The organism is Curtobacterium sp. LFS084, assembly GCF_047977705.1.
Taxonomy (GTDB): domain Bacteria; phylum Actinomycetota; class Actinomycetes; order Actinomycetales; family Microbacteriaceae; genus Curtobacterium.
In genome coordinates this window covers 1-56876 of sequence record NZ_JBFPFM010000014.1, presented here as the reverse complement: position 1 = coordinate 56876, position 56876 = coordinate 1, and the positions used below count along the sequence as shown (strand labels likewise).

54 protein-coding genes, 1 tRNA gene and 1 riboswitch are annotated in these 56876 nt (G+C 71.4%); of the genes, 23 read left to right on the top strand and 32 right to left on the bottom strand.

What is annotated here, in order from left to right; all coding sequences use genetic code 11:
• The first annotated feature begins 29 nt into the window (after positions 1–29).
• The 4 genes from ACNQOV_RS09955 to pstB all read left to right on the top strand — a co-directional run bounded on the left by ACNQOV_RS09955 (position 30) and on the right by pstB (position 4141).
• Positions 30–1139 carry a phosphate ABC transporter substrate-binding protein PstS gene (locus ACNQOV_RS09955; protein WP_022906638.1) on the top strand — a complete coding sequence of 370 codons (1110 nt, stop codon included), beginning with the start codon at positions 30–32 and terminating at the stop codon, positions 1137–1139.
• A 144-nt stretch (positions 1140–1283) separates the two neighbouring features.
• Positions 1284–2231 (top strand): phosphate ABC transporter permease subunit PstC, encoded by a 948-nt coding sequence (gene pstC / locus ACNQOV_RS09950; protein ID WP_416394365.1) that lies wholly within the window; start codon positions 1284–1286, stop codon positions 2229–2231.
• A gap of 13 nt (positions 2232–2244) precedes the next feature.
• Positions 2245–3330, top strand: a complete 1086-nt coding sequence (gene pstA, locus ACNQOV_RS09945; protein WP_416394364.1) for a phosphate ABC transporter permease PstA — start codon at positions 2245–2247, stop codon at positions 3328–3330.
• Between the two features lie 31 nt (positions 3331–3361).
• Positions 3362–4141 (top strand): phosphate ABC transporter ATP-binding protein PstB, encoded by a 780-nt coding sequence (pstB, locus tag ACNQOV_RS09940; RefSeq protein ID WP_416394363.1) that lies wholly within the window; start codon positions 3362–3364, stop codon positions 4139–4141.
• A 483-nt stretch (positions 4142–4624) separates the two neighbouring features.
• Here the strand turns inward: pstB and ACNQOV_RS09935 are convergent, their stop codons facing one another.
• The 3 genes from ACNQOV_RS09935 to ACNQOV_RS09925 all read right to left on the bottom strand — a co-directional run bounded on the left by ACNQOV_RS09935 (position 4625) and on the right by ACNQOV_RS09925 (position 7346).
• Positions 4625–5506, bottom strand: a complete 882-nt coding sequence (locus ACNQOV_RS09935; protein WP_416394361.1) for an anti-sigma factor domain-containing protein — start codon at positions 5504–5506, stop codon at positions 4625–4627.
• Positions 5503–6102 (bottom strand): ECF RNA polymerase sigma factor SigK, encoded by a 600-nt coding sequence (gene sigK / locus ACNQOV_RS09930; RefSeq protein WP_022906643.1) that lies wholly within the window; start codon positions 6100–6102, stop codon positions 5503–5505. The genes ACNQOV_RS09935 and sigK overlap by 4 nt, the downstream gene beginning before the upstream one ends.
• Positions 6103–6716: 614 nt before the next feature.
• Positions 6717–7346 (bottom strand): hypothetical protein, encoded by a 630-nt coding sequence (locus ACNQOV_RS09925; RefSeq protein ID WP_022906644.1) that lies wholly within the window; start codon positions 7344–7346, stop codon positions 6717–6719.
• A 125-nt stretch (positions 7347–7471) separates the two neighbouring features.
• On the opposite strand from ACNQOV_RS09925, the gene ACNQOV_RS09920 reads away from it, so the two are divergent.
• The 5 genes from ACNQOV_RS09920 (at position 7472) to ACNQOV_RS09900 (ending at position 10468) form a co-directional block, all read left to right on the top strand.
• Positions 7472–7633, top strand: a complete 162-nt coding sequence (locus ACNQOV_RS09920; protein WP_022906645.1) for a hypothetical protein — start codon at positions 7472–7474, stop codon at positions 7631–7633.
• A gap of 52 nt (positions 7634–7685) precedes the next feature.
• Positions 7686–7758 (top strand) — tRNA-Lys (locus ACNQOV_RS09915).
• Between the two features lie 247 nt (positions 7759–8005).
• Entirely contained in the window at positions 8006–9109 is a 1104-nt protein-coding gene (locus ACNQOV_RS09910; RefSeq protein ID WP_416394360.1) for an acyltransferase family protein, read from the top strand.
• A gap of 63 nt (positions 9110–9172) precedes the next feature.
• Positions 9173–9982: an SGNH/GDSL hydrolase family protein gene (locus ACNQOV_RS09905; protein WP_402266999.1), complete on the top strand. Its 810-nt coding sequence runs from the start codon at positions 9173–9175 to the stop codon at positions 9980–9982.
• Positions 9983–10147: 165 nt separating this feature from the next.
• Positions 10148–10468 carry a hypothetical protein gene (locus ACNQOV_RS09900; RefSeq protein WP_022906652.1) on the top strand — a complete coding sequence of 107 codons (321 nt, stop codon included), beginning with the start codon at positions 10148–10150 and terminating at the stop codon, positions 10466–10468.
• 199 nt (positions 10469–10667) lie between these two features.
• Here ACNQOV_RS09900 and ACNQOV_RS09895 read toward each other — a convergent pair whose 3' ends face one another.
• Together ACNQOV_RS09895 and ACNQOV_RS09890 are read right to left on the bottom strand one after the other, a co-directional pair.
• The gene (locus ACNQOV_RS09895) at positions 10668–11600 is read right to left on the bottom strand and encodes an aldose 1-epimerase family protein (RefSeq protein ID WP_022906653.1); all 933 of its coding nucleotides are present in this window, start codon (positions 11598–11600) and stop codon (positions 10668–10670) included.
• The gene (locus ACNQOV_RS09890; protein ID WP_416394359.1) at positions 11597–12457 is read right to left on the bottom strand and encodes a DeoR/GlpR family DNA-binding transcription regulator; all 861 of its coding nucleotides are present in this window, start codon (positions 12455–12457) and stop codon (positions 11597–11599) included. The genes ACNQOV_RS09895 and ACNQOV_RS09890 overlap by 4 nt, the downstream gene beginning before the upstream one ends.
• A gap of 64 nt (positions 12458–12521) precedes the next feature.
• Between ACNQOV_RS09890 and galT the strand changes: the two genes are divergently transcribed.
• Positions 12522–13631: a galactose-1-phosphate uridylyltransferase gene (gene galT / locus ACNQOV_RS09885; protein ID WP_402266990.1), complete on the top strand. Its 1110-nt coding sequence runs from the start codon at positions 12522–12524 to the stop codon at positions 13629–13631.
• Positions 13628–14764 (top strand): galactokinase, encoded by a 1137-nt coding sequence (galK, locus tag ACNQOV_RS09880; RefSeq protein ID WP_402266987.1) that lies wholly within the window; start codon positions 13628–13630, stop codon positions 14762–14764. Before galT ends, galK begins: the two co-directional genes overlap by 4 nt.
• A 31-nt stretch (positions 14765–14795) precedes the next feature.
• On the opposite strand, the gene ACNQOV_RS09875 is transcribed toward galK, so the two are convergent.
• From ACNQOV_RS09875 to glyA, 4 genes are all read right to left on the bottom strand, one after another.
• Positions 14796–15332 (bottom strand): hypothetical protein, encoded by a 537-nt coding sequence (locus tag ACNQOV_RS09875; RefSeq protein WP_416394358.1) that lies wholly within the window; start codon positions 15330–15332, stop codon positions 14796–14798.
• Positions 15329–15781 (bottom strand): hypothetical protein, encoded by a 453-nt coding sequence (locus ACNQOV_RS09870; protein ID WP_022906657.1) that lies wholly within the window; start codon positions 15779–15781, stop codon positions 15329–15331. The genes ACNQOV_RS09875 and ACNQOV_RS09870 overlap by 4 nt, the downstream gene beginning before the upstream one ends.
• Before the next feature lie 216 nt (positions 15782–15997).
• Positions 15998–16921 carry a tetrahydrofolate dehydrogenase/cyclohydrolase catalytic domain-containing protein gene (locus ACNQOV_RS09865; protein ID WP_416394356.1) on the bottom strand — a complete coding sequence of 308 codons (924 nt, stop codon included), beginning with the start codon at positions 16919–16921 and terminating at the stop codon, positions 15998–16000.
• Entirely contained in the window at positions 16918–18201 is a 1284-nt protein-coding gene (gene glyA / locus ACNQOV_RS09860) for a serine hydroxymethyltransferase (RefSeq protein ID WP_416394372.1), read from the bottom strand. Before glyA ends, ACNQOV_RS09865 begins: the two co-directional genes overlap by 4 nt.
• A 60-nt stretch (positions 18202–18261) precedes the next feature.
• A riboswitch (ZMP/ZTP riboswitch) is annotated at positions 18262–18347 on the bottom strand.
• A gap of 37 nt (positions 18348–18384) precedes the next feature.
• On the opposite strand from glyA, the gene clpS reads away from it, so the two are divergent.
• The 7 genes from clpS (at position 18385) to nagA (ending at position 23884) form a co-directional block, all read left to right on the top strand.
• On the top strand, positions 18385–18672 hold the full coding sequence (clpS, locus tag ACNQOV_RS09855) for an ATP-dependent Clp protease adapter ClpS (RefSeq protein ID WP_022906660.1): 288 nt from the start codon (positions 18385–18387) through the stop codon (positions 18670–18672).
• On the top strand, positions 18669–19145 hold the full coding sequence (locus tag ACNQOV_RS09850; RefSeq protein WP_416394355.1) for a DUF2017 family protein: 477 nt from the start codon (positions 18669–18671) through the stop codon (positions 19143–19145). The genes clpS and ACNQOV_RS09850 overlap by 4 nt, the downstream gene beginning before the upstream one ends.
• A 136-nt stretch (positions 19146–19281) precedes the next feature.
• Positions 19282–19707 carry a MarR family winged helix-turn-helix transcriptional regulator gene (locus ACNQOV_RS09845; RefSeq protein ID WP_416394354.1) on the top strand — a complete coding sequence of 142 codons (426 nt, stop codon included), beginning with the start codon at positions 19282–19284 and terminating at the stop codon, positions 19705–19707.
• 165 nt (positions 19708–19872) lie between these two features.
• Entirely contained in the window at positions 19873–21225 is a 1353-nt protein-coding gene (locus ACNQOV_RS09840) for an MFS transporter (RefSeq protein WP_416394353.1), read from the top strand.
• A gap of 169 nt (positions 21226–21394) precedes the next feature.
• On the top strand, positions 21395–22273 hold the full coding sequence (gene purU, locus ACNQOV_RS09835; protein WP_402266968.1) for a formyltetrahydrofolate deformylase: 879 nt from the start codon (positions 21395–21397) through the stop codon (positions 22271–22273).
• Positions 22274–22280: 7 nt separating this feature from the next.
• The gene (locus tag ACNQOV_RS09830; protein WP_416394352.1) at positions 22281–22679 is read left to right on the top strand and encodes a YrdB family protein; all 399 of its coding nucleotides are present in this window, start codon (positions 22281–22283) and stop codon (positions 22677–22679) included.
• 74 nt (positions 22680–22753) lie between these two features.
• Complete coding sequence (gene nagA, locus ACNQOV_RS09825; RefSeq protein ID WP_416394371.1) at positions 22754–23884, top strand: N-acetylglucosamine-6-phosphate deacetylase; 1131 nt, start codon at positions 22754–22756, stop codon at positions 23882–23884.
• Between the two features lie 5 nt (positions 23885–23889).
• On the opposite strand, the gene ACNQOV_RS09820 is transcribed toward nagA, so the two are convergent.
• Positions 23890–24192 carry a hypothetical protein gene (locus ACNQOV_RS09820; RefSeq protein ID WP_416394351.1) on the bottom strand — a complete coding sequence of 101 codons (303 nt, stop codon included), beginning with the start codon at positions 24190–24192 and terminating at the stop codon, positions 23890–23892.
• Between the two features lie 285 nt (positions 24193–24477).
• Positions 24478–26934 (bottom strand): GH92 family glycosyl hydrolase, encoded by a 2457-nt coding sequence (locus tag ACNQOV_RS09815; protein ID WP_416394350.1) that lies wholly within the window; start codon positions 26932–26934, stop codon positions 24478–24480.
• Between the two features lie 142 nt (positions 26935–27076).
• Between ACNQOV_RS09815 and ACNQOV_RS09810 the strand changes: the two genes are divergently transcribed.
• Positions 27077–28264, top strand: a complete 1188-nt coding sequence (locus ACNQOV_RS09810; RefSeq protein ID WP_416394349.1) for a MalY/PatB family protein — start codon at positions 27077–27079, stop codon at positions 28262–28264.
• Between the two features lie 9 nt (positions 28265–28273).
• Here the strand turns inward: ACNQOV_RS09810 and nagB are convergent, their stop codons facing one another.
• Positions 28274–29059 carry a glucosamine-6-phosphate deaminase gene (gene nagB / locus ACNQOV_RS09805; RefSeq protein ID WP_416394348.1) on the bottom strand — a complete coding sequence of 262 codons (786 nt, stop codon included), beginning with the start codon at positions 29057–29059 and terminating at the stop codon, positions 28274–28276.
• 61 nt (positions 29060–29120) lie between these two features.
• On the opposite strand from nagB, the gene ACNQOV_RS09800 reads away from it, so the two are divergent.
• Positions 29121–29600, top strand: a complete 480-nt coding sequence (locus ACNQOV_RS09800; RefSeq protein WP_416394347.1) for an NUDIX hydrolase — start codon at positions 29121–29123, stop codon at positions 29598–29600.
• A gap of 180 nt (positions 29601–29780) precedes the next feature.
• Here the strand turns inward: ACNQOV_RS09800 and ACNQOV_RS09795 are convergent, their stop codons facing one another.
• Genes ACNQOV_RS09795 through ACNQOV_RS09780 form a run of 4 tightly spaced genes read right to left on the bottom strand, consistent with a single transcriptional unit; the run spans position 29781 to position 33878 of the window.
• On the bottom strand, positions 29781–30851 hold the full coding sequence (locus ACNQOV_RS09795; RefSeq protein WP_416394346.1) for an ABC transporter ATP-binding protein: 1071 nt from the start codon (positions 30849–30851) through the stop codon (positions 29781–29783).
• Positions 30848–31717, bottom strand: coding sequence for an ABC transporter permease (locus tag ACNQOV_RS09790; RefSeq protein ID WP_022908310.1), 870 nt, complete (start codon positions 31715–31717; stop codon positions 30848–30850). Before ACNQOV_RS09790 ends, ACNQOV_RS09795 begins: the two co-directional genes overlap by 4 nt.
• Positions 31714–32730, bottom strand: a complete 1017-nt coding sequence (locus ACNQOV_RS09785) for an ABC transporter permease (RefSeq protein ID WP_416394344.1) — start codon at positions 32728–32730, stop codon at positions 31714–31716. Before ACNQOV_RS09785 ends, ACNQOV_RS09790 begins: the two co-directional genes overlap by 4 nt.
• Positions 32731–32735: 5 nt before the next feature.
• Entirely contained in the window at positions 32736–33878 is a 1143-nt protein-coding gene (locus tag ACNQOV_RS09780) for an ABC transporter substrate-binding protein (RefSeq protein WP_402266941.1), read from the bottom strand.
• Between the two features lie 175 nt (positions 33879–34053).
• Here ACNQOV_RS09780 and ACNQOV_RS09775 point away from each other — a divergent pair, with 175 nt between their 5' ends.
• On the top strand, positions 34054–34491 hold the full coding sequence (locus ACNQOV_RS09775) for a YdeI/OmpD-associated family protein (RefSeq protein WP_416394343.1): 438 nt from the start codon (positions 34054–34056) through the stop codon (positions 34489–34491).
• A gap of 188 nt (positions 34492–34679) precedes the next feature.
• Here ACNQOV_RS09775 and ACNQOV_RS09770 read toward each other — a convergent pair whose 3' ends face one another.
• The 9 genes from ACNQOV_RS09770 to ACNQOV_RS09730 all read right to left on the bottom strand — a co-directional run bounded on the left by ACNQOV_RS09770 (position 34680) and on the right by ACNQOV_RS09730 (position 48287).
• Positions 34680–35651, bottom strand: coding sequence for a hypothetical protein (locus ACNQOV_RS09770; RefSeq protein ID WP_416394342.1), 972 nt, complete (start codon positions 35649–35651; stop codon positions 34680–34682).
• A gap of 315 nt (positions 35652–35966) precedes the next feature.
• Entirely contained in the window at positions 35967–39077 is a 3111-nt protein-coding gene (locus tag ACNQOV_RS09765; protein WP_416394341.1) for an alpha-mannosidase, read from the bottom strand.
• 78 nt (positions 39078–39155) lie between these two features.
• Positions 39156–40055, bottom strand: coding sequence for a carbohydrate ABC transporter permease (locus tag ACNQOV_RS09760; protein ID WP_022908315.1), 900 nt, complete (start codon positions 40053–40055; stop codon positions 39156–39158).
• Between the two features lie 2 nt (positions 40056–40057).
• A complete protein-coding gene (locus tag ACNQOV_RS09755) occupies positions 40058–41008 on the bottom strand; it encodes a carbohydrate ABC transporter permease (protein ID WP_022908316.1) in 951 nt (316 codons plus the stop codon).
• A 110-nt stretch (positions 41009–41118) separates the two neighbouring features.
• Positions 41119–42480, bottom strand: a complete 1362-nt coding sequence (locus tag ACNQOV_RS09750) for an extracellular solute-binding protein (RefSeq protein WP_416394340.1) — start codon at positions 42478–42480, stop codon at positions 41119–41121.
• Positions 42481–42601: 121 nt separating this feature from the next.
• The gene (locus ACNQOV_RS09745; RefSeq protein WP_416394339.1) at positions 42602–43444 is read right to left on the bottom strand and encodes a PhzF family phenazine biosynthesis protein; all 843 of its coding nucleotides are present in this window, start codon (positions 43442–43444) and stop codon (positions 42602–42604) included.
• Between the two features lie 176 nt (positions 43445–43620).
• Positions 43621–44142: a DUF805 domain-containing protein gene (locus tag ACNQOV_RS09740; protein ID WP_042724054.1), complete on the bottom strand. Its 522-nt coding sequence runs from the start codon at positions 44140–44142 to the stop codon at positions 43621–43623.
• 272 nt (positions 44143–44414) lie between these two features.
• The gene (locus ACNQOV_RS09735; protein WP_416394338.1) at positions 44415–46853 is read right to left on the bottom strand and encodes a lamin tail domain-containing protein; all 2439 of its coding nucleotides are present in this window, start codon (positions 46851–46853) and stop codon (positions 44415–44417) included.
• Between the two features lie 189 nt (positions 46854–47042).
• Positions 47043–48287, bottom strand: coding sequence for an ROK family transcriptional regulator (locus ACNQOV_RS09730; protein ID WP_022908320.1), 1245 nt, complete (start codon positions 48285–48287; stop codon positions 47043–47045).
• Positions 48288–48395: 108 nt separating this feature from the next.
• Here ACNQOV_RS09730 and ACNQOV_RS09725 point away from each other — a divergent pair, with 108 nt between their 5' ends.
• Positions 48396–48851: a GNAT family N-acetyltransferase gene (locus ACNQOV_RS09725; protein ID WP_022908321.1), complete on the top strand. Its 456-nt coding sequence runs from the start codon at positions 48396–48398 to the stop codon at positions 48849–48851.
• Complete coding sequence (locus tag ACNQOV_RS09720; protein ID WP_416394336.1) at positions 48851–49297, top strand: MGMT family protein; 447 nt, start codon at positions 48851–48853, stop codon at positions 49295–49297. Before ACNQOV_RS09725 ends, ACNQOV_RS09720 begins: the two co-directional genes overlap by 1 nt.
• Positions 49298–49334: 37 nt before the next feature.
• Here the strand turns inward: ACNQOV_RS09720 and ACNQOV_RS09715 are convergent, their stop codons facing one another.
• The 7 genes from ACNQOV_RS09715 to ACNQOV_RS09685 form a co-directional block, all read right to left on the bottom strand.
• Complete coding sequence (locus tag ACNQOV_RS09715) at positions 49335–49760, bottom strand: DUF805 domain-containing protein (RefSeq protein ID WP_022908323.1); 426 nt, start codon at positions 49758–49760, stop codon at positions 49335–49337.
• Between the two features lie 107 nt (positions 49761–49867).
• The gene (locus ACNQOV_RS09710) at positions 49868–51676 is read right to left on the bottom strand and encodes an ABC transporter ATP-binding protein (RefSeq protein WP_402267263.1); all 1809 of its coding nucleotides are present in this window, start codon (positions 51674–51676) and stop codon (positions 49868–49870) included.
• A 92-nt stretch (positions 51677–51768) separates the two neighbouring features.
• A complete protein-coding gene (locus tag ACNQOV_RS09705; RefSeq protein ID WP_416394335.1) occupies positions 51769–53592 on the bottom strand; it encodes an ABC transporter ATP-binding protein in 1824 nt (607 codons plus the stop codon).
• A 357-nt stretch (positions 53593–53949) separates the two neighbouring features.
• Complete coding sequence (locus ACNQOV_RS09700) at positions 53950–54156, bottom strand: hypothetical protein (RefSeq protein WP_148287049.1); 207 nt, start codon at positions 54154–54156, stop codon at positions 53950–53952.
• Between the two features lie 142 nt (positions 54157–54298).
• Positions 54299–55933, bottom strand: a complete 1635-nt coding sequence (gene purH / locus ACNQOV_RS09695) for a bifunctional phosphoribosylaminoimidazolecarboxamide formyltransferase/IMP cyclohydrolase (protein ID WP_416394334.1) — start codon at positions 55931–55933, stop codon at positions 54299–54301.
• Entirely contained in the window at positions 55930–56523 is a 594-nt protein-coding gene (gene purN / locus ACNQOV_RS09690; RefSeq protein ID WP_022908329.1) for a phosphoribosylglycinamide formyltransferase, read from the bottom strand. Before purN ends, purH begins: the two co-directional genes overlap by 4 nt.
• 23 nt (positions 56524–56546) lie before the next feature.
• Positions 56547–56876, bottom strand: a 330-nt coding sequence (locus ACNQOV_RS09685) for a hypothetical protein (RefSeq protein ID WP_416394332.1), incomplete at its 5' end; no start/stop codon positions are given.

The following is a 56876-nucleotide window of genomic DNA, read 5'->3' as shown; positions in this document are numbered from 1 at the left end:
CCTGCACTGACATTCCCGAAGGGACCCCTGTGAACATCAAGCGAATCGGTACGGTCGCGGCAATCGCGATCGCCGGCGCGGTCGTGCTCTCCTCGTGCGCGGCGAACGAGGGCGCGAGCACCAGCCCGTCCTCCAGCTCCAGCTCCGGCACCGACTACTCGAAGCTCTCGGGCACGCTGACGGGCTCGGGCTCGTCCGCACAGCAGACCGCGCAGGCCACCTGGACCGCCGGCTTCCAGAACGTCGCCTCGGGCGTCACGGTCAACTACTCGCCCGACGGTTCGGGCGCCGGCCGCAAGAACTTCATCTCGGGTGCCGCGGACTTCGCCGGCTCCGACGCCGCGCTGAGCGACGAGGAGCTCTCGGGCTCGTTCGCCGCCTGCGCCGCGGACTCGAAGGCCATCGACATCCCGGTCTACATCTCCCCGATCGCGATCGCCTACAAGGTCGACGGCGTCAAGGACCTCACGCTCGACGCGAAGACCATCGCGGGCATCTTCTCCGGCAAGATCACGAAGTGGAACGACTCTGAGATCACCGCGCTCAACAAGGACGCGACGCTCCCGGACGCGAACATCACCGTCGTGCACCGCTCGGACGACTCGGGCACCACCGAGAACTTCTCGGAGTACCTCGACGCGAACGCGAAGGACGTCTGGGGTAAGGACCCGAGCCAGACCTTCCCGTACCAGGTCGGTGACGCCGCCGCGAAGACCTCGGGTGTCGCCTCCTCGATGGCCAGCGCCTCGAACGCCATCACCTACATCGACGACTCCGGCGCCGGTGACCTCGACAAGGCCAAGCTCATGGTCGGCGACAAGGCCACCACGATCTCGGCCGAGGGTGCTGCCACCGTCGTCGCCGACTCGAAGACCGTCGAGGGCCGCGCGGACAACGACCTCGCGATCGACATCAACCGCACCGACACCGCCGACAACGCGTGGCCGCTCGTGCTCGTCTCCTACGCCATCGCGTGCCAGGAGTACAAGGACTCGGCGAAGGGTGAGCTCGTGAAGGGCTACCTCGACTACGTCGTCTCGAAGGACGCGCAGGACGCCGCCGCGAAGGAGGCCAAGTCGGCCGCCCTCTCGACCGACCTGTCGGAGAAGGCCGCCAAGGCCGTCGCCTCCATCAAGTAAGGCACCCTGAGCGCCCGGACGCCGGTCCCACCCACTCGACCGGCGTCCGGGCACTCGCCCGTCCACTCGGGGAACCGAGCGCGACACCGCAGCACCGGACACCCGACCTCCCGCCTCCCCCGGCGTACCTCCGACAGGAGCCCCATGACGACCGCACCGGCCCAGCCAGGGGCCACCGTCACCCCCAAGCCGAAGCCCGTCGTCCGCATCGGCGACCGCGTCTTCTCCGCCGCCTCGGTCATCTCCGGCGGTCTCATCCTCTTCGTCCTGATCCTCGTCGCCGCGTTCCTCGTGTGGCAGAGCCTCCCGGCCTTCAGCGCCAAGGTCGGCGAGCTCCCCAACGGCGCGACGAACTTCTGGGACTTCGTCGGTCCGCTCGTGTTCGGCACGATCTGGTCCGCGCTCATCGCGCTCGTGATCGCCGTGCCGCTCGCGCTCGGCATCGCCCTCTTCATCTCGCACTACGCGCCCCGTCGTCTGGCGCCGGTCCTCGGCTACGTCATCGACCTGCTCGCCGCGGTGCCGTCGGTCGTCTACGGCCTGTGGGGCATCGTGGTCCTCGCGCCGTTCGTGAAGCCGTTCTACGTCTTCCTCAACACCTACTTCGGCTGGTTCCCGCTCTTCTCCGGTCAGGTGACCGGGACGGGCCGCACGATCCTCACCGCGTCGATCGTGCTCGCCGTGATGGCGATCCCGATCATGACCGCCGTGATGCGTGAGATCTTCCTGCAGGCGCCGACCCTCAACGAGGAGGCCGCCCTGGCCCTCGGCGCCACCCGCTGGGAGATGATCCGTCTGTCGGTGCTGCCGTTCGCCAAGTCCGGCATCGTGTCCGCGATCATGCTCGGTCTCGGCCGCGCGCTCGGCGAGACGATGGCGGTCGCGCTGGTGCTGTCGGTATCGACGAACGTGACCTTCCAGGTCCTCATCGCGCAGAACCCCTCGACGATCGCGGCGAACATCGCCCTGCAGTTCGCCGAGGCGTCCGGCACGGCCCTGAACGCCCTCATCGCGACGGGCCTGATCCTCTTCGTCATCACCCTGGTCATCAACATGCTCGCGCGGTACATCGTCCGCAAGCGAGTGAGCTGAGAGGTCCGCCCCGATGTCCCTCGCCATCCGTCAGTCCGGAGTGTCCGGCAACGTCTACGCCACCGGCAAGCTGCACAAGTCCGTGCCGTGGCTGCTCCTCGTCGGCTCCTGGGTCGCCCTGATCCTCGTGTTCGCCCTCCTCAACGCCGGCGGCGCGGTCAAGGACTTCAACGTCGTCGCCGCGGTGTTCCTCGGCACGGTCCTGTTCGACGTCCTCATCGTCGTGGTCTCGCGCATCGTCGAGGGTGGCCGCCAGGCGGTCGACCGGCTCGTCACCTCGCTCGTCGTCACGGCGTTCGTCATCGCGGTGCTGCCGCTGGTGTCGCTGCTGTGGACGGTGCTCGGCGACGGCCTCGCCCGGTTCGACGGGCAGTTCTTCTCGTACTCGATGCGCGGGGTCATCTCCGAGGGCGGCGGCGCCATCCACGCGCTCGTCGGCACGCTCGAGATCACGCTGTTCGCCGCGCTCATCTCGGTGCCGATCGGTCTGCTCACCTCCATCTACCTGGTCGAGTACGGCAAGGGCGTCCTCGCGAAGGGCATCACCTTCTTCGTCGACGTGATGACGGGCATCCCCTCGATCGTCGCCGGTCTCTTCGCGTACTCGCTGTTCGCGCTCTTCCTCGGTCCGGGTGCCCGCTTCGGCCTGGTCGGCTCCGTCGCCCTCTCGGTGCTGATGATCCCGATCGTCGTGCGCTCCACCGAGGAGGTCCTGAAGATCGTCCCGATGGAGCTCCGCGAGGCCTCGTACGCACTGGGCGTCCCGAAGTACCTGACGATCCTCAAGGTCGTGCTGCCCACGTCGCTCGCCGGCATCACCACGGGCGTCATGCTCTCGATCGCCCGCGTCATCGGCGAGACCGCTCCCCTGCTCGTCACGGCGGGGTTCACGGCGAGCCTGAACTACGACCTGTTCAAGGACCCGATGATGACCCTGCCGGTGTTCGCGTACACGCAGTACTCGCAGCAGGGCGCCAACCCGGTGCCGTTCGTCGACCGGGCGTGGACCGCCGCGCTCGTGCTCATCCTCATCGTGATGCTGCTCAACCTGCTCGCACGCTTCATCACGCGCCTGTTCGCCCCCAAGCTCCCGCGCTGACCCGCGGATCCACCCACCCCGAAGGAACACAGTGTCCAAGCGCATCGAGGTCGACGGCCTCAACGTCTACTACTCGAAGTTCAAGGCGGTCGAGGGCGTCGACATGACGATCGAGCCCCGCACCGTGACCGCGTTCATCGGCCCGTCCGGCTGCGGCAAGTCCACCTTCCTCCGCACCCTCAACCGCATGCACGAGGTCATCCCCGGCGCCTACGTCGAGGGCTCCGTCAAGATCGACGGCGACGACCTGTACGGCGCGGGCGTCGACCCGGTGCTCGTCCGTCGGCAGGTCGGCATGGTCTTCCAGCGCCCGAACCCGTTCCCGACGATGTCCATCAAGGACAACGTGCTCGCCGGCGTGAAGCTGAACAACAAGCGACTCTCCCGCTCCGAGGCCGACGAGATCGTCGAGCGCTCCCTGCAGGGCGCGAACCTCTGGAACGAGGTCAAGGACCGCCTCGAGAAGCCCGGCATGGGCCTGTCCGGCGGGCAGCAGCAGCGTCTCTGCATCGCCCGTGCGATCGCGGTGCAGCCCGACGTGCTCCTCATGGACGAGCCGTGCTCGGCGCTCGACCCGATCTCGACCCTCGCGATCGAGGACCTCATCGAGGAGCTGAAGAAGGAGTACACGATCGTGATCGTGACCCACAACATGCAGCAGGCCTCGCGCGTCAGCGACAAGACGGCGTTCTTCAACATCGCGGGCACCGGTGCGCCGGGCAAGCTCATCGAGTTCGACGACACCGCCACGATGTTCTCGAACCCGTCCGTCCAGGCCACCGAGGACTACGTCTCCGGCCGCTTCGGTTGATCGACCGCCCCCGTTCACGACGGCCCCGTCGGACTCCGGTCCGGCGGGGCCCTCGCCGTTCCACGTCGTTCCTTCCCAGGACGCGCGCGATGGGATGAGGAAACGGGCGTACCTGGTGAGAAGTTTCGAGCAGGTACGCCCGCTTGGGTCAGGTACGCCCGCTTGGGTCAGGTACGCCCGCTTGGGTCAGGTACGCCCGTTTCGGTCAGGTACGCCCGCTTCCGTCAGGTACGCCCGCTTCGGTCAGGTACGCCCGCTTCGGCACGGGTGACGGGGCGGTGTGCGCTGCGGGGGCGGGCGGCGGACGGGAGGCGCGGCCTGCTCCCGCCCCGCCGCCTCCGCCCGTGACCGGGCACGCTGGCACGTTCCTTCCCAGGACGGCCGCGATGGAATGAGGAAACGGGCGTACCTGGTCAGAAGTTCTGACCAGGTACGCCCGTTTCGACCAGGTACGCCCTCGCGGGCACGCCCAGGGCGCCCGGGTCAGGCCGGGGTGGTCGGGACCGCCATGATCGGGGTCGTCGTCGGCTGCTCCGAGCCGCCGGCGGGCTCCACCGTCATGCCGATCGTCACACCGTGCGAGAGCGTCCCGGTGAGGACCGCCGAGTGCACACCGGTGGACACGTGGTCCATCAGGCCGGCCGCGTTGATCTTGCCGCCGGTGCCCTCGGAGCCGATGTACCAGAGCTCGTAGGTCTTGCCCTCCGGAGCCGCGGGGACCCCGTCGAGGATGACCGCGGACTTGCCGACCTCGTTCGACCAGACGACCGTGGCCGTCCCGCCGCCCGAGACCTTCGCCGTGGTGCGCTTGAAGTCCGACGCGGCGTAGATGCGGTCGAGTCCGCCGGACGCCTGCGTCGTCCCCGGACCGGGCTGGTTCGAGGGAGCGAAGGTCGTGCCGACGCCGAGTCCGACGCCGAGGAAGACCACGGCGACGGCCGCTGCGGCGGACAGTGCCGTTGCCGGACGCTGGAACCACCGGCGGCGAGCCTTGTCCGAAGCCGCACCACCGGTGGAGGTGCGGGTCGAGGCGGGGGCGAACCGCGCCTCCTGGCCGGCGTCGTCGACCGTGGTCGTCGTGGCCGGAGTGCTCGTGGCCGACGCAACGGACTGCGGGGCGACCGGAGCAGCCTGCGGGGTCGTCGCGATCTGGGCCATCAGGGACGCCTTGAGCGACGAGGGCGGCTCGATCGGGGTCACCGCGTAGGCGAGCTGCAGCGCGGTCTCGCGCAGCGAGTCCGTCTCGGCCTGCAGCTCCGGCGCGGTCGAGAGCGCGGAGTCGAACAGTGCTCGCTCCTCGTCCGACAGTGCATCGAGGGCATGCGAACCGGTCAGCAGTGCCGGGTCGTCGTGTCGTTCGGTCATGATGTCACCCCCATCTCGTCGCGGAGTCTGATCATCCCGTCACGGAGACGGGTCTTGACGGTGCCGATCGGGACACCGAGGTGGTCGGCCATCTCGCTGTGCGAGTAGCCGCCGTAGTAGGCGAGTTGCACGGCCTGGCGCTGGAACTCGGTGAGCTTCGCGAGCGCCCGGCTGACGCGTTCGTGTTCGATCCGGATCTCGACCGACTCGGACACCTGGTCGAAGCCGGCCTCGAAGTCGCGGATGCCGATCTTCGTGTCGCGGTCGTGCGACGCCTGCGAGGCCCGCACCCGGTCGACCGCTCGGCGGTGGGCCATGGTGAGGATCCAGCTCGCTGCCGTACCGCGCTTGCGGTCGTAGCGGGTGGCCTGCTGCCAGACCTCGAGGAAGACCTCTTGCGTGACCTCTTCGGACTGTGCACGGTCCCGGAGGAGCCGAGTCACGAGCCCCAGCACGCGTCCGGAGAGGACGTCGTACAGGTCGGAGAAGGCTGCCTGGTCGCCGGTCGCCACGCGGGCGAGGAGGTCGTCTGGGGACGCCTGAGCCGGCTCGGTCGAACTCCAGCTCTCGGTGTCGCTATCCACGATGGCAAGCATTGCAGGTTTCCCTCCTCTCGGTTGCGATCTGGCTGTGAGTTGTGGGCCGCGACCCGACCACGCGCTCGGGTCGCGTGGTCGGGTCAGCGGTCGGTCGAGCGCGAGGGCCCGCGTGACCCGCAGGGAATTGACCGCCAGGGAGCGGACCGGGTCGCACGGGACCCTCGCTGTCGTGGCCGGCTCATCACCTGCCACGGTGATGATTCGGCACCCTCGCCCGAGCGGATTGGAGCGGTTCTCACCCCTCGTTCCCGGGGCACGCCCGAGCGCGGATCTGTCCACCGAGAGTGAACAGGGCCACGAGCACAGCGAGCGTCTCGTAGACTCGGTGTCGCCGGGCCGCAGCAAGCCCCGGGCTCCAAAATTCGCCGCTTCGAGCGGCCTCGCGCCGAGAGGCGCTTCTGCGGCCCGGTTCTTCCGTGCCTGGAGTCGGGCGTCGCGGGTGGCGTCGTCGGCCCGGGCGCTCTCGCGGCTCGCGGCCGGTCGCGTTGCTGGCCGGTCGCTCGGCCGGCCGGTCGTGTTGCTGGCTGGTCGCGTTGCTGGCCGGGAGGCGCGGTGCTGGCTGGTCGCGTTGCTGGCCGGGAGGCGCGGTGCGCGCCCGCCCCGCTGGCCGCTCAGTCCAGGCTGTCGCGGCGCCAGAGCGACGCCGCCTCGGTGAGGTCGGCCGCCAGTTCCGACAGGCGGAGCGCGCGGGTCGTGAGCTCCGACGCACGGGCGCCCGCCGTCAGGTCTGCGTCGTCCGCGACGGCCGTCGCTCCGGCCGCGGTGAGTCGGCAGAACGCGGCGCCCCGGTCGAGCGCCACCGCGAGGTCCCCGGTGTAGAGCCCGTGCAGGATGCGGTCCGCCAGGGTGAGGATCTCCGCCGGACCGGTCGGCTGCTCTGCCCCGGCGACGGCCTGGTCGATCGTCCCGATCCGTTCCGTGCCCCGTTCGAAGAGGTACGCGATCTCCTCGGGGTTCTGCCGGATCACCGTGCGGACGAGGTAGATCCGCCACAGCGCGCCGGGGAGCGTGTGCGCCCCCACCCGTGCCCACAGCTCGGCGATGGCGTCGATGCCGTGCACGTCCGTGTAGGTCACCAGGCGCTCGACGACCGCCGGGTCCGGATCCTGCCGCACGCGGTGGAGCAGGGCGTTCGCGGTCTCGTGCGCGACACGGTTGACCACGGCGGGGTCCTCGCCGCCCTGGATCGCGGCGAACTCCTGGTCGGTGAAGTGGACGGGACGGTGGTGATCGCGAGGCACCGCGTCAGTGTAGGCACGGTCGGCGACGTGCCCGGGCGTCGTTCGCCCAGAACGCAACGCCTCCGCCGCGCGTACCGTGACTGACCGGGAGGCGCTCCTCCCGCACGCGAAGGAAGAGGACTCCCATGAACCCCCTGCTCATCATCCTGGCCGTGATCGCGGTCGTCCTGCTGTTCGTCGGTGGCTTCACCGCGAGCCTGAAGTTCCTGCTCTGGGTCGGCATCGTGCTGCTCATCGTCGCGGTGGTCCTGTGGCTGCTGCGGACGCTCACCGGACGCCGCGGCTGACCCGCCCACCCGGTTCTTCCCAGAGGCCCTCACCCGCTAGCCTTGCGGGTGAGGGCCTCTAGCTCAGTTGGTAGAGCACCGGACTTTTAATCCGAGGGTCGTGGGTTCGAGCCCCACGGGGCCCACACCCTCCCGAACGCCGGCTTTTCATCCGAGGGTCGTGGGTTCGAGCCCCACGGGGCCCACACCCTCCCGGCCGCCGGCTTTTCACCCGAGGGTCGTGGGTTCGAGCCCCACGGGGCCCACACCCTCCCGAACGCCGGCTCTTCATCCGAGGGTCGTGGGTTCGAGCCCCACGGGGCCCACACCCTCCCGGTCCACGTCCCCCACCGCGACCGCTCGCGTCAAGGCGCATCGCTTAGGATCGGGCCCATGCGCGATCGCCCCACCGGCAGGATCGGCTCACTGGACGGACTCCGCGGCGTCGCCGCAGCCGTCGTCGTGGTCCACCACACGCTGCTCACCATCCCGGCGTTCTCCGACGGCAACTACCGCGCAGCCGTCCCCGGGTGGGCCAGCTGGCTCGTCTACTCCCCGGCGCACGTGCTGTGGGCCGGCAGCGAGGCCGTCTTCGTCTTCTTCGTCCTCAGCGGGTTCGTGCTCACCCTGCCGGCACTCCGCCGCTCGCAGGACTGGATCGCCTACTACCCGAGCCGACTCGTGCGCCTCTACCTGCCGGTGCTGGTGTCCATCGGACTGGCACTCGCCCTGTTCTTCCTGGTCCCCCGACAGGACCAACCGCACCAGTCGTACTGGATCAACCGGCACGCCGAACCGCTGTCCCTGCACAGCCTGTTCAACGACGTCACGCTCCTGTCGCCGTCGCTGGTGAACAGCCCGCTCTGGTCCCTCACGTGGGAGGTCTTCTTCTCCCTCCTCCTCCCGCTCTTCGTGTCGATCGCCGCCGTGACGAGACGCTGGTGGTGGGCGACCGGGATCATCGGGATCGTGCTGTCCTCGATCGGCTGGTACGAACACGTGCTCTGGTTGACCTACCTGCCGATGTTCCTCATCGGGTCAGCCCTCGCCGCAGGCTGGGAACGGATCCCGGACGTCGGCACCCTCGTCGGGTGGGTCCTCCTGCCCGCGTCCCTGGCCGGGATCACCGCCGAGTGGTGGCTGCCGGACGACGCATGGTGGTCGCCGGCCGTCCGAGCGGTCGTGCTCGCGTCGGCCGGGGTCATCGTCGTCCTGGCCGGCAAGTGGCTCCCCGCCGAGCGCTTCCTGCTCGGCGGCGTCCCGCGGGAACTCGGACGCCTCTCCTTCAGCCTCTACCTCGTGCACGAGCCGGTGACGGTGTCGCTCGCGAACCTGCTGCCGGCCACGTTCCCGTCGTGGCTGATCGTCGTCGCGATCCCGATCGGGCTCGGTGTGGCCGTCGTCTTCTCGCGGTTCGTGGAGCTCCCCGCGCACCGACTGGCGAAGCGGATCGCGAAGACGCTGTCGACGAAGCCCCCGGTGCCGCAGGCTGTCTGACGGTTCAGCACCTCGCCGTGGCCGGTCACGAGGCTCTGCGGGGTGACCCTCTACAATCCCGGTGTGGCCCGACGAACCGACGGCGGCAGGTCCGGCGGCTCCCGTCGTTCCACCGTGCAGACCCGACGCCGACGGGTGATCCCTGCGGTCGCCATCGGCGCCATGGGTCTCGGCATCGCCGGCCTCCTCGCCCTGCTGCCAGCCGTCTCGAACGCGTGCCAGGTCGTCCCCGCGACGTCGCGTTTCTCGTCGGCGCAGGTGTCGGCCGCCACGGCGCCGGGCTCCGACGTCCTCATCGTCGGGGACTCGTACACGACCGGTCGCGGATCGTCGGACAACCTCCACGGCTGGGCACAGGACCTCGTCGCCGAACGTGACTGGGACGCGACCATCGACGGCGGTCCCGGCACCGGGTACGTCAACCGTGGGGCGGCCAGGTCGGCGCGGGCCGTCTACCAGTCGAGGATCGAGCGGCGCGCAGCACTCTCGCCGGACCTCGTCCTCGTGCAGGGCAGCCAGAACGACTGGCTCACGAGTTCCGCCACCCTCGAGCGGACCGTCGAGAGCACGCTCCGGCAGGCCGAGGAACAGTGGCCCGACGCCGTCGTCATCGCGATCGGACCGTCGGCGCCGCAGCCGCGGGCCCAGGCGACGACGGGCATCAACGCCGCGGTGGCCGCCGGCGCACGAGCCGCCGACGTCCCGTTCGTCGACGCCCTCGACGGCCAGTGGTTCACCGCGATGAACAGCGGCAGCTACGCCGCGACCGACGACGAGCACCTGAACGACGCCGGGTACCGGTACCTCGCGGGCAAGATCGACGCCGAGCTCGAGGACCTCGCGACGAAGCCCGACGGCGAGCAGTGCCTCTGAACTCCCGCATGGGGTACAAGTCGCCTTCAGTCGTCTCATGGCGGTTCCACTGCACAGTTCAGTCCGCGTTCAGCCGACTGTTGGGCTGCCGCCGATACTGTCGTTCCCGGATCCGATCGACGGATCCTGCAGCATCGCACCATCGCAGAACGAACGGGGTACACCGTGATCGAGCCCATCGAAGCCACGCAGACCAGCACCACCGGTGACGCGCGCCGCATCGTCGAGCTCGCAGCAGCGACCAACACGACGATGAGCAACGAGCTCCTGCTCGACACGCTCCGCCGGAACGCCCAGGTCACGACCCGCCACATCCGCAAGGACTTCGTCGAGGTGGCGACCGGCACCTCGGTGCTCGGCTACGTCTGCCGGCAGCGCAAGGACTTCATCGCCCTCCGCGGCGACGACCCGGCCTGGGCGCACGAGGTCGGCCGGTACGCGAGCGAGTCGCTCGCGGTCGAGGCGCTGCGCATGCGCCGCGCCTGAGCCCGCCCCACCGAAAGACGAAGGCCGCCCCACACGGGGCGGCCTTGTTCGTGTCCGGAGCAGCCCGGGGCAGCCCGGCAGCCCGGCCGCCCGTCACCCGCCCGAGTCTCGCCCACGCGGACAGTTCCGCGGCGCACGAGGCACGAAACTGTCCGCCGAGCCGAGTCTCGGGTGCGGCTCGCCCTCGCCGACCGCCGGTTCAGGACCAGACGCGGCGGATGCCCCAGCTGCCGGTCCAGGACTCGTCGGGCTCGAGCCAGCGCAGCCCCTCGCCGGAGTTGAGCGCGTTCGCGGGCGCCGTCATCGGCTCCACCGCCACGGCCAGCCCGGTGCCGTCGCCGCGGGGGAACTCGCGGGACGTGAAGACCTGCACGTACGGGAACGACCCGTCCTGCCAGAGTTCGACGCCGTCGCCCTCCGGTCCGTGCATCGTCGTGCGGCGGATCCCGTCGGCGTCCGGGGTGACGTCCGTGTAGGCGGTGTCGAGGTCGGCGTCACCGGCGCGGACGCCGGACCGCAGGTCGAACGGCGTGCCCTCGACCGGGACCGTGCCGTTCGGGATCTTCCTGTCGTCGACGGTGAACGCGGTCGCGGCGTCGAGCCGGACGACGAGGTCGTCGGCCGGGGTGTCACCGGCACGCAGGTAGGGGTGCGCCCCGATCGCGAACGGCGCCTTGACGCCGGAGCGGTTCACGACCTCGTGCGTCACGCGGATGCCGTCGTCGACGAGTTCGTGGTGCACCCGCGTCTCGAGGGTGAAGGGCCAGCCGTGCTGGGGGTGGATCGTGGCTTCCTGCACGATGCCGGACTCCGTCTGGGTCACCACGCGGTACGGGGCGAAGCGGAGCAGCCCGTGCGAGGCGTTGCCGTACTTCGGCTCCGAGACGTCGAGCTGCTGCCGCGTGCCGTCGAGTTCCCACACACCGCCGGCGACGCGGTTCGGCCAGGGTGCGAGCACGATCCCGTTCGCCCCGGGCGGCTGCGACGTGACGGGGAACGGCTCGGTGAGGTCGAAGCCCGCGACGCGGAGTTCGCGGATGCCGGCGGCCACCTCGGTGACGATCGCCTCGACGACGCCGTCGGGGCCGGCGTGACGGAGGTGGTACTGGCCTCCGGTGGGCGCTGCGGTCATGCGGTCTGGTTCCTTCCGTTGCGTGCCGGATCGCCACCGGCGGGCTCGTCCGCCACGACCACCTGGACGCCTGCCGCCCGGATCGGGGCGACCTGCTCCGCCGTGGTCTCGGCGGTGACGACGACGTCGATGTCCTCGAGCGCGCGGACCACCCCGAGGTGGGCTCGGCCGAACTTCGACCCGTCCGCGACCACGACGGTACGCCGAGCCGTGGCCGCGAGCATCCGCTTCGCCTCGGTCTCGGGCAGGTTCACGTTGGTGAGGCCGTGGGCGACGTCGAGCCCGGTGCCGCCGAGGAACACGGTGTCCGCCGCGATCATCGGCAGCACCGCCCCGTTGAAGGGCGCGACCAGCGAGTGCTGCAGCGGGCGCAGTGTGCCGCCGGTGACGATGACGGTGAAGCGCGGCACCGCGGCCTCGAGCACGAGTGCGGTCGTCAACGAGTTGGTCACCACCGTGACGTCGACGAGGTCTTCCCGGGCGACCAGGGCCGTCGCCACCGCGGCCGGCGTCGTGCCGACGTCGAGCACGACGCACTGGCCGGAGCGGACGAGGGCGGCCGCAGCGCGGCCGATGGCGACCTTCGCCACCTGGTGCTCGACGGCGGTCTCCTCGAAGGGGCGCTCGGTGGAACCGGCCCCGAGGCGGACCGCACCGCCGTGCACCCGCCGGATCCGCGCCTCCTGGTCGAGCGAGGCGAGGTCCTGTCGGACGGTCACCTCGCTGGTGCCGAGCGCCGCTGCCAACGCGGCCGTCCGGACGAGGCCGGGCGCACCGTCGACGATGGAGACGATGCGGTCCTGCCGCAGCGGCGCGGGGAGGGCGCCGGCCAGGAAGGCGAGGTCGTCGTCGGTCATGACACCAGTTTCGCGTGCTTCCGAACACTTTCGCAATGCTTCGCGGAGCCGCTAGGGTGGTGCGGTGATCACCAAGCGCGTGACGAAGCTCGCGGACGGACGCGACCTCTTCTACTTCGACGACGCCGACTCGACGCTGCCCGCAGAACGCAGCATCGACCAGCGCGTGCTCGACCCGCGGCCGGAGACGGCGCGCATGCGCCAGGACGTCCTGACCGGCGAGTGGGTCTCCATCGCGGCGAGCCGGCAGAACCGGGTGTTCCTGCCGCCGGCCGACCAGGACCCGCTCGCCCCGCAGACGCCGGAGAACCCCTCCGAGATCCCGAGTCGGTACGACGTCGCGGTGTTCGAGAACCGTTCGCCGTCGTTCGGTCCGGAGCTCGCGGGTCCGGACGGGGCTGCCGACGCACCGTCGTCGCTCGACTCCCTGTCCGACGTCGGGCTGAACCGGCAGTTCCGGAGCGTCGGCCGGTGCGAGGTCGTGTGCTTCTCGCCCGCGACCGAGGGCTCCTTCGCGTCGATCTCCGAGTCGCGCGCCCGCACCGTGGTCGAGGCGTGGGCGGACCGTACCGCCGCGCTCTCCGAGCTCCCGGGCATCCAGCAGGTGTTCCCGTTCGAGAACCGCGGCGAGGCCATCGGCGTCACGCTCCACCACCCGCACGGGCAGATCTACGCCTACCCCTACGTCACGCCGCGCACCCAGCGCCTCCTCTCGTCGATCGAGCGGTTCGGACCGGACCTGTTCGAGCAGCACCTCGCGAACGAGCGCGCGTCCGACCGGGTCGTCCTCGCCGGTGAGCACTTCACCGCCTTCGTGCCGTTCGCCGCGCGCTGGCCCATCGAGATCCACATGCTCCCGCACCGGCACGTCCCCGACTTCGCCGGCCTCACCGACGCCGAGAAGGACGAGCTGGCGCACATGCACCTACGGCTCACCCGCGGCATCGACAAGCTCTACGACGACCCGACGCCGTACATCGCCGCGTGGCACCAGGCGCCGGTGCACACCGGCCGCGACACTGTGCGGCTCATGCTCCAGATCACGTCCCCGCGTCGCGCGGCGGACAAGCTCAAGTTCCTGGCCGGCAGTGAAGCCGCCATGGGCGCGTGGATCGGGGACCTCGTCCCCGAGAAGGCGGCCGAGTTCATCCGAGGAGGGATCGAACGCGCATGACGTTCCAGCAGGTCTACGGGTACGAGCCCACGGTGCGGTACTCCGCGCCCGGTCGGGTCAACCTCATCGGCGAGCACACCGACTACAACGACGGCTACGTCCTGCCCTTCGCGATCGACCGTCGCACGACCGCCTCGATCGCCCCGCGGACGGACCGCGTGCTGCGGGTCGCCTCGGCCTTCGACGCGTCCTCGGTGTTCGAGCTGAGCCTCGACGAGCTCGAGCCGTCGCGGATGAGCGGCTGGTCGGCGTACGTCCTCGGCATCGCGTGGGCGCTGCGTGAGCAGGCGGGTGCGGACCTCACGGACAAGACCGGCTTCGACGTCTTCATCGAGTCGGACGTCCCCGTCGGCGCGGGCCTGTCCTCGAGCGCGGCGATCGAGTGCGGCGTCGCACTCGCGTTCAACGACCTGTGGGAGCTCGGCCTGAGCCGGAAGCAGCTCGCACGCGTCGGCCAGTACTCCGAGAACCACGCCGTCGGTGCGCCGACCGGCATCATGGACCAGTCCGCCTCGCTGCTCGGCGAGCAGGACGCGGTGGTCTTCCTCGACTGCCGGACGCTCGACACCGCCGTCGTCGACCTCGCGCTCGAGGCGAACGGGCTCGAGGTCCTCGTCGTCGACACCCGCGTCGAGCACGCCCACGCCACCGGCGGCTACAAGGCCCGACGCGACTCGTGCGAGCGGGGTGCCTCGGTGATGGGCGTCGAGGCGCTGCGCGACCTGTCGGTCGACGACCTGCCGCGGGCGCAGGAACTCCTCGACGACGAGACCTTCCGTCGCGTCCGGCACGTCGTGACCGAGGACCAGCGTGTCCTCGACACCGTCCGCACGCTGCGCGAGCACGGACCGCGCTCCATCGGCTCGCTGCTCGTCGCCTCGCACGCGTCGATGCGCGACGACTTCGAGATCTCGGTGCCGGAGCTCGACCTCGCGGTCGAGACCGCGATGGCGCACGGTGCGGTCGGCGCGCGGATGACCGGCGGCGGCTTCGGTGGTGCGGCGATCGCGTTGGTCGACCAGGAGGCGCGGCAGACGATCGCAGACGCGGTCACCGCCGCCTTCGCCGCTGCCGGGTACCGCGAGCCGACGGTGTTCACGGTGCACGCCGCGCAGGGCGCCCGGCGCGACTGACGCGCCTCCGCCGCGCCGGTCGAGCCGCCGGTCAGCGGGTCGCGTGCCCTGTGGTGACCGTCACGCCGCCCCACGGGAACCCGTGCGGGTGCGGGACCTCGTGGTGGATCTGGTCGATCACGACGTGTCCTTGCCACACGGTGTAGACCAGCACGCCCAGCACGACCACCACCGGGACGGCCAGGTACGCCGCGAACCGGATGACGTCGCCGAGCGATCGCTTGCCGAGCCGCTCGAGCGTCGGCGGGAGGAACGTGCCGACGACGACCACGAGCAGCAGAACGGCGATCGCGGCCGGCGCTGGGTGTCCCTCGACCTGTACTGTGCGTGGGGCACTCGACAGCAGGTTGCCCGCGTCGTCGATCCAGTGCCCGTCGCCGTCCGTCCCGCCGTACTCCGCCGCGGCGGACCACATCGTGAGCGTCGGGTACGACAGGAGCGCGACGACTCCGATCAGCACGAGGCCCCATGCCCGCGGTCGCAGCTTCCGTCCGGCGTGCGCCATCACCGGTGCGGTCTGCATGTGCTCCCCCATGTGCGAGACCGGAGCACCGCGGCCGACGCTCACGGCGCGCCCTCGAGACGCTGGATCGACCACGAGACGTCGCCGATCGTGACGGGGTGCACGTCGCCGTGCGCAACGGCCCAGAACACCCACTGCCATTGCACGATGAACAGCACCCACACCAGCATGGTCACCCCGACCACCCCGGTCAGACCGAGTGCGAGCACGCGGTCCTGGTCCCACCGTGCGGCTCCCCGTCGAGCGACCCCGACGACGAAGCCGCCGACCGCGAAGCCGACGGTGAGGAGCACCCACCCGATCCACGGCCGGGCTTCGAACTGCACGAAGCCGAGTTCGTGCGTGTCCGTGCTGCCCGGCAGCCGCGGGTCGGCGGACCAGTTCTGTCCGAGGACCTGCAGGAACAGGCACAGCAGTGTGATCCAGATGAGTTTGCGGGCGTCCTTCGTGAAGAGCGACTCGCGCGCTCCGGGTTCCGCGACGGACGTGGTCATGCTCGAACGGTAGCGCGGCGCCGGACGTCACAGAAGCGCCCATCCGAGGGTCGCCCCGAATCCGGCCACCTCGGACCCGCGCGGATGTGGCGGCGCCGACCCGCGCCTCCCGAACGTGGTTCGTGAGCAGAAGTGGTCGGGTCCGACGACGGGACCCGACCATTTCTGCTCACGAAGCGCACATCGCGGCGCGCACACGCACGCCCCCGCACGCCGCTAGTGCAGGTGGCGCTCCGCCGCCTCGACGACGTTCTTCATGAGCATCGCGCGGGTCATCGGGCCGACGCCACCGGGCGTCGGCGACAGGAAGCCCGCGACCGAGGCGACCTCGGGGTCGACGTCGCCGCGCAGCTTGGCCTTGCCCGTCTCCGGCGACACCACGCGGCTGATGCCGACGTCGATGACCGCCGCACCCGGCTGCACCCAGTCGGGCTTGACGAGTCCGGCGACCCCGGCCGCCGCGACGATGATGTCGGCTCGGCGGCACTCGGCGGCGACGTCCTCGGTGAGCGAGTGCGTGAGCGTCGCGGTGGCCTCGAGCCGGGTGAGCAGCAGGCCGAGCGGACGACCGACCGTCAGCCCCTGCCCGATGATCGTGACGTGCTGACCGCGGATCGGGACCTCGTACGCCTCGAGCATCGCGACGATGCCGCGCGGGGTGCAGGGCAGCGGCGCGTCGATCGTGCCGGCACCACCGGGCACGGCGAGCACGAGCTCGCCGAGGTTCGTCGGGTGCAGGCCGTCGGCGTCCTTGGCCGGGTTCATCAGCTCGAGCATCGGGATCGGGTCGATCCCCTGCGGCAACGGGAGCTGCACGATGAACGCGGTGACCCGGGGGTCGTCGTTCATCTGCAGGATCGCAGCGCGGATGTCGGCGGCCGAGGCGGTCTCGGGCAGGTCGATGCGGACCGAGTCGAGCCCGATCTGCGCGGAGTCGCGGTGCTTGCCGGCGACGTACGACACCGAGCCGGCGTTCTGCCCGACCATGATCGTGCCGAGACCGGGGCGGAACCCGTGGTCGTGCAGCCGGTCGATGCGGACCTTCAGGTCGTCGAGCGTGCGGGCGGCGAGGGCGGTGCCGTCGATGCGGACGGCACTGCCCTCGCCTGCCCAGCGCTCACGAGGGAGCGCGGCGCTCACGCGTAGAGCGGGAACGCGTCGGTCAGGGCCTTCACCCGCGCCGAGAGCGCTTCGATGTCCGGGTTCGGCATGAGCGTCAGCGCGATGATGTCGGCGACCTCGGTGAACTCGGCGTCCCCGAAGCCGCGCGTGGCGAGCGCCGAGGTACCGATGCGGACACCCGAGGTGACCATCGGCGGGCGCGGGTCGAACGGCACGGAGTTGCGGTTCACGGTGATGCCGACCTCGTGCAGGAGGTCCTCGGCCTGCTTGCCGTCGACCTCGGAGGTGCGCAGGTCGACGAGCACCAGGTGCACGTCGGTGCCACCGGTCAGGACGTCGATCCCGGCGGCCTTCGCGTCCGCCTGCGTGAGGCGGTCCGCCAGCAGACGAGCACCGCGGAGCGTGCGCTCCTGGCGGTCCTTGAACTCCGGGGTGCCGGCGAGCAGGAACGCGGTGGCCTTCGCGGCGATCACGTGCATGAGCGGGCCGCCCTGCTGCCCCGGGAACACGGCCGAGTTGAGCTTCTTGAACAGCGTCTCGTCGTTGGACAGGATGATGCCGGAGCGGGGGCCGGCGAGCGTCTTGTGCACGGTCGAGGACACGACGTGCGCGTGCGGGACCGGGGACGGGTGCAGGCCCGCCGCGACGAGACCGGCGAAGTGCGCCATGTCGACCCAGAGCTTCGCGCCGACCTCGTCCGCGATCTCGCGGAACTTCGCGAAGTCGAGCTGGCGGGGGTACGCGGACCAGCCGGCGATGATGACCTTCGGCTGGTGCTCGACGGCCTTCGCACGGATGTCGTCGTAGTCGACCTCGAAGGTCTCCGGGTCGACGCCGTAGGACACCGCGTTGTAGATGCGGCCGGAGAAGTTGAGCTTCATGCCGTGGGTGAGGTGCCCACCGTGGGCGAGCTCGAGCCCGAGGATGGTGTCGCCGGCGGAGGCGATGGCGTGCAGGACGGCGGCGTTCGCGGTCGCGCCGGAGTGCGGCTGGACGTTGGCGTACTCGGCGCCGAAGAGGGCCTTCGCACGGTCGATGGCGAGCTGCTCGGCGACGTCGACGTACTCGCAGCCGCCGTAGTAGCGCTTGCCCGGGTAGCCCTCGGCGTACTTGTTCGTGAGGACGGAGCCGACGGACTCGAGGACGGCGCGCGGCACGAAGTTCTCGGACGCGATCATCTCGAGGGTGTCGCGCTGCCGGCCGAGCTCCTGCTCGAGCACGCGGGCGATCTCGGGGTCGACCTCGCTGAGCGGGGCGTTGAAGCTGGACTGCGTGGTCTCAGCGGGCAGATCGGTGATGGACACGGGACTCCTCGTTGTCTGTCCCGTCGCGCGCGTGCACGACGGAGGTGGACGGTTGGGCGCGGCCCAGGCGTACGGCCGCGCACCGTGTCAGGTGTCGCTCCCCGATGGTGACCCATCCAACGCCAGTCGCGACCCCACGATCGTACCGAGCGCACCGGTTCGTGTCACCCTGGAGGCATGACCATGCTCAGCCCCGACGTCGACGAGCGGACGACGACCCGCTCCGACACCCCCTGGGTGACCGTGGTCTGGGACGACCCCGTCAACCTGATGTCGTACGTGACCTACGTCTTCCAGTCGCACTTCGGGTTCGGGCGGGCGAAGGCGGAGCGGCTCATGCGCCAGGTGAACGACGACGGCCGCGCGATCGTGGCGACCGGACCCCGCGAGGCGATGGAGGCACACGTCGAGGCGATGCACGGCTACGGACTGCAGGCCTCGGTCGACCGGGCTCCCGCCCCGTGATCCCGTTCGTCCGGCGTGCCGACGGCGTGCACCTCGCCATGTCCTCCGGCGAGCGCGGCGTGCTCACGTCGCTGACCGAGCAGCTGCAGCAGGTGCTCGGCGGGGACCTCGCCGCGGACCCGGTCGCGGCACGGATGTTCCCGGACGCCTACCGCGACGACGCCGAGGCCAGCGCCGAGTTCCGACGCTGGACCGAGTCGGACCTGGTGGCGCGGAAGAGCACGAACGCGGCGACCGTCCACGCGTGGCTCACCGGTGCCCGTGACGGCGCCTTCGACCACGACGACGAGCAGGCCTGGCTGCGCTGCCTGACCGACCTGCGGCTGACCATCGCGGACCGGCTCGGGATCGTGGACTCCGCGACCGAGGAACGGTCGTACACCGCCGACGCGGGCATCGGACTGCGGGACGTCTACGACTGGCTGGGGTACGTGCAGGAGCACCTGGTCGACACCCTGACCGCGACGCGATGAGCCTCGGCTTCCGTCCGGTCGGCGACGACCTGGAGGCGCTGCTCGCCTCCTCGACGCTCGACGACGTGCTGGTGGCACGCACTGCGATCAGAAGGAAGCCTTGCAAGTTCGCCTGTCGAAGTAGTACCGTGACGGTATGGATTCGGTCGGCTCGGACGCGCTCGCGGGTGAGTTGCTGACGCTGTACGGCAAGATCCGCCGGACCACCCTCGTCGGCAAGGTCGACGAGGTCACGGCGTCCCAGTCCGCGGCGCTCGGACGGCTCGTCCGTGACGGTGCGACCACGACCGCCGAACTCGCCCGCGCCGAAGGCGTCCGCCCGCAGTCGATGGGCGCGACCGTGCAGGCGCTCGAGGACCTCGGCCTCGTGACCCGCACGCAGGACCCGACCGACGGCCGCCGGACCATCGTCGCCGCGACGGACGCCGGCCGGACCGCCCGCGCCGAGTCCCACCGCGCCCGGACCCGCCTCCTCGCCGAGCGCCTCGCGACGCTCGACCCCGACGACCGCGCCGTGGTCGCCCGCTCCCTCCAGATCCTCGAACCGCTCGTCGAACCGTGACCACCAGGAGGGGCGACCCGCGTCGACCGACGCGAGTCGCGCCTCCTGGCCGTCACGACGCGACCCGAGTCGCAAAGGCAGCCAGCCACGTCCACCGCAACCGCCTCCACACCCGTCTCCCCCACGGCCGATCCGGAGGGCAGCGGCTTCGGTCCGAAGCTCCTCGTGCCGGTCCTCGTCGGGCCGCTGCTCAACCCGATCAACACGACGATGGTGTCGGTCGCCCTCGCGCCGATCTCCCGTGACCTCGGGATCGGGGCGGCGCAGGCGATCTGGCTCGTCGCGGCGCTCTACCTCGCGAGCGCCGTCGCCCAGCCGACGATGGGGAAGCTCGCCGACCGGTTCGGCCCGAAGAAGGTCTTCCTGACCGGGCTCGTCATCGTCGGGGTCGCCGGGATCGTGCCCGAGTTCCTGACCGGCTTCGGCGGCGCGGTGTTCGCCCGCGTCCTGATCGGCATCGGGACCTCGTCGGCGTACCCGGCGGCGCTGACGACCCTGCGCCAGCACTCGACCCGCATCGGCAAGCCCACCCCGCCGCTCGTGCTCGGCGCGCTCTCGATCACCTCGCTCGTGTCCGCCGCCGCCGGACCACCCCTCGGCGGGGCGCTCATCGCGGCGTTCGGGTGGCACGCGATCTTCCTCGTGAACGTCCCGCTCGCGGTGTTCGGGATCGTCGTGTCCGCGATGTGGCTGCCGTCGGACCGGCTCCGGCCGCGGGAGGACGAGGACGTACCCGTCCTCACCGCGCTCGACCCGTTCGGCATGCTGCTCATGACGGGGACCGTCTCGGCGCTGCTCGTGTTCCTGCTCGACCTGTCCGCCGGGCTCTGGTGGCTGCTCGGCACGGCCGTCGTGCTCCTGGTGGCGCTCGTGGCCTGGGAGCTCCGAGCGGCGCGACCGTTCGTCGACGTCCGGATGCTCGCGCGGAACGGCGCGCTCTCGCGGACGTACGTGCGCCTGTTCCTCGTGTACATGCTCGCGTACACGATGACCTACGGCTTCTCGCAGTGGGTGCAGGACGTCGCGGGTTACTCGAGCGACGTCGCCGGGTACATCCAGCTGCCCGCGGCCGTCGTCGCCGGGGTCGCGTCGTTCCTCATCGCCCGGAAGACCGCCGTGCGGGGGCCGCTCGTCGTCGCGGCCGTCGTGCCGATCGTCGGCGGGCTGCTCCTGCTCCTGCTGCACACCGGGTCGCCCGTGTTCCTGCTCGTGCTGGCACCGGCGCTCTTCGGCGTCCCGCAGGCGCTGGCGTCGGTGTCGAACCAGGCGGCGCTGTACCGGGTCGTCCCAGCGGCGTCCATCGGCACCGCCGCGGGGCTGTCCCGTACGAGCGTGTACATCGGGGCGATCGCGGCGTCCTCGCTGATCGGCGGGGTGTTCGGCCAGGCTCCGACGACGCCGGACCTGCACGTGCTGGCGTGGGTGATCGTGGGCGTCGCGGTGCTGCTCAGCGTCTTGACGATCGCCGACCGGGCGCTGGCGCGGCCGCTCCCCGCGCCCGCGAGCCGCACTTCGTGAGCAGGAATGGTCGCCTCGCGCCACGGCACCCGACCATTCCTGCTCACGATCCGGCCCGACGGCGCACGATCCGGCCCGACGGCGCACGATCCGGTCCGACGGCAGCCGCAGCCCGACCGGCGGGGCCGCACCGCGCCTCCCGACAGCCCGATCCCGGTACCCTGAACCGGTGACCGACCCGACCGCCCCGAGCGCCACGACCCCCACGCACTGGACCCTCACGCTGGTCTGCGACGACCAGCCCGGGATCGTGCACGCCGTCTCCGGGGCAGTCGTCGCCGCGAGCGGGAACATCACCGAGTCGCAGCAGTTCTCGAGCGCTGACACGAACACGTTCTTCATGCGCCTCCAGGTGATGGCCCCGGTCGACCGCGCCACGTTCGAGGCCGCCCTCGCCCCCGTCGCCGAGCGCTACACCGCGCGCGTGCAGCTCGACCTCGTCGGCCGGCCGATGCGCACCCTCGTGCTCGTGTCGAAGGCGGGGCACTGTCTGAACGACCTGCTCTACCGGCAGCGCGGCGGGCAGCTCCCGATCGAGGTGCCGCTCGTGCTCTCGAACCACGGGGACCTGTCGGAGCTCGCGTCGTTCTACTCCGTGCCGTTCGAGCACCGGCCGGTGACCGACGCGGCGAGCAAGCAGGAGATGGAGCGCCGCGTGCTGCAGGCGGTGGAGGAGCACGACATCGAGCTCGTCGTCCTCGCCCGGTACATGCAGATCCTGTCGCCCGAGCTCTGCGCCGCGCTCGAGGGCCGCGCGGTGAACATCCACCACTCGTTCCTGCCCGGCTTCAAGGGGGCGAACCCCTACCGGCAGGCCCACGCCCGCGGCGTGAAACTCATCGGTGCGACGGCGCACTTCGTCACGAGCGACCTCGACGAGGGCCCGATCATCGAGCAGAACGTCGTGCGGGTGGACCACACGAAGGACCCCGCCGAGCTCGTGTCGATCGGCCAGGACGAGGAGTCCCGCACGCTCACCCAGGCGGTGCGCTGGATCGCGGAGGACCGGGTCCTCCTCGACGGCGCCCGCACCATCATCTTCAAGTAGGCACCGCATGTCAGCACCGCAGTCCCCCGTCGATTGGGGCGACACCCCGGACCCGCACGCCATCCGCCCGCGGAGGCTCGACGGCTGGACGGTGCTCCGCGTCCTCGTGTGCGCCTTCGGCCTGGTCTCGCTGGCGTACTGGGGCTACATCGCGTGGCCGTTCCCGGTGCCGGGCATCCTGTTCATGATCGGCGCGCCGATGTTCGCCGCGGTGGTCTGGTACCTGTTCCGGTCGCCGCGCTCCCCCATCGAGACGGACATCGTCGGCAAGACCATCGTCGAGGTCGCGCTCGTGATCGCGGCCGGTGCGGCCTGGATCTCGATCGGGCACCCGGTCGTCGGGATCGTCTTCATCGTGGTCGCAGCGTTGTCGGGCGTGGTGCAGTTCCGCAAGGAGACCCGGTGAGCGGCGTCGCGTCCGCCGCATCCGGCGCGTCCGTCGCGTCCGGCGCGTCCGTCGGCCAGGAGGCGCGGCGCACCCTGTTCCGGTCGGCCCACGTCGTCGATGCCGGCGGCTCCACCGCGGACGGCTGGGTCCTCGTCGTCGGTGACCGCATCCACGCGGTCGGCTCCGGTCCAGAGGGACCGGCGGCGACGTCGGTCGACGAGGTCGTCGACCTCGGCGACGCGGTCCTCGTGCCCGGCTTCATCGATCTGCACGGGCACGGGGGTGGCGGGGTCGCCTACGAGGACGAAGCCGTCGGTGCCGCCCTCGCCGTGCACCGCGCGCACGGCACGACCCGCTCGGTCCTGTCCCTCGTCGCGAACCCGGTCCCCGCGCTCACGGCGTCGCTCGACCGCATCCGCGCGGTGATGGCCGACGACCCGCTCGTGCTCGGCGTCCACCTCGAGGGCCCCTTCCTCTCCCCGCACAACAAGGGCGCACACAACGAGTCGTTCCTGATCGACCCGTCGCCGGCCGCGGTCGAGGCGCTGCTCGAAGCCGGCGAGGGCGTCATCCGCCAGGTCACCGTCGCCCCGGAACTCCCCGGCGCCCTCGACGCCGTCCGCCGGTTCGTCGCCGCCGGGGTCACCGTCGCCGTCGGCCACACCGTCGGCACCTACGACCAGGCCCGTGCCGCGTTCGACGCCGGTGCAACGCTGCTGACCCACGCGTTCAACGCGATGCCGGGGCTGCACCACCGTGCGCCGGGGCCGATCGGTGCCGCCGTGGCGGACGACCGCGTGACGCTCGAGCTCATCCTCGACGCCGTGCACGTGCACCCGGTCGTCGCGGACACCCTGCTGCGCGCTGCCCCGGGCCGGGTCGCGCTCATCACCGATGCGATGGGTGCTGCTGGCGCGGCCGACGGCTCCTACCGGCTCGGGTCGCTCGACGTCACCGTGACGGAAGGCGTCGCGCACGTCGCCGGAACGAACACCATCGCGGGGTCGACGTTGACGCAGGACGTGGCATTGCGGAACGCGGTCCCGCTCGCCGGACGGACGCTGCCCGAGGCCGTCGCGGCCCTGACGAGCGTGCCGGCTACAGCACTGGGGCTCGGCGACCGGTTGGGGCGGCTCGCGCCGGGCTACGCGGCCGACCTCGTGGCGTTGTCACCGACGCTCGACGTGCAGCGGGTGTGGGGCGGCGGGCGCGAGCTGGGCTGACCCGGTCACCGCCGGGCGAGTGCTCCTGCGACGAGCCGGAGCAACAGGGCGACCGCTCCGACCACGGCGACACCGACCCCGATGACGACGACGATCACGAGTCGGGCGAGGGCGTGCGACTCGGTCTCGTCCTCGCGGACGCCGAGGTACGACGCACCCGCGAGCACGAAGACCGCCGCGACGAGCAGCAGCAGCCCGATCCAGGTCGTGGCGCGGAGTGCGGCCGGTGCTGGTACCCGGTTCCGCTCGTCCGGCGACGCGGGTCGGGCCTTGGCGCCCTCGGTCTCCCAGTCGGCGAGTTCGGTCATGATGGTCCCCCTCTGTCGGGTCGATCGTAGGGCCTGCACATCAGGACCAGATCCCTCCGGCCAGCGTGCTGGCTGTTCCGCCGACGCTCTCTGAGTAATCGGTGCGCGCCGTACCCTGGTTCCCGTGGCAGGGGGAAGCACGAAGCCGAAGCCCGTCGGCTTGCCGCTCGACCTGCGCCGTGGGCGACGAAAGCGTCGGCGCGCGGAGACCGCGTCGCCACTCGGCACCGCGCGGCGCAGACCCCGCCGCCGACCGCACCACCGAAGGACGAGCATCACCCCGGGTCAGCGGTCGATCGGGCGTTCCCGAGCGCCGGTCGCCCACGTCGTGTCCGCGGTGTCCCCGACCCGGAGCGACAGCGTGCCACCGCGGGTCACGAAAGACGCTGGCACCCACGACTTCTCGAGGGTCCGCCCGTTCAACCGCGCACCGTGCACGAACGGGTCCGTGCTCGACGAGCGGATCGCGATCCGCTCCCCGCTCGACCGCCGGATGTCGACGGTGGTGAACGTCGGGCTCCCCACGAGCATCTCCACCCGCCCGGGCGTCTGCGGGAACAACCCGATCGACGCGAACACGTACCAGGCGCTCATCGTGCCGAGGTCGTCGTTCCCGGGCAGCCCGCTCGGACCGGTCGTGTAGGCGTCGTCGACGACCTGCCGCACGGTCTCCTGCGTCTTCCACGGCTTCCCGAGCGCGTTGTACATCCACGGCGTGTGGATGTCGGGCTCGTTCGTCGGGTCGAACTTCGTGGCGTCGCCGCCGGTCACCGCGAACGCACCGGCGCTGTCGTGGAAGAACGCGTCGAGCCGCGCGACCGCCGCGTCGTCGCCACCCAACGCCGTCGACAGCCCCTGCACGTCCTGCGGGACGAGCCAGGTGTACTGCGCACTCGTGCCCTGCGCGAACCCGGTGCCGGTCGAGGGCGACCAGTCGGGCGTCCACGAGCCGTCCTCCTGGCGAGCGGCCTGGTAGCCGACGGCCGCGTTGAACGTGTTCTTCCAGTAGGTCCCGCGCTCCGCGAACATCCGGGCGTCGGAGCGCAGCCCGAGGGACCCCGCCCAGTACCCGAGCGCGCTGTCGGAGATCGAGTCCTCGAGCGTCTCGGCAGCGCCACCCCAGCACGAGCAGTCGTCGTTCGCGGCGTAGTGCCGCTCGAGGTACTCGTCGAGCGCCGGCCGCTGCGCGAGGCACTGTCCCGGGCAGCCGATGTCGCTCTCGGCGTCGGCGTTCTCGACGGTCGCCTGACGTTTCAGCGACTGGTAGGCGGCCCGCACGTCGAAGTTCCGGACCCCCATGGCGTACCAGGTGGCGAGCGTCGCCGCCGAGGGGTCCCCCGTCATCACGTGCGTCGGGACACCGAGGTGCAGCCATCGGTCCCACACGCCGCCGTTCTGCTCGGCGAACCGCAGCATCGACTGGGCCATGTCCCCGGCGACGTCCGGCCGCAGCAGGGCGAGCAGCTGGATCTGCGCCCGGTACTGGTCCCACCCGGAGTACGTGCCGTAGACGGCCCGGTGTCCGCGGTCCATCCGGTGCACCCGCTGGTCCGGCCCCAGGTAGCGGCCGTCGCGGTCGTTCAGCGTGTTCGGCTGCATGAGTGCGTGGTAGACGGACGTGTACAGCTGGGTGGTCCGGTCCGTCGTGCCGCCCCCGACGCGCAGGCGCGACAGTTCACGGTTCCAGGAGGCGCGGGTGCCGGCCGCCACGCTGGCGACGGTCGCGCGCGGGGTCACCTCGCCGTCGCGGTTCGCGATCGCTCCTGCGGCGCTCACGTACGAGATGCCGATCCGCGCGCGCACCGTTGCACCGCGACGCGCGTCGAACCCGACCCACGCGCCGGAGCCGCGTCCGGCGCGGTCGGCGCCGGTCAGGTACCCCTCCCCACCGGAGGAGGCCGTGCCTCCCGGCTGGACCGTGCCGTCCTGCCACGTTCCCGTGCTCGTGAACGCCCGGTCGAAGGTGGCCGTGAAGAACAGGCGGTAGTAGCTGCGGCGGTCCGGGTTGGTGGCGCCGCCGCCGTTCGCACGGCGGCTGCAGAAGCCGCCGGTCAGGACGCTGCCGCTCACGGTGCGGGTGCGGGCGTCGACGCGGGTGGTCGCGGCCTCGCTGCCGTTGATCGAGTTCGAGGTGCGGAAGAGCAGGTTCGCGGCCTTCCCGGCGGGGAACGCGAACTCGCCGACGCCGGCACGCGTCGTGACGGCGAGGTCGGTGCGGACGCCGTTGTCGAGCGCGACGCTGTACCGACCGGGACTCGCGGACTCGTCGTCGTGCGAGTAGCCGGCGGCGTAGACCGCGTCGGTGGAGTCGGACGACGGCGAGGTCGTGACCGGGGTCGTGACGGGCATGATCGGCACGTCACCGGCGGCTCCCGGCGCGCAGCCGGCACCGTTCAGGTGCGTCAGGCTGAACCCGCGCAGCCGGTCCACGTCGTACGAGTAGCCGTTCGCTACCGGGGTCGAGGTCTGGTCGCCCGCGGTGCCGGTCGGGCTCCACTGCAGCATGCCGAACGGCGCGGTGGCACCGGGCCAGGTGTTGCCGTCGCCGCTCGTGCCGATGAACGGGTCGACGTACCGGGCGGGGTCGGAGACGGTCCGGGTCTCCTGCCCTGCCTGTCCCGAAGGCGAGGCGACCGCCGGTGCGGCGACCATCCCCGTCCCGAGCAACGCGGCGATCGTGGCCACCGCGGCGAGCGGCAGCGGGCGGAGGAGCGGGCGACGGTGCACGCGGGAACGGTTCACGTCGGCGACGCTAGACCCATCGGACGGGGGACGTGCGGTCGGTCACCGAGCGCTCCCCCGCTGTTCACGTCGGCGTGGACCGTACACCCTCGCCGACCTCGACTGAGGTCCAGATCACACCGTCCGCTGCGAGGATGGCCCCATGAGCGTCATGGTCTCCCTCTTCGATGCGCACCGCACCCGCACCAGCGAGAAGTACACGGCACACCCGCCGGAGGTGCTGCCGATGTTCGTCGCCGAGATGGACAGCATGCTCGCCGAGCCGGTGCGGGACGCCCTCGTGGCCGCGGTCACGAACGGCGACACCGGCTACGTCGGGCACGGCCGGGCGCTCCCCGAGGCGTTCGCCGACTTCGCCGAGGCCCGCTGGTCGTGGCGACTCGACCCCGACATGGTCCGGACGACCACGGACGTCTCGGTGGCCGCGGTGGAGACGCTCCGCCGGGTGATCGAACCCGGCGACCAGATCGTCATCATGCCGCCGGTCTACCCGCCGTTCTGGGAGTACGTCGCCGAGGCCGGCGGCTCCGTGACCGAGGTCCCGCTGCTCGCGCCAGAGGGCGCGGCGGACCCGTTCGACAACACGGCCGGCTGGCGGATGGACCTCGACGGCATCCGCCGAGCGTTCGCGGACGGCGCCCGGACGGTGCTGCTGTGCAACCCGCACAACCCCCTCGGGCTGGTGCACACCCGGGACGACCTGGCCGCCCTCGCCCGGCTCGCCGCCGAGTGGGACGCGGTGGTCGTCTCCGACGAGATCCACGCACCGCTCGTGCACCCGGATGCGACCTTCACGCCGTTCCTCGACTCGTGTCCCGAGGCCGCCGACCTCGGCGTCGCCCTGACCAGCGCGAGCAAGGCCTGGAACCTCGCGGGGACGAAGTGCGCGCTCATGGTCGGTGCCTCGGACCGGGCGCGAGCGTGGTTCGACGGCATGCCGACCGAGGTGGTGGAGCGCACCGGGATCCTCGGGTACACCGCGAGCGTGGCGGCGTTCAGCGAGGGCGGCCCCTGGCTCGCGTCGCTGCTGACCGAGCTCGCCGCGAACCGCCGCACCCTGGCCGAGCGCATCGGTGCGGTGCTGCCCGGTGCCGGCTACCGGCAGCCGCAGGCGTCCTACCTGGCGTGGCTCGACCTGCGCGCGCTGCCGTGGGGCGACGACCCCGCCGCACACCTCGTCGACGAGGCGAAGGTGGCGCTCAGCAGCGGCCCGGACTTCGGTCGGCAGGGAGCCGGCTTCGCCCGGCTGAACTTCGGGTGCTCGGCCGAGACCCTCGACGAAGGACTCAGCCGCCTGCACACCGCGTGGTCGCGGCGCACGGGCGGCTGAGCCGGGGACTCACTCGAACAGCTGCCAGGCCGGCTTGTTCGCGTACGTGTACCGGTAGTAGTCGGCGAGCGTGAGCCCCGCGGCGGCTTCCTCGTCGACGACGACGGTCGCGTGCTCGTGCAGCTGCAGCGCGGACCCGGGGACGAACGACGACAGCGGACCCTCGACCGCGGCGGCAACGGCGTCGGCCTTCGACGAACCCTGGGCGACGAGGACGAGCTCGCGAGCATCGAGGATGGTGCCGAGCCCCTGCGTCATGCAGTGCGTCGGGACCTGGTCGAGGCTGTCGAAGAACCGGGCGTTCGCCTCACGCGTGGACGGGGCGAGCGTCTTGATGCGCGTGCGGGACGCGAACGAGGACGTCGGTTCGTTGAACCCGATGTGCCCGTTCGCGCCGATCCCGAGGATCTGCACGTCCACCCCGCCGGCGGCCCGGATGGCGGCGTCGTACTCCTTCGCCGCGAACTCGAGGTCGTCGGCGCGACCGTCCGGGACCCGGACGCGGGAGGGTTCGAAGCCGAGCGGGTCGATGACGTCGCGCTGGATCACCGAGGCGTAGGACTCGGGGTGCTCGAGCGGGATGCCGACGTACTCGTCGAGCGCGAAGGCGCGGGCCTCGGCGAACGAGATCTCCCCCGCCTCGACGCGACGTCGCAGGTCGGCGTAGATGCCCTGTGGGCTGGACCCGGTGGCGACTCCGATGACGGCGGACGGCTTCTTCGCGACGACGGAAGCGATCTTGGCCGCGGCGACGCGACCGACCTCAGCCGGCGTGGGCAGGATGATGATCTCCACGGTCACAGCCTACTGGTCATGACCAGTCCGCGACAGGGTGCGGTGTCGGTAGCGTGGCGGCATGCCCACGCCTGACTTCGTCCTGTCCCTCCGCTCGAAGATCGGGAACGACCCGCTCTGGCTCACCGGGGTCACCGCCGTCGTGACGCGCGGCGAGGGCACTGATCGCGAGCTGCTCGTCGTCCGCCGGGCCGACAACCTCGCCTTCACGCCGGTGACCGGCATCGTCGATCCGGGTGAGGAGCCCGCCGTCGCCGCGGAGCGCGAGGTGCTCGAGGAGGCGGACGTCGTCGCGGTCGCCGAACGCCTGGCGTGGGTGCATGTCCTGCCGGAGATGACCTACCCGAACGGTGACCGGGCGCAGTACCTCGACCTCGTGTTCGCCTGCCGGTACGTGTCCGGCGACCCGTTCCCCGCCGACGGCGAGAACACCGAGGCCTTCTGGGCACGGCTCGATGCCCTGCCCGAGATGCCCGCGACCATGCGGGCACGCATCGACGCGGCCCTGTCCGACGACCCGGCCACGCGCTTCCAGCGCTGATCACCGGACGGGAGGCGCGGTGCCAGCCCGCACCGCGCCTCCCGTCCGCAAGTGCGCAGCCGAGTCTCGCGCAGGCGGACAGTTTCGCCGTCGGAGCGTCGCGGAACTGTCCGCCCAGCCGAGACTCGGTCTCGCCGGGGCAGCCCGTCGCCGCTCCGCGAGCGGAGTGGCTCGTCGCCGCTACCCGAGCGGAGCGACCGCGACGGGGGCGCCGAGCAGCCGCACGGCGACGGCGTCGCCGGCAACGCGGCGGTCCCCGACCTCGTGCTGCACCGTCACGACCGTGTCGTCGTCGAGCCGGACCGTCGTCCGTCGGATCGACCCGAGGAAACTCGACGCGACGACCGTGCCGGTGACGCCCTCCGACGCGAAGGCGACGTCCTCCGGGCGGACGTAGGCGAGGACCGGGCCGTCCGGTGCCGCGGCGTCGAGTGCCGGCACACGGAACCCGTACACGAACACGTCCCCACCGCGCAGGTCACCGCGGAGGCGGTTCGACTGCCCGACGAAGTCCGCCGTGAACGCCGACGACGGGGAGCGGTAGAGCTCCTCCGGCGTGCCGATCTGCTCGATGCCGCCGGCGTTCATCACCGCGATGCGGTCCGAGACGGCGAGCGCCTCCTCTTGGTCGTGGGTGACGAACACGGTCGTGATGCCGAGGTCGCTCTGGATGCGCCGGATCTCGTCGCGCAGAGAGACCCGCACCTTGGCGTCGAGCGCCGACAGGGGCTCGTCGAGCAGGAGCACGCGGGGCCGGGTGACGAGTGCCCGGGCGAGGGCGACGCGCTGCTGCTGCCCACCGGAGAGCTGGTGCGGGTACCGGTCGGCGAACTCGGCGAGGTGCACCATGTCGAGCGCGTCGATGACCTGCTCGCGGCGGGCGGCGGCCGGCACGCGGCGCATCTCGAGGCCGAACGCCACGTTCTGCCGGACCGTCATGTGCGGGAACAGCGAGTACTGCTGGAACACCATGCCGATGTCCCGCTTGTCGACCGGGGTGTCGGCGACGTCCTGACCGTCGATGCGGATCGACCCGGCGTCGATGCCCTCGAGGCCCGCGAGCGCCCGGAGCGCGGTCGTCTTGCCGCACCCGGACGGGCCGAGCAGCGACACGAACTCACCGGGTTCGATGCGGAGCGACAGCCCGGCGAGGGCACGGTGCGCGCCGTAGTGCTTCTCGACGCCGTCGAGCTCGACGATCGCGCCGTCGGTCGCGAGCGACGCCGGGGCGGCGGGGGCGGTGACGGTCATGCGGACTCCTTCGGGGCACGGCGGCGGGAGCCGACCCGGCCGATGAGGACGAGCAGCACGAATCCGAAGACGAGTGCGGCGAGCGAGAAGATCGCGGCGACGTAGGGGTCGGTCGACTGCACGAGCAGGAGCGCGGTCTGGAACGTCGTGCGGGAGAGGAACGAGGCGAGGGTGTACTCGCCGAGGACGACCGTGATCGTCAGGAAGCAGGCGGCCGTGATGCCGCGACGGAGGTTCGGCAGGAGCACCCGCCACGTCACGGTCCACCACGAGGCGCCGAGCGACCGGGCGGCCTCGGAGAGCACCGACATGTCCATCGCGGTGATGGCCGCGGCGATCGGTCGGAACGCGAAGGGCAGCGCGATGATGCCGATCGCGAAGGACAGCGTCCACGCGTCCGAGCCGAAGACCTGCGCGACGACCTGGTACACGGGGATGAACCCGACGACGAGGACGACCACGGGCACGGTGATCGGCACGATGCACACGAACTCGAGGACCCGGCGGAGCCTCGGGTACCGCAGGGCCGTGATGATCTGGGCCGGCAGCAGCACGAGCAGCACGATCGCCACGGTGATGAGCGCGATGAGCAGCGAGGCGCCGAGCCCGTCGAACACCGGCTGGTAGGTCGCCGCGTTCACCGGGTCGACGAGTGCCGTGTAGTGCGCGAGCGTCAGGCTGCCGTCGGTCCCCTGGCGGAAGGTGAACTGCGCGAGGGCGACGAGGGGGACGGCGAACACGAGGCCGATCACGACGAGCACGATCGCGGCGGTGACCCGCGACGGGGCCGCGCCGAAGCGGCCGACGCGGGTCGCGCCTCCCGTCCGTCGCGGCCGGACCGTGCGCCCGCCGGTGGCCGCGCTCATCGCTGCCACCGCGCTGCCCGACGCTGCAGCAGCGAGTAGGCGCCCATCACCAGGGCCATCACGACGACCATGCCGAAGGCGAGCACGCCGGCGACGTTCTGCAGCCCGATGATCGTCTCGCTGGTGAGCTGGGTCCGGATCGTCAACGGCACGATCCCGCCCTGGGAGATGAGCGCCGCAGCCGTGGCGAACGACGAGAACCCGTTCGCGAAGAGGAGCAGCAGCGATCCCCAGAACGCCGGCGCGAGCACGGGCAGCGCGATCCGTCGCCAGTAGGTCGCGCGCGACGCCCCGAGGGTGGCGGCTGCCTCACCCCACTGGGCCTTGACGCCCTCGAGGGCCGGCATGAACGTGAGGACCATCAGCGGCACCTGGAAGTAGACGTAGGGGATGACGAGCCCGGGCACCGTGTACAGGAAGGTGCCGTCGGCGTTGAGGTCGATGTGCAGGGCGGACACCAACCAGGTGGTGACGAGTCCCTGCGCCCCGATCGTGGCGATGAACGCGAACGCGAGCATGACACCGCCGAACTGGGCGAGGACGCTCGCGGCCGCGTCGATCATCGACCGGACGAGACCGTCGGGTCGGAGCGCGGCGAGCGCCCAGCACACGACGGCGCCGATCACGGCGCCGATCACGGCGGACACGGCGGACAGGCCGAACGAGCCCCCGAAGGCGCGGAGCACCGACGGGTCGGCGAACGCGGCGAGGTTCGCGAAGGTGAACGCGCCGCTGCTCGTGAAGAAGCCACTGCCGACCGCGATCACCGCGGGGACGGCGAGGAACAGCAGGACGTAGACGGCGAACGGGGTGAGGCCGAGCCACGCGACGCCGCCTCGCCGCCGGACCCGGGGGCCGGCGGCGCGGCGGGCGGTGGCATCGGCGGTCGTCGCCGGAGGGGTGGCCGCGGTCGTCGCGGCGGGTCCGGCCGGGACGGGTGCCGGAGCGGTCCCACGGCCGGGTGCCCCGACGAGCGGGTTCCCGCCGGCGCCCGGTGCCGATGCGGTGGTCATGCTGCTCAGGAGCCCATCGTCGAGGCCCACTTGGCCGACAGCACCTTGGCCGCGGCGGTGGCCTGCTCGTCGGTCAGCTCGACGGAGTCCTTCGGCGCGCCACCTGCGGCGTCGAGGGCGTCCTGGTCGACCTTGCCCGACTTCTCGAGCGCGGCCAGAGTGGACGGGAAGGCTCCGGCCTGGAGGTACAGGTTCTGCACGTCCGGGCTCGCGATGTACTCCTGCCAGAGGCGCGCGGCGGCCGGGTGCGGGGCGTCCTTGTTGATCGCCTGCGAGTAGTACGAGGCGAGGGCCTGTCCCTCGGGGACGACGGTCTTCCAGTTCTTGTTCCCGGAGGCACCGGCGGCCGGGCCCCATGCGAGGTTGTTGTACGACCACTGGATGACGACGGGGGTCTCACCCGAGGCGACCGTCGCCTGCGTCGGCAGCACGTTCTGGAAGTTGCCGGCCTGCTTCAGCTTGCCGAAGTACTCCACACCCTTGGTGATGTCGTCGGCCGAGCCGCCGTTCTCGAGCGCCGCGAGGTACACCGCCGAAGCGGCCTGGTTCGCCTGCGTCGGGTCACCCGAGATCGCGACCTTGCCCTTGTACTCGGAGCCGAGCAGGTCGTCGAGGTCCTTCGGGGCGTCGGTGATCTTCGACGAGTCGTAGCCGATCGACATCAGACCGGTGTAGTCGCGGGTCCAGGCGCCGTCCGCATCCTTGAGGTTCGAGGGGATGTCGCTCCAGTTCGCGACCTTGTAGTCGGTGAGCAGGTCGAGGTTCTGCTGCAGCACGGCGTTGCCGAGGTCGAGCACGTCGGGCGCGGTCGACTGGCCCTTCTGCGACTTCACGGCGGCGACCTCGTCGGCGCTCGAGCCGTTCGGGTTCGCGGAGGTGATCTTGATGCCGTACTTCTTGGTGAAACCGTCGATGATCTTGCCGTAGTTGGCCCACGACGGCGGCAGCGCGATGACGTTGAGCTGCCCCTCGGCCTTGGCGGCCTTCACGAGGGCGTCCATGCCCCCGGCGGACTCGGCGCTCGTGGCGGTCTTCCAGTCGGTGTCGTCCTTGGTGGTGCTGGCCGAGCTCGTGGCCGAGCAGCCGGCGAGGGTGACGATGGCGGCGGCGGCCAGGGCGATGCCGGCGAGGGTGCGCTTGTGCTGCACGGGGTGTGCCTTTCGGGTGATCGGGACGGACCCGGGATCCGGGTCCTGGACGATCGTGGACGCGGCCGGTTTCCGACCAGTGCTGCCGTGGTGAACGGTGGCGGAACAGCGGGTGCGGCTGTACGGTCTCGACTGTCGGCGCAGGCGCCGGTTCGGCACAGTCCAGGAGGCACGCATGCAGTTCACGACGACCGTCCTGCAGGCGCGGAAGACGGCGACCGGTCTGCCGGTCCCGTCCGACGTCGTCGAGGCGCTGGGCGCGGGGCGCCGACCACCGGTGGTGGTCACCCTGAACGGCGCCTACACGTACCGTTCGTCGATCGGCGTGATGGCCGATCAGTCCCTCGTCCCGCTGTCGGCGGAGCACCGCGCCGCTGCGGGAGTCGCGGCCGGCGACACGGTCGAGGTCACCATCGAGGTCGACGCGCAGCCGCGGGTGATCGACGTGCCGGGGGACCTGGCGACGGCCCTGCACGAGGCCGGTGTCCGGGGCGCGTTCGACACGCTCTCGAACTCTCGGCAGCGGGCCCTCGTCGACCCGGTCGAGCAGGCGAAGGCCCCGGAGACCCGGCAGCGCCGGATCGAGAAGGCCGTCGAGGCCCTGCGCTCGTAGGCGCGCCTGCCCCGCGGGCGCGCCGCGCCGCGACGCGGGCGCGCCAGCTTCGGCGGTACCTGGTCGCTTCGGGCGTACTTGCTCGTTTCGGGCGTACCTGGTCCGAAGTTTCGGGCAGGTACGCCCGGAAACACCTTTCATCGCGGACGCTTTGGGAAAGAACGAGCAGCGTTGAACACCGAGCGGGCTCACCGGTTCGGTGTGGGCGCGGGGTGTCGAGCGCTCCGCACCGGTCGGATCGCACACGGGAGACCCGCGGCACGGAACCGGACCGCCAGTGCGTCGAGGTCGAACAGTTCGCGCCACTCGACGCGGAGGACCGTTCGAACGCCCGCCACGGTGAGCAGGCGGGCATGACGACGTTTCTCGTCCAGGAACACCTCGGTCTGGTCGCGTCCGCCGAGGTACCGCTCCTGCGTGTACTTGGCGCGTCCGTCGATCTCGATGACGACCCCCTCGTCCGGGAACCAGAAGTCGACGGCGAACCGACGACCTCCGACCACGAACTCCTGCTGCAGCACGGGCACGGGCAGCCCGAGCTCGCGGAAGACCACGCGCGCGAGGGACTCCGCCGGCGAACCCGATCGTGCGTCGGCGAGGTCGACGACCTGTGCGGCGCGTGCCCGTCCCCGGGCGCTCGGGTGCACGGCTCGCCAGAGGTCGTCTCGCCCGATGCCGCTGCGGAGCGCCGCGTCGGCCACGACGACACCGGTCCGCAGGTCGTCCGTCATCGCGATGTCGATGACGGTCCGCGGGACCGTGGTGATCGCGAGGTCGCCCGCTCGGATCCGGTCGGCGGCGGACACCGGACGGGTGTGCAGGACCAGTTCCGACGTCCGGGCGCGGTACATCGACTCCGGCACGGTCGCGTGGACGGGCATGCTCCACCCGCCGAGCGAGGGCAGCCCGTGCACCGCAGCGGCGGACGCGTGGGAGATGGTCGCCCGCGTGCCGAGCCGACCGAGCCGCGCGTACACACGAGTGACGTACCGCTGCCGGGGCCCGGCGGCGTCCCAGGCTGCGCCGTCGACGAAGGCGTTCGGCCCCGCACGGACGAGCCGACCGGCGCCGCGCAGCCGTGTCCGTCGACGCAGGGTGCTGGCGTCGAGGCCGGCTTCGCGGGTGGTGGAGGCCCGGAGGATGGGCAGCGGTTCGTCCATGCACGCGACGATGCCCGACCAGCCACGCGCTCAGCAGGCCGGCGTCGTGAACTGTGGACGCGCCTCCAGGCCCGCCCTGGTGTGGAGGAGTGAACGTTCCTTCCCATGACGGGCGCGATCCCTGCCGGAATCGGGCGTACCTGGTCGGAACTTTCGACCTGGGACGCCCGATTCGACCAGCTACGCCCGGAACGACCGGGTACCAGCACCCACCAGCACCAGCACCAGCACCCACCCGCCAGCGCAGCACGGCGCCGGACGGAACGCACCCGAGTCCCGTCCGGCGCCGCGGTCTCCCTCGCCGGCCCCGCTGCCTCAGGCCCGGCGTACCCGCAGGGTGACGATCTCGAAGGGTCGGAGCGTGAGCACGACCGGCTCCCCCGACTCCCACGAGTCCCCCAGCCCACGTTCCAGCAGGTCCACCGCCGTCACCGTGGCGACGTCGAACCCGAAGTCGACGCCAACGTCGGCAGCCCGCCCACCGGACGCCTCGTAGAGCCGCACGACGACGTCGCCGGAGCGGTCCTCGGCGAGCTTCACCGCCTCCACGAACACCTGCGGCGACGACACCGTGACGAGCGGGTCGACCGTGGTCGTCCCCTCCACCGTGCGCACCGGCAGGTTGAGCCGGTAGCCGCTGTCGGCGGCGTCGAGGACCGACGCGCCCACCCGCAGCACGGTGCGGAACACGTGGTGCCCCTGGTCGGCGTGCGGGTCCGGGAACGTCGGGGCGCGCAGCAGCGACTCGCGGACGAGCGTCGTGGTCCCGCCGTCGGCCCGGGTGGTCCGGGTGATGTCGTGCCCGTAGGTGGAGTCGTTCGCGACGGCGACACCGAACCCCGGCTCGGCGACGTGCACCCAGCGGTGGGCGCTCGTCTCGAAGCGGGCCATGTCCCACGAGGTGTTCTGGTGCGTCGGGCGGTCGATGTGCCCGAACTGGATCTCGCTCGAGGCCGACGACGCACGGACGTCGAGGGGGAACGCGAGCTTGAGCAGCTTCTGCCGCTCGTGCCAGTCCACCTCGGTCTCGATGGTCAGCTCGGCCTCGCCGTCGACCGCCGAGTACCGGGTGGTGATCGACGACGACCCGAAGGTCCGCTGCACGACGAGCGACGGACCGTCGACCTCGACCGAGGACGCCGTGAGCACCGTGCCGTTGCGCTGGTAGGCGCGGTCGATGTCCCACGCCTCCCACTGGTTCGGGGTGTCGCGGAACACGGTGTACTCGGCGGCTGCGGCACCGGGTGCGACGGCATCGCGGCCGGTCGCGTGGTCGACGAGCGACACGACGTGACCGGCCGCGTCGACGGTCGCCGTGACGACGCCGGTGTCGAAGACGAAGTGGTCGCCGTTCCGGACGGGAGGCACGGCTCGCGGTGCCGGGGCGAGCGAACCACCCAGGGCGGTTGCGCCCCCCGCGGTGACGGGCGATGCGTTGAAGCGCACGACGTTCCCGGACGAGCCGCTCCCGCCGACGGCGTCGGCGCCGGACGGCGCGTCGAGCAGCGCACTGCCGCCGCCGGCCACCGTCGACGACGACGCCCCGACCCCGGCGAGCGCCGCGGCCCCGCCGTTCGCGAGCGCCGTCGTGGCGTTGCCGATGAGCCCCTCGAGGACCCGGGCGACCTCGGCGTAGTTCGCCTCGGCGTTCTCGTAGACCCAGGCGATCGAGGACCCCGGCAGGATGTCGTGGAACTGCTGCAGCAGCACCGTGTGCCAGGCCTCCTCGAGCTCCTCGTACGGGTAGTCGAGCCCGAGGCGGACGGCCGCGGTGGACGCCCAGAGCTCGGCCTCGCGGAGCAGGTGCTCGGAGCGCCGGTTGCCCTGCTTCGTCCGGATCTGGGACGTGTACGTGCCGCGGTGGAACTCGAGGTACATCTCTCCGGACCACACCGACGGCGTCGGCAGGGTGGCCTCGATCTCCTCGAACACCTGCGCCGGGGTGCCGAGGTCGACCCGGGGCGATCCGTCGAGGTCGTGCTGGCGCCGTGCCGCCGCGACCATCTCGCGGGTGGGTCCGCCACCGCCGTCGCCGAAGCCGTACAGGAGCATCGACGTGTTGGCGACGCCGCGCTCCTTGTTCTGCCGCTCGCCGCGGTGCAGGTCGGCGGGCGAGACGTCCGAGTTGTAGGTGTCCGCCGGGGGCAGGTGGGTGAGGACGCGGGACCCGTCGATGCCCTCCCAGTGGAAGGAGGTGTGCGGGATGACGTTCGTCTCGTTCCACGAGGGCTTCTGCGTGACGAACCACTTGGAGCCCGCGGCGCGGACGATCTGGGGCAGCGCGCCCGAGTAGCCGAACGAGTCCGGGAGCCAGGCCTCGGGGGTGTCGATGCCGAACTCCTCGAGGAAGAACCGCTTGCCGGCGACGAACTGCCGGGCGAGGGCTTCGCCGCCGGGGAGGTTCGTGTCCGACTCGACCCACATGCCGCCGACCGGGATCCACCGGCCCTCGGCGACGCGCTGCTTGATGCGGGCCCAGATCGACGGGTAGCCGTCACGGATCCAGGCGTACTGCTGGGCGGACGAGCACGCGAACGTGAAGTCCGGGTCGCGGTCCATCAGGTCGAGCACGTTCGAGAAGGTGCGGGCGCACTTGCGGATCGTCTCGCGCACCGGCCACAGCCAGGCCGAGTCGATGTGCGCGTGGCCGACCGCGACGGCGCGACCGGCGGACCCGGACGCCCCGACGGCCAACAGCGGCGCGAGCACGGCCCGGGCGTCGACCGCGGTGCCGGCGACGTCGTCGGGGTCGAGGGCGTCGGCGGCACGCTCGAGGCCGCGCAGCAGGTCCGCGCCACGCGTGCCGTCCGTGGGGAGCTCCCCCATCAGGCCACGGAGGACCCAGAAGTCCTGCTGGAGTTCCCACACGGTGTCGTCGCGCTCGACGAGTTCGATGCGGCGGACCCGGTAGATCGGGTCCGATCCGGCGGTGGACTTCGAACCGAGCGGCGTCGCGCCCTGGAACGAGTCGCCGCCGATGTCGGGGTTGGCGGCGGCCTCGACGTAGAGCTCGAAGGACTCGCCGGGCCCGACCTCGAGCGGCACGGTGTCGTTGTGCGGCTCGATGCCCTTGATCGTCGTGCCGTCCGGACGCCACGCGAGCCCCTCGGCCTGGAAGCCGGGGTTGCGCTTGGTGAAGCCGAGGTCGACGAGGAGCTCGGCGGTGGTGCCGGGCGCGGTGCCGAAGTCGGCCGGGACGGTGCCGCGGATCCGGAACCACGTCGTGCCCCAGGGCTTCCCGCCCCAGGCGCCGCCGTCGAACGGCGTGTAGTCGGCGGCGACGGCGGTGGCGAAGGGCACCGGTTCGTCCGGCACCTGCCAGGCGTCGATCGTGACCGGGGCCGAGCGGCGGTGCACGGCGGGGTCGATGCGGTCGCGGACCAGTCGGGCGATCCGGGCGTGGACGAGCGGTTCGTCGGAGTGCATGGAGGGATTCCTTCCCAGCAGGTGGGCCGGCGGCGCGGCCCGGCGAGGGGCCGACGGCGCGGCCCGCGGACGGGTGTGTCAGCCCTTGATGCCACCGGCGAGGGCGTTGCCGCCGCCGAGGCCTCGGGACACGAGGACGTAGAGGGCGATGACCGGTACGGAGTACACGATCGAGAACGCGGCGAGCTGCCCGTAGGCGACGGCGCCGTTCTGGCCGAAGAAGTTGAAGATGCTCACCGCGGCGGGCACCTTGTCGGGCGAGAGGAGCAGCACGAAGGGGACGAAGAAGTTCCCCCAGGCCTGGATGAACACGAAGATGAACACCACGGCGATGCCCGGGCGCATGAGCGGGATGACGATCCGCCACAGCGTGGTGAGCATCGAGGCGCCGTCGGTCCACGCCGCCTCCTCGAGCGAGATCGGCACCGAATCCATGAAGTTCTTCGCCATCCAGATGGCCATCGGCAGGCTGGTCGCGGCGAGGAAGAAGATGCAGCCCCACACGTTGTCGATGAGGTTCAGCGACACGAACAGCGCGTAGACGGGGACCATCATCGCGGTGATCGGCAGGCCGGTGCCGAACAGGATGCTGTAGAGGAACGGCTTGTTCACCCGCATCTTGTAGCGGGACAGCGGGTAGGCGGCGAGGATCGCGACGACGACCGTGACGACCGCCGTGCCGCCGGAGAGCAGCAGGCTGTTCCCGAGCGGGATGAACGACAGGTCCGGTGTGAGCACCTTCGCGAAGTTGTCGAGCGTGAACTGCGTCGGCATCTTCACGGACAGCGACGCCTGCGTGTCGAGCGAGGCGAGCACGAGCCACAGCAGCGGCACGGCGAAGCACACGGCGATGACGAGCAGCACGACGTTCGACACCCAGCGCATCGTGCGGCCGCGCGGCGAGGTCATGTGCAGCGCACCGGGGGCGGTCACCGCGCGGGTGGCGTTCGAGACCGGACGGTCAGCGGTGAGGGCCATGGTCAGTCCACCTCCGGCTTCAGTGCCTTGATGTAGATGATCGAGAAGACCGCGCCCACGATGAGCAGGATCGTGGCGATCGCAGTCCCGAAGCCGAGCTGCGAGAACTTGAACGCCTCCTGGTACGCCAGGATCGGCAGCGTCGACGAGTTCGTGCCGGGGCCGCCGCCGGTCATCACGAAGATGAGCGTGAACACCGACAGCGTCTGCAGCGTCGTCAGCATGAGGTTCGTCGAGATCGACCGCCGGATGACCGGGAGCGTGATGTACACGAGGCGCTGCCAGCCGGCGGCACCGTCGACCTCGGCGGACTCGGTGATCTCCTCGGGGACCTCCTGCACGGCGGCGGAGTAGACGAGCATCGAGAACGCCGTCCCGCGCCAAATGTTCGCGAGGATGACCGCGAGCATCGGGTACGTGTACAGCCAGTTCGGCCCGGTGATCCCGATGGTCTTCAGGAACTCGTTGAGCGTGCCCTCGTCGTTGAAGAACGCGTACGCGGCGAACGACGCGACGATCTCGGGGAGCACCCACGCGGCGACGACGAACGTACCGACGATGGACCGGATGACCTTGTTGGCGCTCCGCATGAGGAGGGCCAGCCCGAGACCGAGCACGTTCTGGCCGACGACGGCGGAGGCGAGCAGGAAGACGATGGTGAGGATGACGGACTTCGGGAAGTCCGGGTCCTGGAAGAGCTCGACGTAGTTCTTCAGCCCGACGAACTGCTGGTCGGAGGCACCGACGCCGGTGAGGGCGGAGTTGGTGAACGACCCGTAGAACGACGAGATGACGGGGCCGAGCAGGAAGATGACGAGGAGGACGACGGCGGGCAGGAGGGGGACGGCCCGTCCGACGTTCCGCAGCGGCTTCCGCTTGCGCGGGACCGGCGGATCGGTGCGCTTCGGCGCACCGGGCGCCGACAGGGTCGGCGCGAGGGGGGTGCTGGACACGGTTGGTTGCCTTCCGGGTGCGGAGAGGGTTCCGAAGGTGGGTGGTGACGGACGGGAGGCGCGGCGCACGACGCGAGCCGCGCCTCCAGTCCGTCAGGTGGTGACGAGCGTCAACCGGCGGAGACGGTGTTGTCCTTGCCGACGACCTGTTCGACGGCCGTGTCGTACGCGGCAGCCGCCTGCTTCGGTGTCTGCTGCCCGGTCATGACCGACTCCATCGCGACCTGGATCGCGTTCGAGACCTGCGAGTAGTCGCTCGTCGCCGGGCGGAAGTTGGTGTGTTCCACCAGCCCGGAGAAGAACTTGAACGTGGGGTTCGCGTCGGTGTAGGCGCTGTCCTCGGCGACGTCCTTGCGCACGGCGATCTGGCTGTTCTCGGTGTCGTACTTCAGCGAGCCGTCCTTGTCGAGGAACTTCGTGATGAAGTCGAACGCGGCCTGCGGGGCCTTCGAGTTCTTGCCGATCGCGAGCGTCCAACCACCCGACATGGAGTTGTAGCCGGGCTCCTGACCGTTCTGCGTCGGGAACGCTGCCTGGCCCATCACGTCGTTCCACTCAGCCCACGGCGCGGTGCCGGTCTTCAGCCACGTGCCGGACTGCCACGAGCCGTCGAGGTCGATCGCGAGCTTGCCCTGGGGCAGCCACGTCTGCGCGATGGTCGTGCCGACGTTCGTGTCGAGCGCCTGCTGCGGTGTCGGGCCGAGGCCGCCCTGGTAGACGTCCTTCACGAACTGCAGCGAGTCCTGGAACTGCTTCGAGCCCGTGACCCACTTCTTGTCCTTGTAGAGCGTGTTGCCGGAACCGTCCGCCCCGTACAGGAGCATCTCGAAGCCCTGCATGGTCGAGGCCTCGCCCTGCGCCTTGCCCGAGTAGATGTTGAACGGGATGACGCCGGAGTCCTTCTCCTTGATGGTCTTCGCCGCGGCGAGGACGTCGTCCCAGGTCTTCGGCTGCCACGGGACCGGCAGGCCGACCTCCTTGAAGATGTCCTTGTTGTACCAGAGGGCCCGGGTGTCAGTGCCCATCGAGACGCCGTAGGTCTTGCCGTCGACACCCTCGCCGGCCTGCTTGGCGTTGTCGTAGAACTGGTCCCAGTCCTTCCACTTGGCCACGTACTCGTCGAGCGGCAGGAGGTACCCGGCCTGGGCGTCGGCCTTGATGAGGAAGGTGTCCTCGTACATGACGTCCGGTGCGGTGGCCGGTGCCTTGTTCATGAGCGCGAGCTTCGTGTAGTAGTCGTTGCCCTGCGCCTGGATCGGCACGAGGGTGACCTTCTTGCCCGGGTACTCCTTCTCGTACTCCTTCTTGACGACCTTCATCTGGGCGTCGAGCTGCTGGAAGGCGCCGAACTTCTGGTAGGCGATCTTGATGGTGTCGCTCGAGGCAGACCCTGAGCTGGAACAACCCGCCAGTCCGACCGCGGCGACTGCCACGGCTGCGAGACCGGCGATGATTCGGGTGCGGCGTTTCATCGGTGCTCCTTTGCACGGGATGTTCGCGGGCTCCGTCACCCGCGCGCAGGATTACTCCACCGTATTTACTTATCCGTGTCAAGAGCCTGTTCGTGTCGATTCGGTCACGCTCCCTGGCGGCTCAGACCGGGGTGGCGCCTCCGGTCACGGTGATGCCGCCGGTCGCCGGGACGTCGACGAGCAGCACGCTCGGCCGCCCGACGTGCCGTCCCTGTCGGATCACCACGCGGTCGTCGGGCTGGACCGCGCCGACCTCGCGGAGGTACGCGCCGGTCGACGCCGCTGCCGATCCCGTCGCCGGGTCCTCGGTGATCCGACCGGCCGGGAAGAGGTTGCGCGCCTCGTACTCCAGCGCGCCCGTCCGGTGCAGCACCGTGACCGTCCCCGCCCAGCCCGCCTCGCGCTTCAGGGCGGCGAGGGGCTCCGGGGCGAAGCGGAACTGGTGGAACAGCTCGACGTCGGCGAGGACGATCACCGGGTGCCAGTTCCCCGCGAAGGACTCGAGCACCGGGAAGTCCGGCGCGACGTCGTCGATCGTCAGGCCGAGCAGGGCGAACAGCCGGTCGCGCAGGTCGGGGTCGAGCGGACGGGACTCGGGAGGGACACTCGTCATCGCGACCTGGACGCTGCCGTCCGGGGCGGCCGTGGCGTCGAGGGCGATCTCGCCCGCGGCGGTCGTGAAGACCCGGCGTCCGAGGCCCTCGCGCTCGGCGAGCACGACCGCGGTGGCGATGGTCGCGTGACCGCAGAACGGGACCTCGGCCGCCGGCGAGAAGTACCGCACGCGGGCGCCCGCCTCGGTGCGCCCGGTGACGAAGGCGGTCTCGGGGTAGCCGACCTCCTGTGCGATCGCGAGCATGTCGTCGTCGGACAGGCCGGACGCGTCCAGGACGATGCCGGCGGGGTTGCCGCCCCCGGGCTCGGCGGCGAAGGCGGTGTAACGGAGGACCTCGGTGCGCACCATCCGACGGTACCGCCGGGCGCTTGGCCTCGCTGGTGCGTGGGCCGCGGGCGTGCGGGCCGCTGGCGCGCGTTCGTGAGCAGGAACGGTCGGGTCCGCGCCACGAACCCGACCATTCCTGCTCACCGGATCACTCCGAGGCGGGGGTCCCCCGGCGTCGTGCGGCCTGCGGACCCCGGTCAGGCCGGTCGGTCGAACCGCGCCCCGCGTTGGTCGGACGGCTGCGCCAGGAGCACCAGCAGCACGATGTTGCCGATCGGCACCAGGTAGAGCAGCACCCACCACCCCGAACGGCCCGAGTCGTGCAGGCGCCGGACCGCGATCGCGATCCAGGGCAGCGCGATGACGAGCAGGACGACGCCGTAGAGCCCGATGCCGATCTGCGCGATCGGTGGGAGGGAACCCAGCAGGTACCCCCACACCGGGAACGGGTTGAACGAGCGCATCGCGTCGTCGAGCATCGCCGAGTCGGCTGCACTCACCGGGCCCGGTCGCCACGTCACGATGCCGATGGCCCAGGGGATCTGCAGGGCCTGGACGATGAGGAACGACCACAGCGCCCACCACCAGAACTCCGGTCGTGCGGCGCGCCCCCGGAACACGGCGTAGCCGCGGAAGAACCGTGGGAACGCCGACACGAAGGTCGCACCGTGCCACGGCACGCCGACCGGGGGTTGGGTTGCTCGTGGTTCGGTCTGCACACGTCCTGCCTACCGAGGAATCCTGAGCGCTGCTCGCGTCGGGCGTCCCCCGAAGCGGCGGGTGCGGACCCCGGGCGACATCGTCGCTGTCGTACGACGACCACGATGTCGCAACGCCTCACCACAGGCCCCCACGCAGGTCGCCCGCGCAGGTCGCCCGCGCAGGTCGCCCGCGCAGCGAGCGCTGCCCGGTGTCAGGCGACGCGGGCGCGCGTTCGTGAGCAGGAACGGTCGGGTCCGCGCCACGAACCCGACCATTCCTGCTCACCGGATCACTCCGAGGCGGGGGTCCCCCGGCGTCGACGGAGCACGAGCACGCCCGCACCGGCGACGAGCAGCAGGAACGCGGCGAGCGCGGCGACTCCGAGACCCTCGGCACCGGTGAACGCGAGCGCACCGGTGACCGGGTCGATCGTGATCGTCGTCCAGCCGAGCACCGTGCCGTCCTCGGCGGTCACCACGATGCGGTGTTGCCCCGCGGGGGCGTCGGCGGGGATGGTCGCCGTGACCGTGCCGTCCGCTGCGACCGTGGCGGTGCCGAGGAGCGTCGGCGTGGAGAACATCCAGACGTGCACCTGCTGCCCGGCGTACCGGGTGCCGACGCCGACAGTGATGGTGTCGCCGGGGCGCGCGGTGGCCGGGGCGGTGAGCGAGCCGCGGTTCGCCTGGGTCAGGGACGCCTCGGACGGCGCGACGGGCGAACCCGAGGGCGACGTACCCGACCCGGGGGCCGAGCCACCCGGCGCGGTGCCACCCGGCGCGGTGCCACCCGGCGCGGGCGTCGACCCGCCGCCCGGCGTGGGCGTCGGCGTCGTCCCGCCGCCGCCCGGCGTGGGCGTCGGAGTCGTCCCGCCGTCGCCCGGCGTCGACGAGTCGCACGGGTAGGTGCCGGTCCGGAGCGAGAACCCGTCCGTGTCGTTGTCGTCCGCGTAGAACGTCGCCCGCGCACCCTCGGTGCAGACGCCCGAGATCGCGAAGCCCTCGTTCGCCAGCGTCCGGTCCGCGTTCGTCGGCGCCTCGTACACCGTCGTGGCGGCGAAGGCCCCGTCGGTCACCTCGTACAGTGCCGTCCGGCCGGAGCAGGCGTCGTCGCACACCACCCAGAGCGCGTCGAGCGTCGGGTCGAACTGCACGTCGGCGACGACGGAGAACGGCGTCGCGATCGTCGCCACCCGCTGGGACCCGCCGTCGGACATCAGGGCGTACGCGTACACGCTCGCGGTGCCCTCGACGCCGACGAAGAACAGCCCGTCGCCGTGTCCGGCGTAGGTCGCCGGCGAGTACGCGGCGCCGGTGTGCTCGTCCGCGAAGCCGTGTGCGGTGAGCCACGAGTCCGGGATCCAGGTGACGCCCTCGAGGCCCGCGTTCGCCCCGAGCCCGGGGAAGTCCGCCGCGAGGTTCCACTCGTCGGTCGCGTTCAGCGTCGTCTGGGAGCCGTCGGTGGTCGCGAAGCGCAGCACCGCGGGACGGCTGGTCCCGGACACGTCGTTGTTCCGCTCGGTCGAGACGTACACGGCACCGGGGTCGTCGGAGGTGATGGTCACGCCCTCGGCGTCCGGCGTCCCGGAGCCGTCGGCGTAGTGGAGCTCGGTCCCGGCCGCGTTCGTCGGCGCCCAGCCGCCCGCCCCGTCCGACGTGAGGTGGTAGAGCAGCCCGTCGCCGTTCTGCACCGCCCAGAGCTGCCCCGCGGCCGATGCCGGGGTCGACGCCGATGCCGACGGCGTCCAGTCGATGCCGCTCAGGTCACCGGTGAAGGTGTCCTCGTCGTCGAGCACCCGCTCGTCCGGACCGCCGGGCCACGCCTCGGCGGTGACCACGCCGGCGAACCGGTTGGCGGCACCCTTGGTCGGTGCGGCGGTCTCGGCGAACGCCCCGGTGCCGTCGGGGTTCCGGCCGTACGTCGTCGCGGCGTGCGCCGTCCACGAGTACGAGTCGACGAGGGTCCCCCGTGGGTCGAGGAGCCGTGCCGAGTCCGCCTTGCCGAGCCCGAACCCGAAGTCCTGCTCGTCGAGCACCGTGAAGCCACCGGGAGCGACGGTCGTGCCGGACGGGATCGCGTACGCGTGCGCGTCGTCACTGTCCGAGAACACGTACCCGCCGAGGTCGACGGTCGTCGTCCCGGTGTTCGTCAGCTCCACCCAGTCACCCGGGGTGCCGCCGTCGGACTCCACCTCGTTGATGCGCACCGGCGAGGAGCAGTCGTTCGCCGCGCCCTTCGTCGACGCGGTCGTGTCCACGAGGGCACCGGTGCCGTCCGGGCAGCGCCCGTACGTGACCGCCGCGTGCGCGGTCCACGCGTACCGGAGCACCAGGTCGCCCGCCGGGTCGTAGACCCTGACGGTGTCGGCGCCGCCGAGCCCGAAGTCGAAGCCGGGAGCGGTCGCGGACAGCTGGTCGATGACGAAGTACCCACCCGCGGCGATGGTCGAGCCGGTCGGCAGGACGTACGCCTCGTGGGAGCTGTCGTCGTCGAGGAACGCGTACCCGGACAGGTCGATCGCCGCCGACGAGGTGTTCGCGAGCTCGACCCAGTCGGTGTCGTCGCCGTTCGACTCGACCTCGTTGACGACCAGTCCGTTGGCGGCGGACGCCCCCACGGTGGGGTCGTCGTCACCGACGGCAGCGGAGGCGGGGGACGTCGTCAGGGCACCGCCGACGACGACGAGGGCAGCGACGACGGACGCGCCGAGGCGAAGAGCTCGGGGATGCATGCAGGGTCCTTCTCGGGTGTTCAGGGGAGACCTGCACGACTGTTCAGCATCCGGGCATCCGGCCGGTGGCGTCGAGGTGAACGACGGGTGTCGCCCGCCTCGCACGCGACGGCACCGTGTGCCGGACAGGAGGCGCGGGTCGGCCCCGCACCGCGCCTCCTGTCCGGTGGTGCGCGCGACGGACCTCCGTCAGCGACGGATGAGCAGGGTGCTCGCCCGCGGCGACAGCGCCGCGTCGAGGACGAGGCAGGCCGCGCCGACCGCGGCCACGTCGGCGCCGCGGTCGCTCTCGGTCACGACGACCGGGTGCTTCGGAACGAGCAGCGGCGAACCGACGATCGCCTCGCGCGCGGCCGGCAGGGCGGCGCTCGCGATCCGCGACCAGAAGGGCCCGCCGAAGACCACCCGGTCGATGTCGAGCAGGTTCACGATGAGGACGACCGCGTTCCCCATCACCGTCCCGGCCTCGGCCGCGAGCCCACGGGCCACCGGGTCCCCGGCGTCGATCGCCGCTCCGAGTGCGTCCCAGGCCCGGTCGACGGCCGCGACGCCCGCCGGGGCGCCGCCGAGTGCCAGGCCGCGCGCCTGCGCGACGTGCACCAGACGGTCCGGGGCGACCGCCGCACCGACCTCGCCGCGGGTGCCCTCGCCGTCCGGCGTCCCGGCGAGCGACCCCTGGTCGACCATGATGTGCCCGGCGTCACCGGCGTTCGACCCGACGCCGCGGACGGGCTCGTGGTCGACGACGAGCCCCACACCGAAGCCGGTGCCGAAGTAGACGAAGGCGAAGTTCCGCGCCGAGGACTCCCCGGCGAGGAACATCTCGCCGATCACCGCCGCCGTGACGTCCTTCTCGAGGAGCACCGGGTACCCGGTCGCCTCGGCGAGCGCATCGCGCAGCGGGACGTCCCGCCACCGCGGCAGGAACGGCGGGTCGAGCACGACACCGGCGTCGACGTCGATCGGACCGGGGCTCGCGATGCCCACCCCGAGCACGGCGTCCACGTCGACCCGGGCACCCGCCACGAGTTCGTCGACCGCGGTCGCGATGGTCCGGACCACCTCGGACGGGTCGTCGGCGGTCGGGGTCGACGTGGTGCTCGACGCGACGACGGTCCCGGCGAGGTCCAGCAGCACGTAGGTGACGACCGCCGGGTCGACGTGCACCCCGACGGCGTACCGGCTGCCGGCCTCGAGCCGCAGGATGGTGCGGGGCTTGCCGCGGCCGGACACGACCGTGCCGGACTCCGCGATCATCCCCGCCTCGATGAGGAACCGCGTGACGTTCGACACGGTCTGCGCGCTCAGGCCGGTGCGGGACGCCAGCTCGACCCGGCTCAGCCCGTCCGGCGAGCGACGCACCGCGTCGAGCACGACCGTCCGGTTGAACCCACCGATCGACGGGAGGTTCGCCCCACGCCGATGCTCTGCCATGCCGCGACCATACCGCGCCGGTCGGCCCGGCACCGGTGGCACAACGGTGCGGTATCGGTCGCGCGGCTCGCTGGCCCCCGCACGGGTCGCACGGCTACCCTGAGCGGCATGACGGACCTCCGCCTCGAAGAACTCTCCGCGTCGACCGCTGCGGCGGCGAACTCCCTGACGCTCAAGCCCGGGCAGGAGCAGTTCGTGCAGCCGACCACGTACGGCGTCGCGGAGTCCGACGTGAAGCCGAGTTCGGCGTGGACGCGTGTGGTCCTCGACGGCGACGAGGTCGTCGGCATGATCATCGGCACCTTCGACGAGGACAACGCCGAGGAAGAACTGCGCAGCGCGATCTGGCGGGTCAACGTCTCGGCGACGGCGCAGGGTCGCGGTGTCGGCCGGTTCGCCGTGCACGGTCTGGCGGACGAGGCACGGAGCCGCGGCCTCGAGCGTCTGACCGTCGTGTACGAGCCCGGCGGGGACGACAGCCCCGAGGCGTTCTTCCGCGCCGTCGGCTTCGAGTTCGTGCGCGAGACCCAGTACGGCGACCACTTCGCGGTGCTGACGCTCTAGTGGCCCGAGGACCGGTCGGCCACGGGGCGCCCGCTGCCGTCTCGTCCGGCCACGGGGCGCCCACTGCCGGCTCGTCCGGCGACGGGCTGCCCACTGCCGGCGCGTCCGGCGACGGGCTGCCCGCTGCCGACGACTTCGGTGCGGCCGTGGCCGAGGTCGTGCGCCACATCCCCCCTGGCCACGTCATGACCTACGGCGACGTCGCTGCGGCGCTCGGGTCCCGGGCGTCCCGAGCCGTCGGCAAGGTGATGGCGCACGAGGGTGCCGACCTGCCCTGGTGGCGCGTGGTGCGGTCGGGCGGACTGCCGCCGGCGCACCACGAGGCCCGCGCGCACGAGCACTACCGCGCCGAGGGCACGCCCCTGGTGCAGGGCACGACCACCTGGCGGGTCGACATGCGTCGCGCGCGGTGGTCACCGGCGACGGACGCGGACGACCCGTTCTGACGGCCGGTGCACGGGCAGTGCCGGCGCGGGCCTCGGCTCACGCGTCGAAGCGGGCGCCCTTCGGGTTCGACGGCAGCAGGCACAGCACGAACAGCACGAGCGACCCGATGCCGACCAGCACGTGCAGGAACTGCCAGAAGCCGGACAGGTTCGCGTCGTGCAGCCGTCGGGCGCCGAGGGCGAGGGAGCCGATCAGTGTCGCGAGCCCCCACACCACGAAGAGGTAGGAGCCGACGGGGTTCTCGAGCACGGGGGTGTCCGGCGTGAAGGCCTGCGGCACGAGCTGCAGCACGAGGCCGATCGCGAACGACGTGATCCACCACCACCAGAACTCGGCTCGGGACGCCCGGCCCGTGAACACGGTGTACTTCCGCCAGAACCGCCGGACGGCCTCGGTGAAGGGTGCCCCGTAGAAGGGGTCGCGCAGGGCCACGCCGCCGGGCTGCACGCTGTCGTCGCTCATGGGTCCACCCAACCACGTGGAACCACGGATCCGACGTGGAACCAGCGCGAGTGCGTGGTTCCACGTCGGATCCGTGGTTCGTCCGACAGGGCCGATCGACGGTGCCGCTACACGAGCGAGTCCCGCCAGGCCGCGTGCAGCTGAGCGAACCGTCCGGTCCCGGCGATGAGGTCGTCCGGGGTGCCGTCCTCGACGATCCGGCCGTACTCCATCACGAGCACGCGGTGCGCGATCGCGACGGTCGACAGACGGTGCGCGATGATGACCGCGGTCCGGTCGGCGAGCAGCGTCTCGAGCCCCTCCTGCACGAGCCGCTCCGACGGGATGTCGAGCGACGCCGTGGCCTCGTCGAGGATGAGCACCTTCGGGTCCGCGATGAACGCCCGGGCGAACGACAGGAGCTGCCGCTGCCCGGCCGACACCCGGCCGCCGCGCTTGTTCACGTCGGTGTCGTACCCGTCGGGCAGCGCCATGATGAACTCGTGCGCGCCGACCGCCTTCGCCGCCGACTCGATCTCGTCCCGTGACGCCCCCGGCTTGCCGAGCGCGATGTTGTCCGCGACCGTGCCGGAGAACAGGTACGCCTCCTGCGTGACCATGACGATCGCGCGACGCATGTCCTTCGTGTCGAGGTCCCGCAGGTCGACGCCATCGAGCCGCACCGAGCCCTCGGACGGGTCGTAGAAGCGCGCCATGAGCTTGGCGAGCGTCGACTTGCCGGCACCGGTCGACCCGACGAGCGCGATCGTCTGCCCCGCCGGGATGTGCAGGTCGAACTCCGGCAGGACGACCTTGCCCTTGTTGTAGGCGAACACGACGTCGTCGAAGTCCATCTTGCCGGTGGCGTCCGCCAGCCGCGTCGGCTTCGCGGGGTCCGGCACGCTCGGCCGTTCCTCGAGCACGCCGGAGATCTTCTCCATCGCGGCCGAGGCCGACTGGTACCCGTTGTAGAACATCGCGAGTTCCTGGGCCGGGTCGAAGAAGCGCTTGGCGTACAGCGCGACCGCGAGCAGCGCACCGACCTCGAGCGACCCGCCGACGATCCGGAAGCCGCCCACGATCACGACCGCCGCGAGCGTGGCGTTCCCGATGAGCACGAGCACCGGATCGAACGTCCCGAACAGGTTGAACACCTTCGTGTTCGCCACCCGGTAGTCCTCGACGAAGCCGCCGTACTCGTCGCGGTTGCGGGACTCCTTGCGGAAGGCCTGCACCGCGCGGATGCCCGTCATGGTCTCGACGAAGTGCACGATCACACGTGCCGAGGCGACACGGGTGGCGCGGAACAGCGTCTGCGAGTTCGACTGGAACCAGCGGATCAGGAACCACAGCGGCACGAGCGACACCGCGAGCACCAGCCCGGACGTCGGGTCGAGCGCCACGAGGGCGATCGCCGTGAACACCATGTAGAGCACGCCCTGGATGAGTTGGTTCAGCCCGGAGTCGAGCAGCTCGCGGATCGAGTCGAGGTCACTCGTCTGGCGCGAGATGATCCGGCCGGACGTGTAGGTCTCGTGGAACTCCAGCGAGAGCCGCTGCGTGTGCAGGAACACCCGCTTCCGCAGGTCGAACAGGATCGCCTGGCTGATCCGGGCCGCGAGCACCGTGTACCACGCGGTCAGGACGGCGCCGAGGACGGCCACGACGATGTACGTCGCGACGACGCCGAACGCCGGCACCCAGTCGTTCCGGTCGAGGACGGCCGGCAGGGCGTTGTCGATGCCCCACGCGATGAGCGCCGGACCCGCGACGGTGCCCGCAGTGGAGACCACGACCACGACGCCGAGCAGGACGAGCCTGGCTTTGAGGGGCGCGGCGAGGGACCCGAGCAGGGCGAGGGAGCGACGCCGCAGGCGCTTGCTCTCCGCCTTGGTGAAGTCGTCACGTTCCTCACCACGCACACCGAGCGTGGTGATCGACGCGGTGACGGGCTGCTGCGCGTCGTCGACATCGGGTGCGTCGGTCGACTGCGCCGACGTCTGGGCTGGCAGTTGCTGTTCCTGCTGGCTCATGCCATCGCCTCCTCTCGTGCGGTGGCGTCGTCCTCGTCGAGCGACGAGATGACGTAGCGGTAGTGGTCGTTGGTGGCCATCAGCTCCGAGTGGGTGCCGACGGCGGTGACGATGCCGTTCTCCATGAGCGCCACCCGGTCGGCGAGCGTCACGGTCGACGGGCGGTGCGCCACGATGAGCGACGTGGTCTCGGCGAGGACGCGGCGGAGGCCGGCCTCGACCCGAGCCTCGGTGTCGACGTCGAGCGCGGACAGCGGGTCGTCCAGGACGAGCACCGACGGCCGCGCCGCGATCGCACGGGCGAGCGCCAGGCGCTGCCGCTGCCCGCCGGAGAGGGACAGGCCCTCCTCGCCGACACGGGTGTCGACCCCGTCCGGCAGGTCGTCCACGAAGGACGCCTGCGCGATGTCGAGGGCTTCGCGCATGACCGCCTCGGCCTCGGCGCCGGACAGGTCGGGGCGACCGAGCAGCACGTTCTCGCGCACGGTCGTCGAGAACAGCGTGGCGTCCTCGAACGCGACGCCGACGTGCCGCCGCAGCTCCTCGCGGGTGAGGTCGCGGATGTCGACCCCGTCGATCGTCACCGAGCCTCCGGTGACGTCGTAGAGCCGCGGCACGAGCGACAGCAGCGTGGTCTTGCCGCAGCCGGTCAACCCGACGAGCGCCATGGTCTCGCCCGGCTGCAGCTGCAGCTCGACGCCGTTGATGAGGTCCGGGTACTGCGGTGCGGAGTCCTGGTAGCGGAAGTGCACCCCGTTGAAGGACAGCGCACCGTGCGGCTCGGCGATGGTCTTCGGCGACTCGGGGTCGGTGATCGTGTTCTCGGAGTCCATGACCTCGAAGAAGCGGTCGACCGCGGTGCGGGTGTCGAACGTCATCGAGAGCAGGAAGCCGATCGACTCGATCGGGAACCGCAGCACCGTCGCCGTCGCGAAGAACGCGAACAGCTGCCCGACGGACAGCTCCCCCTGCGAGGCGAGCCAGATGCCGGCGAGCAGGCAGAGCGCGAACGCGACGTCCGGCACGAGCAGCAGCCACAGCCAGATGCTCGCGATCGCCTTCGCCTTCTCGATCTCGGTGCCGCGCAGGGCTTCGGCCTGCTCGCTGAACTCGTCGAGCTTGTAGCGCCCGCGACCGAACGCCTTGAGCACGCGGATGCCGTGCACCGACTGCTCGACGCTCGTGGCGAGGTCGCCGACCTGGTCCTGGCTGCGGCGTGCGACGACGGAGTACCGACGTTCGAACAGCAGCCCGTTGATCCACAGCGGGATGGACGCGACGAGGAACACCAGGCCGAGCAGCCACCCGAAGGTGAACAGCACGACGAAGCCCACCACGATGGTCACGATGTTGACCACGAGCAGCACGACGCCGAACGCCAGCCACCGTCGGATCAACGACAGGTCGGAGACGGAGCGGGACAGCAGCTGTCCGGACTCCCAGCGGTCGTGGAACGCGACCGGCAGGTCCTGCAGCTTCGCGTAGAGCGCGTTCCGCATGCTCGTCTCGATGCGCGTCGACGGGCGCATCACGAGTCGGCGGCGCGAGGCGATGAAGAACGCCTCGAGCACGCCGAGCGCGAGCACGCCGAGGCCGGCCGGCCAGATCTGTGCGGAGTCCTTCGAGGACAGCGGCCCGTCGACGAGCCACTGCAGGACGTAGGGGATCGCGAGCGCGACCAGGGAGGCGCCCATGGCGGCGAACATGCCGCCGATGAGGCGCCGCTGGTGCGGCTTCACGTAGGGGTAGATCCGCGCGATGGCGCGGAAGGTCGAGGGGCGGTCGGTGGACGGGCGCGCCTGGTCTGGCGTCTTGGACATGGATTGCGTCCTCGTGCGTCGTGCCGAGACCCTCTGGATCGGTCGCTGCTGTCGCAGCCGCCGGTCTGGAGGCTCGGTGTCCGTTGCGTGGTGGTCGTCGGCCGAGCGGGTCGGTCGCGTCCTCGGGCCGTGCCCGCCCTGGTGAGGCGTGCTCGGTCCGCGTCGCGGTCGCCCGCCGCCGCGTCGGACGCGGCGTCGGTTCGGTCGGAGTGCACCGGGAGCGTGTCGTCCCCCGGGTTCAGGCGTGGGCTCGCGCGGGCCCGTGCTCGTCGTCGTCGCTGGTGTCGCGGCGGCTCGTCGCGTGCTCGTCGTCGTCGGGCGGTCCCGTCGACTCGTCGCTGGCTGTGGGAGGCAGCCCTACGCGGACAGCGGTGCCGTGGCGGCGGGCGCACCCCGGTGGGGGTACGGCGCGACGGCCGCGGACGCGGGACGCGGGCGCATGCCACGGGTCCCGCCGAACGGTCGTGCGTCGGGAGCGGTCCCCACGAGGAGCACGAGACCCGCACGGGCAGCCGTCGCCACGGTTCCGGTCGTCGTGTTCATCGTCACTCCAGTCGTCGTCATCGTCACCGTTGTGTCCGCGGTGCCGCCGGCCGGTGTGTGTCGTGGACACTGGGGCCGTCGGCGTGCCTGTCGCGGAGCCTTACAGACTATTCACAGTCGAACGTGGTGCGCAAGCGTTTTCCGGAGTTGCCGGTTGTTCGACTCAGTGGAAGAAGTGGCGCTCGCCCGTGAAGTACATCGTCACGCCCGCCGCCGTCGCCGCGGCGATGACCTCGTCGTCGCGGACGCTGCCGCCGGGCTGCGCCACCGCGCGGACACCCGCGTCGAGGAGGACCTGCAGGCCGTCCGCGAACGGGAAGAAGGCGTCCGATGCCGCGACGCTGCCCGCGGCCCGCTCCCCCGCACGGCTCACCGCGAGGTGGCACGAGTCGACCCGGTTCACCTGGCCCATGCCGACGCCGACGCTCGCCCCCTGGTTCGCCAGGAGGATCCCGTTCGACTTCACGGCACGGCTCGCCTTCCAGGCGAACGCGAGGTCGGTGAGCGTCTGCTCGTCGGCCGGTGCGCCGGCGACGAGGGTCCACGTGGACTGGTCGAACGCGGTGAAGCGGTCGGCGTCCTGCACGAGGAACCCACCGGAGATCTGCTTGACCTCGCGCGGGGCCAGGGCGAAGTCGGTCGGGAGCGTGAGGAGCCGGATGTTCTTCTTCCGCGAGAGGATCTCGATCGCCTCGGGGTCGAAGGCCGGCGCGACGACGACCTCGGTGAAGATGTCCGCGACCGTCTCGGCCATCTGCTTCGTCACCGGACGGTTCGCGGCGATGACCCCACCGAACGCCGAGAGCGGGTCGCAGGCGTGGGCGGCGGCGTGCGCGGCGGCGATCGGGTCGGCGGCGTCGGCCGGTGCGATCGCGATGCCGCACGGGTTGGCGTGCTTGATGATCGCGACGGCGGGCTCGGCGAAGTCGTAGGCCGCGCGGACGGCGGCATCGGCGTCGACGTAGTTGTTGTACGACATCTCCTTGCCGTGCAGCTGCGCCGCCTGGGCGATCCCGGTCCCGCCGGCGCTCGTGTACAGCGCCGCGGCCTGGTGCGCGTTCTCGCCGTACCGGAGCGTCGCGGCGAGGTCGGCGCCCACCGTGAGGTGCTCGTCGAAGCTGCCGGGCGTCTCGATGTCACCGCTCGTGGTCGGTGCCGCGGCCGCTGCCACGACGTCGCTCGCGAAGTACCCGGCGACGGCGGTGTCGTAGGCGGCGGTGTGCGCGAAGGCCTGGGCGGCGAGGCGCTTCCGGAGCTCGAGCGTGGTCCCGCCCGCACGGACGGCCTCGACCACCTCGGCGTAGGACGACGGCGACACGACGATCGCGACGTTCGGGTGGTTCTTCGCCGAGGCCCGGACCATCGCGGGGCCGCCGATGTCGACGTTCTCGACGACGGTCGCGGTGTCGGCGCCGGAGGCCACCGTCTCGACGAACGGGTACAGGTTGACGACCACGAGCTGGAACGGCTCGATGCCGAGCTCGGCGAGCTGCTGCTCGTGCGACTCGAGGCGGAGGTCGGCGAGGAGGCCCGCGTGCACCGACGGGTGCAGGGTCTTGACGCGGCCGTCGAGCGACTCCGGGAAGCCCGTGACGCTCGAGACGTCCGTGACGGCGTACCCGGCGTCGCGGATCGCTCCGGCCGTGGAACCGGTCGAGACGATCTCGACGCCGGCGTCGGCGAGGGCCCCGGCGAGCTCGAGCAGGCCGGACTTGTCGCTCACCGAGATGAGCGCCCGCCGCACGGGGACGAGGTCCCGGTCGCGGTACAGGCTGGGGTCGGCTGCGTGCACGCTCATGCGCTCGGGGTGCCCTTCAGGTCGGTGGTGCCGTTGGCGATGTCGAGGATGGTCTGGATGAGCAGGCGTCGCTCGACCGGCTTGATGCGGTCGTGCAGCGTCGACTCGGAGTCGCCGGGGAGCACGGGGACGCGCTCCTGGGCGAGGATCGGGCCGCTGTCGACGCCGTCGTCGACCTGGATCACGCTCGCACCGGTCTGCTCCACACCGGCGGCGAGGGCGTCCCGCACGCCGTGGGCGCCGGGGAACTCGGGCAGGTAGGCCGGGTGCGTGTTGATGACGGCGGGCGCGAACTCGGACACCACCGCGGGCGGGAGCAGCCGCATGAGCCCGGACAGCACGAGCAGGTCGGGCGTCCACGGGCGGATCTGCTCGGCGAGGGCTTCCCCCCACGCGGCGCGCGTCTCGTAGCGCGAGAACGGCACCGTGAAGGTGGGGATCTGGAACTCTTCGCCGAGGCCGAGTCCCTCGGCGTCGCGGTCGGCACCGATGGCGACGACCCGCGCGGGGTACTCCGCGTCGAGGGTCGCCTCGAGCAGGGCCCGCAGGTTCGAGCCGGCACCGGAGATCAGGACGACCAGTTCGAGCACGGGACAACCCTACCGGGCCGCGGTCACCGGTCGTCCTTGGGACGGCGCCACCACGGCAGCTCGTCCTCGGGGATCTGGTCCGTGGCGTCCCACCGCTGCTGCGGGGCCGCCGGTGCGGACGGTGCTGCACTCGTCGTGATGCCGCCGTGGTCGTCGTCGGCGTCGTCGCGGCCGGCGACGAACTCCTCGGTGCTCCACGGGAACGCGGGCTGCGGCTCGGTCCCGGGCGCGTGCGGCACGGCCGCTGCGGGCTGCTCCGGCTCGCGGTCGGCGCCGGCGCCGGTCGCCCGGTCGCGCAGGTCGCCGACGCGTTCCCGGACGCCGTCGGCCGCTCCGCGCAGGCGGTCGCGGAT

Coding starts and splice junctions, on each gene's coding strand:
- ACNQOV_RS09790 (WP_022908310.1), bottom strand. CDS start 31,717: ATGAGCGCGGCCACCGGCGGGCGCACGGTCCGGCCGCGACGGACGGGA.
- ACNQOV_RS09745 (WP_416394339.1), bottom strand. CDS start 43,444: ATGGTGCGCACCGAGGTCCTCCGTTACACCGCCTTCGCCGCCGAGCCC.
- ACNQOV_RS09735 (WP_416394338.1), bottom strand. CDS start 46,853: ATGCATCCCCGAGCTCTTCGCCTCGGCGCGTCCGTCGTCGCTGCCCTC.
- purH (WP_416394334.1), bottom strand. CDS start 55,933: ATGAGCGTGCACGCAGCCGACCCCAGCCTGTACCGCGACCGGGACCTC.
- ACNQOV_RS09810 (WP_416394349.1), top strand. CDS start 27,077: ATGAGCGTCATGGTCTCCCTCTTCGATGCGCACCGCACCCGCACCAGC.
- ACNQOV_RS09845 (WP_416394354.1), top strand. CDS start 19,282: ATGGATTCGGTCGGCTCGGACGCGCTCGCGGGTGAGTTGCTGACGCTG.
- clpS (WP_022906660.1), top strand. CDS start 18,385: ATGACCATGCTCAGCCCCGACGTCGACGAGCGGACGACGACCCGCTCC.
- ACNQOV_RS09800 (WP_416394347.1), top strand. CDS start 29,121: ATGCCCACGCCTGACTTCGTCCTGTCCCTCCGCTCGAAGATCGGGAAC.
- ACNQOV_RS09830 (WP_416394352.1), top strand. CDS start 22,281: ATGTCAGCACCGCAGTCCCCCGTCGATTGGGGCGACACCCCGGACCCG.
- ACNQOV_RS09920 (WP_022906645.1), top strand. CDS start 7,472: ATGAACCCCCTGCTCATCATCCTGGCCGTGATCGCGGTCGTCCTGCTG.
- galK (WP_402266987.1), top strand. CDS start 13,628: ATGACGTTCCAGCAGGTCTACGGGTACGAGCCCACGGTGCGGTACTCC.
- ACNQOV_RS09785 (WP_416394344.1), bottom strand. CDS start 32,730: ATGACCACCGCATCGGCACCGGGCGCCGGCGGGAACCCGCTCGTCGGG.
- ACNQOV_RS09910 (WP_416394360.1), top strand. CDS start 8,006: ATGCGCGATCGCCCCACCGGCAGGATCGGCTCACTGGACGGACTCCGC.
- sigK (WP_022906643.1), bottom strand. CDS start 6,102: ATGCTTGCCATCGTGGATAGCGACACCGAGAGCTGGAGTTCGACCGAG.
- ACNQOV_RS09870 (WP_022906657.1), bottom strand. CDS start 15,781: ATGACCACGTCCGTCGCGGAACCCGGAGCGCGCGAGTCGCTCTTCACG.
- ACNQOV_RS09820 (WP_416394351.1), bottom strand. CDS start 24,192: ATGACCGAACTCGCCGACTGGGAGACCGAGGGCGCCAAGGCCCGACCC.
- ACNQOV_RS09700 (WP_148287049.1), bottom strand. CDS start 54,156: ATGACGACGACTGGAGTGACGATGAACACGACGACCGGAACCGTGGCG.
- ACNQOV_RS09890 (WP_416394359.1), bottom strand. CDS start 12,457: ATGACCGACGACGACCTCGCCTTCCTGGCCGGCGCCCTCCCCGCGCCG.
- ACNQOV_RS09770 (WP_416394342.1), bottom strand. CDS start 35,651: ATGGACGAACCGCTGCCCATCCTCCGGGCCTCCACCACCCGCGAAGCC.
- ACNQOV_RS09725 (WP_022908321.1), top strand. CDS start 48,396: ATGACGGACCTCCGCCTCGAAGAACTCTCCGCGTCGACCGCTGCGGCG.
- ACNQOV_RS09935 (WP_416394361.1), bottom strand. CDS start 5,506: ATGACCGAACGACACGACGACCCGGCACTGCTGACCGGTTCGCATGCC.
- ACNQOV_RS09765 (WP_416394341.1), bottom strand. CDS start 39,077: ATGCACTCCGACGAACCGCTCGTCCACGCCCGGATCGCCCGACTGGTC.
- ACNQOV_RS09750 (WP_416394340.1), bottom strand. CDS start 42,480: ATGAAACGCCGCACCCGAATCATCGCCGGTCTCGCAGCCGTGGCAGTC.
- ACNQOV_RS09795 (WP_416394346.1), bottom strand. CDS start 30,851: ATGACCGTCACCGCCCCCGCCGCCCCGGCGTCGCTCGCGACCGACGGC.
- ACNQOV_RS09715 (WP_022908323.1), bottom strand. CDS start 49,760: ATGAGCGACGACAGCGTGCAGCCCGGCGGCGTGGCCCTGCGCGACCCC.
- ACNQOV_RS09760 (WP_022908315.1), bottom strand. CDS start 40,055: ATGGCCCTCACCGCTGACCGTCCGGTCTCGAACGCCACCCGCGCGGTG.
- pstA (WP_416394364.1), top strand. CDS start 2,245: ATGTCCCTCGCCATCCGTCAGTCCGGAGTGTCCGGCAACGTCTACGCC.
- pstC (WP_416394365.1), top strand. CDS start 1,284: ATGACGACCGCACCGGCCCAGCCAGGGGCCACCGTCACCCCCAAGCCG.
- ACNQOV_RS09775 (WP_416394343.1), top strand. CDS start 34,054: ATGCAGTTCACGACGACCGTCCTGCAGGCGCGGAAGACGGCGACCGGT.
- ACNQOV_RS09730 (WP_022908320.1), bottom strand. CDS start 48,287: ATGGCAGAGCATCGGCGTGGGGCGAACCTCCCGTCGATCGGTGGGTTC.
- ACNQOV_RS09895 (WP_022906653.1), bottom strand. CDS start 11,600: ATGACCGCAGCGCCCACCGGAGGCCAGTACCACCTCCGTCACGCCGGC.
- ACNQOV_RS09705 (WP_416394335.1), bottom strand. CDS start 53,592: ATGTCCAAGACGCCAGACCAGGCGCGCCCGTCCACCGACCGCCCCTCG.